Consider the following 55980-nt stretch of genomic DNA (forward strand, 5'->3'; position numbering starts at 1 on the left):
TGCCGCCCGATGCCTGGGACGGCCTGTTCGAACTCGCCATGACCGTGGCCGCCCCTCGCGACGGTGCACCGCAGGCGCGCGCCGCCGCCGGTGCGCGCGGCGCGGCGGCGCCTGGGCGCGCACAGCCGGGTGCTCAGCCAACTGGCCCAGCCGCGGCTGCAGCCGCCGCAGCGGCTGCAGCCCGACCGCGCACCGCAGGGCCGTCGCGCCGGCCAGGCTGAAGCGTTTCGCGCTTGCCTGAACCGGCCTTCGGCGCCTGCTTTCCGCCCGCCGCACGGCCGGTGCACCTGCCGAGCCGCCCGGCCATCTCCAGCAAACCTTGGTGGCTCGCCTTAAAATCGGGCTGAACCGCTTTGAATCGAACCGCGCTTGGGCAGCTCATCTGACTGCGCCTCACGCGCCGCATGACGAAAGACACCATGGATATCGACCAGTACATGACCGACCTCGGCCGCCGCGCACGCAACGCTTCGCGCGCGATGGCACGAGCCACGACCGCCGCAAAGAACGCGGCGCTCGAAGCGGTGGCGCAAGCCATCGAGCGCGACGCGCAGCAATTAAAGGATGCGAACGCACGCGACCTCGCGCGCGCGAAGGAAAAGGGCCACGACGCGGCCTTCATCGACCGCCTCACGCTGTCGGACAAGGCGCTCAAGACCATGGTTGAAGGCCTGCGCCAGGTGATGGCGCTGCCCGACCCGATCGGCGAGATCAGCAACCTCAAGTTCCGTCCGAGCGGCATTCAGGTGGGTCAGATGCGCGTGCCGCTGGGCGTGATCGGCATCATCTACGAGTCGCGGCCCAACGTGACGATCGACGCGGCCGCGTTGTGCCTGAAGTCGGGCAACGCGACAATTCTGCGCGGCGGCTCCGAGGCGCTCGAATGCAATACAGCGCTCGCGAAGCTGATTGGCGAAGGGCTGGCTGCGGCGGGATTGCCGCAGGATGCGGTGCAAGTGGTCGAGACCGCTGACCGCGCGGCCGTCGGCAAGCTCATCACGATGACGGAATACGTGGATGTGATCGTGCCGCGCGGCGGCAAGAGCCTGATTGAGCGCCTGATGGCCGAAGCACGCGTGCCGATGATCAAGCACCTCGACGGCATCTGCCATGTCTACGTGGACGACCGAGCCGATCTCGCGAAAGCGCTGACCGTGTGCGACAACGCCAAGACGCACCGCTACGGCACCTGCAACACGATGGAGACGCTGCTCGTGGCGCGCGGCATCGCGCACGACGTGCTGCCGCCGCTTGGCCGCCTGTATCGCGAGAAGGAAGTCGAACTGCGCGTCGATGCCGCGGCGCGCTCGATTCTCGCCGACGCGGGCGTGGGTCCGCTGGTGGATGCGACCGAAGAGGACTGGCGTACCGAGTACCTCGCGCCCGTGCTGGCGGTGAAGGTGGTCGATACGCTCGACGACGCGATCGAGCACATCAACGCCTACGGCTCGCACCACACGGATGCGATCGTCACCGAAGATCACGACCGCGCCATGCGTTTCCTGCGCGAAGTCGACTCGGCGAGCGTGATGGTCAACGCCTCGACGCGCTTTGCCGACGGATTCGAGTTCGGTCTGGGTGCGGAGATCGGCATTTCGAACGACAAGCTGCATGCGCGCGGCCCGGTCGGCCTGGAAGGGCTGACTTCGCTGAAGTACGTGGTCCTCGGCCACGGCGAAGGCCGTCAATAGTCACGCATCGCACGGGGCGGAGCACGGCGTGACGCGCCGCCTCGTTGCACAATCGCTCACGAAGAAGAAAAAATAATGTCGATGCTCTGGGTCAAGACGTTTCACATCGTGCTCATCGCCTCGTGGTTCGCGGGCCTGTTCTACCTGCCGCGCATCTTCGTGAACCTCGCGATGGAAACTGAGCCGGCGGCCGTCAAGCGCCTGCTGATCATGGCGCGCAAGCTCTACCGATTCATGACGATGATCGCCGTGCCCGCGCTCTTGTGCGGGCTGTGGCTGTGGCTCGTGGTGGGCATCGGGCGCGGCCAGGGCTGGATCCACGCGAAAGTGGGCGTGGTGGTGCTGCTCATCGTCTATCACGCGTACTGCGGTCGTTTGCTGAAGACCTTCGAACGCGGCGAGAACCGCCGCTCCGACAAGTGGTACCGCATGTTCAACGAGCTTCCCGTGCTCGGCATGCTGGCGGCGGTGGCGCTCGCCGTCATCAAGCCGTTCTGACGCTCGATATCCTCCGTCCTCTCCCAATCCGCGTCAGGCTGAAACACCAGGCTCTGCCGAGCGACGTAAGGCGCTGATGTTCAACTGTTCGCGTCCAGCCTTCTTCGCGCGATGATCTCCTTCGCATCGGCGAGTTTCTCCGCAAGCTCCGGACCGCGCTGCAGCGCGACACCGACCGCGAGAATGTCGCCGATCGCGAGATGTGAAGTCCGCGAAGTCATCGGTGAGAAGACGTCGGTGTCCTCATCCACGTTCGCGTGCAGGCCGACGCTCGCAAGACGCGCGAGCGGCGAAGTGCCATGCGTAATGGCGATTACCTTCGCGCCGCGATCGAGCGCCGTGCGCGCGGCGTCCACGATGTCGCGCGTGCGCCCCGTGTTCGAGATCGCCACGACCACATCGCCGGGTCCCAGTAACGCTGCCGACATCAGGAACGTATGCGGGTCTGAATACGCCACGCTCGGCATGCCGAGGCGAAAGAACTTGTGCTGCATGTCCTGTGCGGCGATGCCCGAGCCGCCCGCGCCGTAGAACTCGATACGCGCCGCATGTGCGAGCAGGCCGATCGCCGCGGCGAGCGAGTCCGTGGAGAGGTTGTTGCGCACCTGCACGAGCGCGCCGATGGTGCGCTCGAGCACCTTGGCTGCGACGCCAGGCACGGGCTCGTCCGGTCTCACGTCGCGGTACACGGCCGGATGCTCGGTCGGCAGATCCGCGGCAACGGCCTGCGCGAGCCGAATCTTGAACTCCCGGAATCCCGAGAATCCCAACGCATGGCAGAACCGCGCGATGGTCGGCTGGCTCACGCCCGCGCGCTCGGCAACCTCGGTCATCGACAGATCGAGCACCTCGCGCGGAGCCTGAATCACGTAATCGGCGAGCTTGCGCTCCGAAGGGCGCAATTGCTCGCGCATGGCTTTCACCTGGGACAGCAGCATCTAGAAACTCGCACTATGCTGAAAGATCCGTGGACTATAACGGATCAGACGTTATGTACAAAAACTACAGGATCGCCTTTTGCTTCTTTCCGGTTCCTGCGCGCATCAACGCGCAAGGCCTGTAGATAATGAGACTAGGCGTTCGTTTAACGTTGCGCTCCCAGGGTCTTACCGGGATTGTCGTCTTGTAGTTTTTCTACTAACATCGCGCCATCGCTGTCTGGTGCGCCCAAAGTGCGCCTGATCTGGCCCCGAGCGTCCCCGCCGTGACAAGAAGGAAGGAGATTCGATGGTTTCCCCGCATTCTCAATTGATGAAGGTCACGCAGCGCGTGATCGAGCGCAGCAAGCCCACGCGCGAGGCCTATCTGGCGCGCATCGCGGCGGCTCAGGACCGGTTCCCGGCGCGCGGCGCACTCTCATGCGCGAATCTGGCCCACGGTTTCGCCGGCCTTGAAGGCCGCGACAAGATCTCGATCAAGTCGATTCGCGAGCCCAATATCGGCATCGTCTCGGCATACAACGAGATGCTCTCGGCTCACGCGCCCTACAAGGATTTCCCCGACATCATCAAGAAGGCGGCCCGCGAAGGCGGCGGCGTCGCGCAGTTCGCGGGCGGCGTGCCGGCGATGTGCGATGGCGTGACGCAAGGCAACGCCGGCATGGAGCTGTCGCTCTTTTCGCGTGAAGTGATCGCGATGAGCACGGCCGTTGCGCTCACGCACAACATGTTCGATGCGGCGCTGTGCCTCGGCGTGTGCGACAAGATCGTGCCGGGCCTCTTGATCGGCGCGCTGCAATTCGGCCATCTGCCGACCATTTTCGTGCCCGCCGGCCCGATGACGAGCGGCATCACGAACGACGACAAGGCCAAGGTGCGCCAGCAGTTCGCCACCGGCCAATGCGATCGCGCGGCGCTGCTCGAATCCGAAGCCGCCGCGTATCACGGCCACGGCACCTGCACGTTCTACGGCACGGCCAACAGCAACCAGATGCTCATGGAAATCATGGGCCTGCATCTGCCGGGTTCGGCCTTCATCCATCCGCATACGCCGTTGCGCGACGAACTCACCGCCGCTGCGGCGCGCCGCGTGCTTGAGCTCACCGTCGAACGCGGCAATTACACGCCGATCGGCCACGTGGTCGACGAGAAGGCCGTGATCAACGGCATCGTCGCGCTGATGGCGACGGGCGGCTCGACCAACCATACGCTGCACCTCGTGGCGATGGCGCGGGCGGCGGGCATCATCATCGACTGGAACGACTTCGACGTGCTTTCGGACGCCGTGCCGCTGCTCGCGCGCGTCTATCCGAACGGCAAGGCCGACGTGAATCATTTCCACGCGGCAGGCGGCATCGCCTTCCTCGTGCGCGAACTGCTCGACGGCGGGCTGCTGCACGAAGACGTGAATACCGTTGCGGGCCGTGGGCTGCGTCATTACACCGAGGAGCCGAAGCTCATCGACGGCAAGCTCACCTGGGTGCCGGCGGTCGAGAAGAGCGCCGACGAGACCGTGCTGCGTCCGCTCCCGACGCCGTTCCAGCCGGACGGCGGCCTGCGTCTGATGCAGGGGCGTCTCGGCCGTGGCGTCATCAAGGTCTCCGCTGTCGCGCCGGAGCGCCGCAAGGTGCGTGCGCCTGCCATCGTGTTCGATTCGCAGGAAGCCGTGCAGGAAGCGTTCGACCGCGGCGAACTCGAGCGCGATTTCGTGGCCGTGGTGCGCTTCCAGGGCGCGCGCGCCAATGGCATGCCGGAGCTGCACCGCCTCACGCCGTTGCTCGGCGTGATGCAGGACAAGGGCTTTCACGTGGCGCTCGTGACTGACGGGCGCATGTCGGGCGCGTCGGGCAAGGTGCCCGCGGTCATCCACGTTTCGCCGGAAACGCTGCTGCACGGCCCGATCGGCAAGGTACGCGACGGCGATACGATCGTGATCGACGCGGTGGAAGGCGTGCTCGACGTCGAAGTGGATGCCGCTGAGTGGGACGCCCGCCCGGTCGCGCAGCCCGCGCACCAGGAACTCAATGAAGTGGGCTTTGGCCGCGAGCTGTTCGGCGTGTTCCGCGCCACCGCCGCGCCGGCGGAGCTGGGCGCCACGGTGTTCGGTCCGCTCGTGGGCGAGCAGGCCGCGCCCGCACCGGCCGCGGCTGCCGCCCATGCGCCGGCCCACGCCGCGAACTAAATTCATCATCAAGGAGCCTGAACATGGCAAATAGCACAGTCGCCGACATCGTTCGCCTCGGTCCCGTTATCCCGGTGCTCGCATTCGATACGCCGGAGCAGGGCGAGCACGTTTCCCGCGCGCTCCACGCGGGCGGCGTGAAGGTGCTCGAAATCACGCTGCGCACGAAGGCCGGCCTCGAAGCCATCGAGCGCGCCGCGAAGATCGCGCCGGACATCGTCGTGGGCGTGGGCACGATCACGAAGCCCGAGCACTGCGCGCTCGCGAAGAAGGCCGGCGCACAGTTTGGCGTTTCGCCGGGCCTCACGCGCGAGATCCATCAGGCTTCGCTCGACGCGGGCCTGCCGCTGCTGCCGGGCGTGATGACGCCGACCGACATCATCGTCGCGATGGAACTGGGCTACGAGATCGTCAAGTTCTTCCCGGCGGTTCCGGCCGGTGGCCTGAATATGCTGCAGGCCTTCCACGGCCCGTTCCCGACGCTCAAGTTCTGCCCGACGGGCGGTATCAGCGCCGAATCCGCGCCGACCTTCCTCGCGCTGCCCAACGTGGTGTGCGTGGGTGGCTCGTGGCTCACGCCGAAGGCGGCCATCGCCGCGCAGAACTGGGACGAAGTCACGCGCCTTGCGCACGCCGCAAGCGAGCTGTCGCGTCCGGTGCGCTAATCGCGCGCTTCTGCTCGATGCTGTGACGCGCCGCGTGTTGCGGCGCAACGAAGACCGGAATGCCGCGCCCCGCGTGTACGAGGGGCGTGCAACGAGCCGCGCAAATGCCGCCTGACAGGGGCGCGCTTTGCGCGGCTCGCGTGTCTTTTAAGTACGCTGCACCAAAAGTCGTTATAAGCTCTACAATCCCCGGCCCGGCGACGGCCGGCTTTTGTCCCGCGTGGGCCGCTGCCGCGCGCATCCGTCGCCGCACAGGGCAAAAGGACTTCGAACAACTACCTGGAGAGGAGCCTCATGGGAGTGGCCCACGGCAGCATGCTGCTGATTTACGCGCTCGTCGCGATTGCCGCGCTGATCCTGCTGATCACGCGCTTCAAGGTTTATCCGTTTCTCGTCCTGATCATCGTTTCGCTGCTGCTCGGCCTCGCCGTCGGCATGCCGATGGATCAGATCGTCAAGTCGTTCGAAACCGGTAACGGCAACACGCTCGGCCACATCGCCATCGTGGTGGGCCTCGGCACGATGCTCGGCAAGATGATGGCGGAGTCGGGCGGCGCCGAGCGCATTGCCACGACGCTCATTCGCTGGTTCGGCGAGAAGAACATTCACTGGGCGATGATGGTCGTCGCGATCATCGTCGGCTTGCCGGTGTTCTTCGAAGTCGGCTTCGTGCTGCTCATTCCGATCGCATTCAACGTCGCCAAGCGCACGGGCAAGTCGCTGCTGCTGATCGGCCTGCCGATGGTGGCAGGCCTTTCGGTCGTGCACGGGCTGATTCCGCCGCACCCGGCCGCGCTCCTCGCCGTGCAGGCGTATCACGCCGACATCGGCAGGACCATCGCTTACGGCCTGCTCGTGGGCGTGCCCACGGCCATCATCGCCGGGCCGCTCTTCGCGCTCTTCATTCACCGCTACATCAAACTGCCCGAGAGCAATCCGCTTTCCGAGCAGTTCGTGAGCAAGGCCGACCCCAAGCCCGATAGCGAGTTGCCGGGCTTCGGCATCACGCTCTTCACGATCCTGCTGCCCGTGATCCTCATGCTGATCGGCAGCTGGGCCGATCTCGTATTCGAGCCGAAAACGCTGCCGAACAACTTGTTGCACTTTATCGGCACCTCGGACGTCGCGCTGCTGATCGCCGTGCTGGTAAGCTTCTGGACCTTCGGCGCGCAACGCGGCTTCACGCGCGAGCAGATCCAGAAGTTCTGCGGCGACTGTCTTGCGCCGATCGCGGGCATCACGCTGATCGTGGGCGCGGGCGGCGGCTTCGGCCGTGTGCTGATGGACAGCGGTGTCTCGAAGCAGATCGTCGAACTGGCGCAGAATGAGCATCTCTCGCCGCTTTTGCTCGGCTGGATGGTCGCCGCTCTGATCCGTCTCGCAACCGGCTCGGCCACAGTGGCGATGACCACGGCATGCGGCATCGTCGCGCCCATTGCATCGGCTAGCGCCATGACTGTGAAGCCGGAACTGCTCGTGCTCGCCACGGGCTCGGGCTCGCTGATCTTCTCGCACGTCAACGACGGCGGATTCTGGCTGATCAAGGAATATTTCGGCATGACCGTGGGTCAAACGTTCAAGACCTGGTCGTTGCTGGAGACCATTATTTCGCTGCTGGGCCTCGGGCTTACCTTCGCCCTCGCAGCGGTGGTGTAACGCGCAACTATGTTGCATGGGACCGGAGCAGGCGCTAAAGCGCTAACTCCGTTCGACAGGAGCAGTAAATGATTTTGATAGCGATGGGCGTGTCGGGCGCAGGCAAGACACGCATCGGCGAATTGCTCGCCGAGCGCCTCAAGTGCACCTTCACCGACGGCGACGCCTTCCACAGCGAAGCCAACAAGAAGAAGATGCACGACGGCATTCCCCTCACCGACGACGACCGCTGGCCGTGGCTGCGCACGATTCGCGCGGCGATCGAGGAGAAGCAGCGCGCCCACGAAACGGCCGTGTTCACCTGCTCGTCGCTCAAGCGCTCGTATCGCGACATCCTGCGCGGCAACGACCACGACGTGTGCTTCGTCTACCTGAAGGGCTCGTTCGAAGTGCTGCACGAGCGTCTTGCTTCGCGTACCGGCCACTTCTTCGATCCGTCGCTGCTGCAAAGCCAGCTCGACACGCTCGAAGAGCCAGGCGCCGATGAGGCGATCGAGGTGAGCATCGAGCTTACGCCCGAGCAGATCGTCGACGAGGTGATGAAGCAGATGGACGCGCGCCGCAATCAGGCCTCCTGATTTCGCGGCCGCACGCGATCACTCGATCGTGCGGCGGTAAACAAAAAAGCGCTCGATTCAATCGAGCGCTTTTTTTATGGCGTGGCGGTATCGCGATTACGAAATGCGCTTCGCCAGTTCCACAGCCTTGCCGACGTACGACGCAGGCGTCATCTCCAGGAGACGCTTCTTCGCGTCTTCAGGAATCGCCAGACCGCTGACGAACGTCTGCAGCGCTTCGCGCGTAATGCCCTTGCCGCGTGTGAGTTCCTTCAACTGCTCGTACGGGTTCTCGATGCCGTAGCGGCGCATGACCGTCTGCACCGGCTCGGCCAGCACTTCCCACGTGGCGTCCAGGTCGTCATTCAGGCGCTGCGGGTTCACTTCGAGCTTGTCCAGACCGCGGATCAGCGCGTCGTACGCGAGCAGCGAGTAGCCGAATGCGACGCCGATGTTGCGCAGCACCGTCGAGTCGGTGAGGTCGCGCTGCCAGCGCGAAACGGGCAGCTTGTCGGCGAGGTGGCGCAGCGTGGCGTTCGCGAGGCCCAGGTTGCCTTCCGAGTTCTCGAAGTCGATCGGGTTGACCTTGTGCGGCATGGTCGACGAGCCGATTTCACCGGCCTTCGTCTTCTGCTTGAAGTAGCCGAGGGAGATATAGCCCCAGACGTCGCGGTCGAGGTCGAGCAGGATCGTGTTCGCGCGCGCGACGGCGTCGAACAGCTCCGCCATGTAGTCGTGCGGCTCGATCTGGATCGTGTACGGGTTGAACGTGAGCTTCAGGCGCTGCTCGACGACTTCCTTCGAGAAGGCTTCCCAGTCGAACTCCGGATACGCCGAGAGATGCGCGTTGAAGTTGCCGACCGCGCCATTCATCTTGCCGAGCAGTTCGACCTTCTCGATGCGCTGGATCGCACGCGCGAGACGCGCCGCGACGTTGGCGATTTCCTTGCCGAGCGTCGTGGGGCTGGCCGGCTGGCCGTGCGTGCGCGAGAGCATCGGCTGTTCGGCGTGCGTGTGCGCGAGCGTGACGAGACGTTGATGCACCGAGCGCAGCGCCGGCAGGATCACGTGCTCGCGTGCGCCCGCGAGCATCAGGCCGTGCGACGTGTTGTTGATGTCTTCCGAGGTGCAGGCGAAGTGGATGAACTCGCTTGCGCGCTCCAGTTCCGGCTGACCCTTCACCGACTCCTTGAGCCAGTACTCGACGGCCTTCACGTCGTGGTTCGTCACGCGCTCGATGTCCTTGATGCGCGCGGCGTCGTGCGCCGTGAAGTTCTCGGCGAGCTTGAGCAGGAATTGCTCCGAGGCTGCCGAGAAGCGCGGCACTTCCGCGAAACCGGCCTGCGAGAGCGCGATCAGCCAGTGGATTTCCACGGTCACGCGGTTGCGCATGAACGCGGCTTCCGAGAGCCAGTCGCGCAGCGCTTCGGTTTTCGAGGCGTAGCGGCCGTCGAGCGGGGAGAGCGCGTTGAGCGCGAAGAGGGTATCGGGACGAGTGTCGGACATGATGGGGACGTAACGTAGGGCGTTACGCTCAGTTGGCAGTCGGTTGCAGTCAGATTCGAGACGGCGGGAACCCAAGATTTTATCACCTTGCCGACAGGGGCCGAGACCGGCGCTGCCAGCAACGGCTGAACGGTGACCCGTGACGCGCTCTGAGGCGTTCCGTCGCGCCGGCCGCTTAACGGGATCGGGCGTTTTGAGACGGATATAGAGTGCGGGCACGTCAAAAGTTTGCGCTTAATCAAATATTTGCTGCCATGACTCCCGATGCTCCCATCCTTGCTACCGGCCAGGCCGATGTCCTCATCGAAGCCGGTCTTGCTTGCCACCGCGCAGGCCGGATCGACGACGCCCACGCTTACTATCAGTCCGCGCTCGCGGCGCACCCCGAAGAACCCGGCGCACTGCACTACCTGGGCGTGATTGCGCTCGGCCGCGGCCAGTTGAGGGAAGCCGCCGCGCTGATGGACCGTGCGCTCGCGCAGACGCCCGACAACGCCGAATATCTGGCCAACCGCGGCGTAGCCACAAGCCGCCTTGGCGACCATGCGGTCGCGGCCGCCTGGCAGCGCAAGGCGCTGGCGCTCGCCCCCGACTTCGCTAACGCGCACAACAATCTCGGCAATGCGCTGATGGAACTCGGCGATATCGCCGGCGCCGCGCAGCACTATCGGCGTGCGCGTTCGCTGGAGCCGCAATCCGCGCACTTCGCGTTCAATCTCGGACGCGCACTCGAAGCCAACAGCGAAAAATACGCCGCACTTGTGCAGTTCCGCACTGCTGCGGCGCTCGACCCGCGTGATCTGAAGACGCTGATCCATATGGGCCGGCTGATGCGCTCGATGGAGAAGCACGCCGAAGCGGCCGCCTGCTTCGAGGCCGTGATCGCACGCGAGCCTGAGAACGTGCTCGCGCTCTTCGAACTCGGCTACGCGTACGACGCGATGCACCGCTACGAAGCGGCGATCCCGCTATACCGGCGTGCCGCGGAACTCAAGCCCGATGGGGCGGCCATCATCAACAATCTCGCCTTCGCGCTGACCGCGCTGGCGCGCTACGACGAAGCGGAAATTGACTATCGACGCGCACTGGCGCTGAACCCCGACCTGCCCGAATCGCGCTTTCAGCTCGGCATGTTATTGCTGAGGCGCGAAGACTACGCCGGCGGCTGGCCGCTCTTCGAGAACCGCAAGCTCACCGCGACTGCCAGGGCCAACTACCGCAAGCTGCCGTGCCCCGAGTGGCGGGGCGAGCCGCTGGAAGGCAAGCGCTTCCTGATCTGCCGCGAGCAGGGCGTGGGCGATCAGATCCAGTTCCTGCGCTATGCGGGCCTGCTGGCCCAGATGGGCGCGCAGGTTCACGCGTGGGTCGCGCCGGAACTGGCGTCGCTCGCAGCGACGGTGCCGGGTGTCGCACGCGTGCTCGACGCCGCGCCGAGCGACGAAGCCATCGCCACGGATTACGACTACTGGTGCGACGTGATGAGCCTGCCGCTGAAGTTTCCGGGCCGGCCGATCTACGCCGGCATGCCGTATATGCGAGCCGATACCGCGCAGGCCGCCACCTGGCGCGCACGCGTGAACGCGCTGGCCGGCGCCGCGCAGCGCCGTATCGGGCTCGTCTGGGCCGGCAACCCGCGCCACCATTTCGACGCCTTCCGCTCCGTGCGGCTCGAGTCGCTGGTGCCGCTGTCCGCGCTCGCCGGCAACGCCTGGTTCTCGCTCCAGAAAGGCCCGTCGGCCGCGCAGCTTGCGTCGGTCGCGCTCCGCTGGCCGATCGACGCGCTCGGCGACGATCTGCACGACTTCGCGGCGACGGCGGCGCTCATCGAGGCGCTCGACCTCGTCATCACCGTCGATACGTCGGTCGCGCACCTCGCCGGGGCGCTCGGCAAGCCCGTATGGGTGCTGCTCGCCGCGCAGTCCGACTGGCGCTGGGGCAAGGATCGCGCCGATTCGGCCTGGTATCCGTCGGCGCGCGTGTTCCGCCAGTCCTCGCTCGGCGACTGGCGCGGCGTGGTCGCCGAACTGGAAAGCGCGCTTTGCGGGGCGTCCCGCTAAGGCATCCGGCCCGCGCGCCGCGCGAATTTCGCCGCGCAGGCGCCCAGGCGCGCGGCCACGGGCCTAGAATGCGGACTTCTCATCCGCACGCTGGTCCGCATGGAACTCAAATGGCTCGAAGACTTCGTCTCGCTCGCGGAGACGCATAGTTTCAGTCGCTCGGCCGAACTGCGCCACGTGACGCAGCCGGCTTTCTCGCGCCGCATCCAGGCCCTCGAAGCGTGGCTCGGCACCGAGCTGATCGATCGCTCGGTTTATCCGACGCGCCTCACGGCCGCGGGCCAGGTGTTCTACGAGCAGGCGCTCGCGATGCTTTCGCAGTTCCACGAGGCGCGCACCCTGTTGCGCGGCCATACGGCCACGCCCGCGGCGACGATCGAGTTCGCGGTGCCGCACACGCTTTCGCTCACGTACTTTCCGCGCTGGCTGCAGCGCATCGAGGCGAAACTCGGCCGCATCCACACGCGGCTGCGCGCGCTGAACGTGCACGATGCCGTGCTGTCACTCGTGGAGGGCGGCTGCGACCTCGTGATGGGCTATCACCATCCCAGCCACCCCGTCACGCTCGACCCCGCGCGCTACGACACGCTGACGCTCGGCATCGAGTCGATCAGCCCGTATTCGGCGCCGCAGCGCGCGGGGCGTGCGCGCTACACGCTGCCCGGCACGCCCGATGCGCCCACACCGTACCTCTCCTATACGCCCAACGCGTATCTCGGCCGCATGACCGAGGTGATCGTTGCCAACGCACCGGCGCGCCTCTATCTGGACCGCGTGTACGAAACGGACATGGCAGAAGGGCTCAAGGCGATGACGCTGGCCGGTCACGGCATCGCCTTTTTGCCGCACAGCGCGGTGGAAGACGCCGTGGCCCAGGGCGAGCTGATTCGCCTCGACCGCGGTACGCGCGGCGTGCCGGAGGGCCAGTTCACGCTAGACATGGAGATCCGCCTCTATCGCGACAAGCTCGCGACGCAGGGAGACGATGCGCGCCAGGCGCTCGTGCGCGAGCTGTGGGAGGCGGTCAGCGAGGAACTTGCGCAGGGCAAGCGCTGACGAAGCGGCAATCGGCGCTCACAACGGGGTACACAAACAGTCAGGCTATTTCAGTCTGTAAGGCCTGAGGCGCGGAGGCCGCGACACGTTTTTTCGACTTCGGGGACGTTATGCACGAAAAGCATAACGGGATGATCAAACGGCATTGGATTTCACGTGGGCGTTTTCTGACAATGGCACCACTTGTTCGATCGGAGCGTTCATGTCATCCCAACTGCAGTCGGTTCCTTCTTATCTCCACGCCGATGATCTCGGCCCCTGGGGCAACTATCTTCGTCAGGTCGACCGCGTGGCGCCGTACCTCGGCTCGCTTTCGCGCTGGCTCGAAACGCTCAAGCGTCCGAAGCGTATCCTGATCGTCGACTGCCCCATCGAACTCGATAACGGCACCGTTGCGCACTTCGAAGGCTATCGTGTCCAGCACAACGTTTCGCGTGGTCCCGGCAAGGGCGGCGTGCGTTATCACCAGGACGTTACGCTCTCCGAAGTAATGGCGCTGTCCGCGTGGATGTCGGTGAAGAACGCTGCAGTGAACGTGCCGTACGGCGGTGCGAAGGGCGGTATCCGCGTCGATCCGCGTACGCTGTCGCGTGGTGAGCTCGAGCGCGTGACGCGCCGCTACACCAGCGAAATCGGCATCATCATCGGACCGAACACCGACATTCCTGCGCCGGACGTCAACACGAACGAGCAGATCATGGCGTGGATGATGGACACCTACTCGATGAACCAGGGCCAGACGGCCACGGGCGTCGTGACGGGCAAGCCCATCTCGCTCGGCGGCTCGCTCGGCCGCCGCGAAGCCACGGGCCGCGGCGTGTTCGTGGTCGGTTGCGAGGCTGCCCGCCGCACGGGTCTCTCGATCGACGGCGCACGCATTGCCGTGCAGGGCTTCGGCAACGTGGGCGGCATCGCCGCGCGCCTGTTCCAGGAAGCCGGCTCGAAGATCGTCGCCGTGCAAGACCATACCGGCTCGCTCTACAACTCGAGCGGCATGAACGCGGAAGCGCTGCTCGAGCACGTTGCGAAGACGGGCGGCGTGGCAGGCTTCGCGGGCGCCGAAGTGATGGCGAACGAGGAATTCTGGACCGTCGAAACCGACATCCTGATTCCGGCCGCGCTGGAAAACCAGATCACCGAGAAGAACGCGGGCAAGATCCGCACGAAGATCATCGTGGAAGGCGCGAACGGCCCGACCACGACGGCAGCCGACGACATCCTGCACGACAAGGGCGTGCTCGTGATCCCCGACGTGGTGGCGAACGCGGGCGGCGTGACGGTTTCGTACTTCGAGTGGGTGCAGGACTTCTCGAGCTTCTTCTGGACCGAGCACGAAATTAACGAACGTCTCGAACGCGTGATGCGCGAAGCCTTCACGGCCGTGTGGCAAGTGTCGAGCGAGCAGAAGGTCTCGATGCGTACCGCGGCGTTCATCGTGGCATGTAAGCGCATCCTGATGGCGCGCGAGATGCGCGGTCTGTATCCCTGATCGCACCCGGTTTGCAGGCGCAGCGAAGTGACGAATCAGTGACTTTGCCGTGACAAGTTTTTGCGCTGCACATCAAGGCGCATAGAAGGCGGACGTCCTCCACAAGGGGGCGTCCGCCTTCGCACATTCAGGCGTTGCGCCAGGGTCACTCTTGATTCTTTCAAAAAAATTACTTTGATAAACTGGCGGCGGTTCTTGTACCGGAGAAAACAATGCAAATCAAAAAGACCGCCGCTCTGCTCGCACTCCTTGGTTTCGTCGCCACCAGCGCTTTCGCGCAGGACGCAGGCACACTCAAGAAGATCAAGGACACGGGCGTCATCTCGCTGGGGCACCGCGAGTCGTCCATTCCTTTTTCGTACTACGACGACAAGCAGAATGTGATCGGCTACTCGCAAGACTACGCGATGAAGATCGTCGAGGCAGTCAAGCAGAAGCTGAACATGCCTAACCTGAAGGTCAAGATGGTGCCCATCACGTCGCAGAACCGCATTCCGCTCGTGCAGAACGGCACGGTGGACATCGAATGCGGCTCGACCACGAACAATGCCGAACGTCAGCAGCAGGCCGCCTTCACGAACACGATCTTCGTGATCGGCACGCGCCTCATGACGAAGAAGGATTCGGGCATCAAGGACTTCGCCGACCTCAAGGGCAAGACCGTCGTGACGACGGCGGGCACGACGTCCGAGCGCCTCCTGCGCAAGATGAACCAGGAGAAGAGCATGGGCATGAACATCATCAGCGCGAAGGACCACGGCGAGTCGTTCATGACGCTCTCGACGGGCCGCGCAGTGGCGTTCATGATGGACGACGCGCTGCTCGCGGGCGAGCGCGCCAAGTCGAACAATCCGGGCGACTTCGTGATCGTCGGCCAGCCGCAGTCGCGTGAGGCGTACGGCTGCATGATGCGCAAGAACGATCCTGAGTTCAAGAAGGTCGCCGACGACGCCATCGCCAAGGTGCAGACCTCGAGCGAAGCAACTGCGATCTACCACAAGTGGTTCGAGTCGCCGATTCCGCCGAAGGGTCTCAACCTGAACTTCCCGATGAGCGACGACATGAAGGCGCTGTTCAAGAATCCGAACGACAAGGCGATCGATTAACACGGCCCCGGCCGTTCGACCCGCATTTAGCGTTTAGCACGGAACGGAAGAAGCGCCGCTTCTTCCGTTCTTTTTCTTGGAGTCTCTTGATGTCCTATCACTGGAACTGGGGCATTCTGCTCAGCCCGGTCTCGACGGGCGAACCCACCACGTACCTCGGCTGGATTCTTTCCGGCCTCTGGGTGACGGTCTCGGTGTCGCTGTGCGCGTGGGTGATCGCGCTCATCGTCGGGTCGTTCTTCGGCGTGCTGCGCACGGTGCCGAACAAGTTTCTCGCGGGCGTCGGCACAGTTTATGTGGCGATCTTCCGCAATATTCCGCTTATCGCTCAGTTCTTCATCTGGTACTTCGTGTTGCCGGAAATCGTGCCGCAAGCGCTCGGCAATGCGTTCAAGCAATCGCCGCCGGGCGTGCAGTTCTTCTCGGCGTCGGTCGTGTGTCTCGGACTCTTTACCGCGGCGCGCGTGTGCGAACAGGTGCGCTCGGGCATCAACGCGCTGCCGCGCGGCCAGCGCGCAGCCGGCCTCGCCATGGGCTTCACGCAGTGGCAGACGTACCGCTACGTGCTGCTGCCGGTGGCGTATCGCATCATCGTGCCGCCGCTCACCTCCGAGTTCCTCAACATCTTCAAGAACTCGGCGGTCGCTTCGACGATCGGCCTGCTCGATCTGTCGGCCCAGGCGCGTCAGCTCGTCGACTACACGGCGCAGACCTATGAGTCGTTCATCGCCGTCACGCTTGCTTACGTGATCATCAACCTCGTCGTCATGACGCTCATGCGCTGGGTCGAGGCGAAGTCGCGTCTGCCCGGCTACATCGGAGGCAAGTGATGCATCACTTCGACTGGAGCGGCATTCCGGGCGCGCTGCCTACGCTGTGGACGGGCGCGATCATTACGTTCAAGATCACGCTGTGCGCGATCGTGGTCGGCATTCTCTGGGGCACGCTGCTCGCGCTCATGCGGCTTTCCAGCGTGAAGCCGCTCGAATGGTTCGCCAAGGGCTACGTCACGATCTTCCGCTCGATCCCGCTCGTGATGGTCCTGCTGTGGTTCTTCCTGATCGTGCCGCAGGTGCTGCAAAACGTGCTGGGTCTCTCGCCCGACATCGACATTCGCCTCGCGTCCGCGATGATCGCGTTCTCGCTGTTCGAGGCCGCGTATTATTCGGAGATCATTCGTGCGGGCATTCAGGCGGTGCCGCGCGGGCAGGTGAACGCTGCGTTCGCGCTCGGCATGCGTTATGGCCAGGCCATGCAATACGTGGTGCTGCCGCAGGCGTTCCGCGCGATGGTGCCGCTGTTGCTTACACAGGCCATCGTGCTGTTTCAGGACACCTCGCTCGTGTACGTGATCAGCCTCGCCGACTTCTTCCGTACTTCCACCAATATTGGCGACCGTGACGGGACGATGGTCGAAATGGTACTGTTCGCGGGCGCGTGCTATTTCGTGATTTGCGTGATCGCGTCGAGCCTCGTGAAAGGTCTTCAGAAAAAGGTCGCAAGATGATTTCAATTAAGAACGTTTCGAAGTGGTACGGCCAGTTCCAGGTGCTGGCCGACTGCACGACGGAAGTGAAGAAGGGTGAGGTGGTGGTGGTGTGCGGGCCCTCGGGCTCGGGCAAGTCCACGCTCATCAAGACCGTCAACGGGCTCGAACCGTTCCAGCAGGGCGAGATCCTCGTGAACGGCGAGTCGGTGGGCGACAAGCGCACCAATCTCTCGAAGCTGCGCTCGAAGGTGGGCATGGTGTTTCAGCACTTCGAGCTGTTCCCGCATCTGTCGATTACCGAGAATCTCACGCTCGCGCAGATCAAGGTGCTCGGCCGCGGCAAGGACGAGGCCATGCAAAAGGGCCTGAAACTGCTCGACCGCGTGGGCCTGCGCGCGCATGCCGACAAATTCCCGGGTCAGCTCTCGGGCGGCCAGCAGCAGCGCGTGGCGATTGCACGTGCATTGTCGATGGACCCCATCGCCATGCTGTTCGACGAGCCGACCTCGGCGCTCGACCCCGAGATGATCAACGAGGTGCTCGACGTGATGGTGGAGCTGGCCCAGGAAGGCATGACCATGATGTGCGTGACGCACGAAATGGGCTTTGCGAAGAAGGTCGCGCACCGCGTGATCTTCATGGACAAGGGCGCCATTGTGGAAGACGACCAGAAGGAAGCCTTCTTTGCGAGCCCGAAGTCGGATCGCGCCAAGGACTTCCTCGCGAAGATCCTGCACTGACGCTTTGCACGCTTCGAAAAAAAAGCCGCGCTCGATGCGCGGCTTTTTTCGTTTTGGGCGTCGCCCGGCTTACTCGCCCCAGGTTTGCAGTGCGTCCACGGCTTCCGGGTCGATCTCGCGCGGCTGCCCGGCGCACGGTGCGCTGGCCGACGCATCGAGCGAAGGGTTGGCGAGCTTGTCGAGCACCTTTTGCGGCACCGGGACGCTCGCCTGGGCGATCACGTCGCCGTGCTGGAACATCAGCAGGTCGCCGGGGGCGAAGCGCGTCCAGACCTCGTTGTCGGTGAGCGGCGCGGTGGCGATCACGGCCACGCGGTCTTCAGGCGTCGTGTACTTGGCGAAGTCGATGGAGACATCGGCGTCGACGAGATGGGCCGTCGAAAACGGCCAGCGTCGCACGAGATAGTAGAGATGCGTCGAGCAGTGTGCGAACAGCGCCTGGCCGTTCGACATCAGAAAGTTGAAGACGCCGAACTGCGTGACCTCGCGCGTGAGCGACTCCAGTGCGGCGAACAGCTCGGCGAGCGGCGGCTGTGCACCGGGGAACGCCTTGCGCAAGCCTTGCAGCAGCAGGCAGAACGCGCGCTCGCTATCGGTCGTGCCAACCGGCTGGTAGACGCCCGACATCACCGGATTGAAGTCCTGAAGGTCGCCGTTGTGCGCGAAGATCCAGTGACGGCCCCACAGCTCGCGCTGGAACGGGTGACTGTTCTCGAGCGCGCAGTTGCCTTGTGTGGCCTTGCGGATGTGGGCGATGGTGTTGCGCGACTTGATGGGGTAGTGCTTGACCATCTCGGCGATCGGCGAACGTGCCGAGGCCTCGTTGTCGATGAAGAGGCGGCAGGCCTTGTCCTCGAAGAACGCGATACCCCAGCCGTCGGCGTGGTGATCGGTGGCGCCGCCGCGCGCCGCGAATCCTGTGAAGGAGAACGTGACGTCTGTCGGCGCGGCGCAATTCATTCCGAGAAGTTGGCACATGGTACTGATGGTGCGTAATGCGACTGGGACGGCTGAGGCGGCTGCTGCAGTGGCAGGCGGGACCCGCCGTCGACCCGTTACAATAATGATTTTCCAAGCATATCACCGGCCTGCGGGTCGCCAATACGAATTTTGTCGGATGCATTGCAGGCTCGCGTAGAAGGGCGCGTGCCGGCGTCGATGCAGCGCGAATTGTCGTGTGCACGCGACGGTGCGGGCAATGCGTGCGCGTTGAACTTGCATCGATCCGCATCGATCGACGCCGAGCTTTTCCCGTGATATGCCCGGAATTTCCGGCAGCCTGAGCGCGTTCCAAGCGAACTTGCCGCCGTTCATTCATACCGCTGTTGGTTCACTACCGCGCCTGACTCTTGCCATGAACGCCTCTTCCCCCTCGACTCTCACGCTCGCCCGCCCCGACGACTGGCACCTGCACGTGCGCGACGGCGCGATGCTCGCGGCCGTGCTGCCGCATACGGCGCGCCAGTTCGGCCGCGCGATCATCATGCCGAACCTCAAGCCGCCGGTCACGACGACCGAGCAGGCCGCCGCCTACCGCGAGCGCATTCTCGCGGCGCTGCCGGCGGGCTCGACCTTCGAGCCGCTGATGACGCTCTATCTCACCGACAACACGCCGCCCGAGGAAATCCGCCGCGCGAAGGCGAGCGGCTTCGTGCACGGTGTGAAGCTGTATCCGGCGGGCGCGACGACGAATTCGGACGCCGGCGTGACCGACATCCGCAAGTGTGCGAAAACGCTCGAAGCCATGCAGGAAGTGGGCATGCCGCTGCTCGTGCACGGTGAAGTGACGAGCGCCGACATCGACCTGTTCGACCGCGAGAAGGTCTTCATCGACCGCGTGATGATCCCGACGCGCCGCGATTTTCCGGGCCTCAAGGTGGTGTTCGAGCACATCACGACGAAGGACGCCGTCGACTACATCCGCGCCGATCACGCGGCGCCCGGCCTGCTCGGCGCGACGATCACCGCGCATCACCTGCTCTACAACCGCAACGCGATCTTCCAGGGCGGCATTCGTCCGCACTACTACTGCCTGCCGGTGCTCAAGCGCGAGACGCATCGCGTGGCGCTCGTGGAGGCGGCGACTTCGGGCGATCATCGCTTCTTCCTCGGCACCGACAGCGCGCCGCACCCGAAGGGCCTGAAAGAGCACGCATGCGGCTGCGCGGGCTGCTACACGGCGCTGCACGCGCTCGAGCTGTACGCCGAAGCGTTCGACAACGCGGGCGCGCTCGACAAGCTCGAGGGCTTCGCGAGCTTTTACGGCGCCGACTTCTACGGCCTGCCGCGCGCGACCGAAACGGTCACGCTGCGCCGCGAAAGCTGGACGCTGCCCGCCGAAGTCGAGGCAGGCGGCACGCCTGTCGTGCCGCTGCGCGGTGGCGAGACGATCGGCTGGAAACTCGCTTGAACGAGGCGGGGCAGGGCGTGGCTGCGGGCGCAACGATCGGCTCGATCGGGGCAGTCGATGCGCCCGCACCGATGCCCGCGCGTGCCCCGCGCCGGACCATGCCGCTGGGCAGTTTCACCGATATCGACTGGGGCCGTCCGTGGTTCGCGCAGCACGAAGCGCGCGGCAGGCGCTGGCAGCAGGCGGCGCTGGCGGGATACGCGGCTTACCTGGATGAACTGAACGCCGATGCGCTGGCCACCGCCCAAAGCACGGGTCGCGGCCAGCCGCTCCGCTTCATAGCCCAGGACGACTTGCCCGAAGGCTCGGCCTACGAGGCGCATATCGCGGCGACGGGCTGCGTGCCGACGCGCCACAACCTCCACGACTTCTTCAACGCGCTCGCCTGGTTCGCGTTCCCGCGCATCAAGGCGACGCTGAACGCACGCCAGGCCGCGGCGATCGACGTGCTGGGCGTGGGCCCCACGCGCGGCGACGTGCGCGACGCGCTCACGCTGTTCGACGAGAACGCGGTGCTCTATGCGTCATCGGATGCGACGCTGGTAGCGGCGTTGCGCGGCTTCGACTGGCGCACGCTGTTCGTGGCCCAGCGAGCAGCATGGGAAGCGGCTTTCGGGGAGACGATCGGCGTGGCGCGCTGCGAAGTCCGCGTATTCGGCCACGCGCTGCTCGAAAAGATGATTTCGCCTTATGCGGCGTGCACGGCGCACGCCTGGGTGGTCGAGGTGCCGCAAGCGTATTTCACGTGGCCGCGCGCGCAACGCGACGCGTATCTGGACGAGACAGTGAGCGTCACACTTGCCGCCGATGCCACGCATGAAGCGCTCAATGGGCGCAGCTTCGCGCCGCTGCCGGTGCTCGGCATTCCAGGCTGGTGGGCGCAAAACGAGGACCCGTCGTTCTACGACGACAGCACAGTCTTCCGCACCGGCCGACGAACCCGCTGAAAACCAGGCGGGCGGCATTCGATCAGGCCCCCGGCGCGGCGCGCCTGCACGTGCTAAGATCGCGCCTCGCAAAGCAGGCCAGGCAGTCGCGGCTCCGAGGTTTCGGCCAAAGAGGCGAGGAAAGTCCGGACTCCACAGGGCAGGGTGATGGCTAACGGCCATCCGTGGCGACACGCGGAACAGGGCAACAGAGAACAGACCGCCGATGGCCCGATTTCGGTCGGGATCAGGTAAGGGTGAAACGGTGCGGTAAGAGCGCACCGCGTCTGCGGTGACGTAGACGGCACGGTAACCTCCACCCGGAGCAATTCCAAGTAGGCAGGCGCGCATCTTCGGGATGCAGGATGGGGCCCCCATTCCGTCTGCGGGTAGGAAGCTTGAGCGCGTCAGCAATGGCGCGCCTAGAGGAATGGCTGCCACGCGCGGCGCGTCTTCGGACGCGGCGTGTGCACAGAATCCGGCTTATCGGCCTGCTTTGCAGCCTCATTCATGCAAAAAGCCGGCGCGGTTCTTCGAAGAACCGCGCCGGCTTTTTCTTTTGCCGCCGATTTTTGCCGCAGATATTAAGCCGCGACGATCTCGAACGTATGCGTGATCTCGGCGGTCTTGCCGATCATGATCGACGCCGAGCAGTACTTGTCGTGCGAGAGGTTGATCGCGCGCTCCACGGTGGCCGGGTTCAGGTTCTTGCCGGTCACAGTGAAGTGGAAGTGGATCTTCGTGAAGACCTTGGGATCTTCGCTCGCGCGCTCGGCCTTGAGCGTCACGCTGCAGCCGCTCACTTCCTGGCGGCTCTTCTTGAGGATCAGCACCACGTCGTAGGCCGTGCAGCCGCCCGTGCCGAGCAGCACCATTTCCATCGGCCGCGGCGCGAGGTTGTGGCCGCCGCCTTCCGGTGCGCCGTCCATGTTGACGAGATGGCCGCTGCCCGTTTCGGCTGCGAACGCCATGCCGTCCTGACCCATCCAGCTAACTTTGCATTCCATATGCGTATGCCTCTGCCCGGTTTCTTGATTCAGACGGCATTGTAGCCCGCGCCTTACTGGTATGTCCGGGGGGACACGGCGGCGCGCGCCTTATGCCACGTGCTTGAATGTTGCGTCGCGACATCCTATCGACAAGGCGGATTTCCCTGACGCAATTAGGGGTTTCGCTCTAGCTGTCCTGCATGCTTTTCGCGTGCTGGATTTTCAACTCACTGATTTTTAAGAAATTCTCGTCCGCTACATCGATTCGATGCGATTTCATATTGTGGTGTTAAATTTCGCAATGCAAATGTCCTTGCGCCGCACAAGGCCCATCCGTATAATTCATCTCATTGGTTGTCGTGCTTCACGACACCTCAGCATGTCTCCTCCACCCTCCTCCAAAGAGTGGATTAAGCCCGAACAAACGCGTTCGGGCTTTTTTTCGTCTGCCGTCCCCGGTTTGCCCCGCCTGTACCGCGCCGCAAGCAAATTTTTGACTCACGGCCAAATTTCCTCTTATAATCGTAGGTTCTCCGCATCCATGTCCGCGCGGAGTCGGGGAAACTCGAACCAGGGAGAGCCTGCGCCGACGTCAACGAGCGTCACTACACAAGCAGGACCAAAACAGGGCACAGCATTTTTTTTGGATCGATCATGAAGACTTTTTCCGCCAAGGCACATGAAGTGCAGCGCGAATGGTACGTGATTGACGCGACGGATAAGGTTCTCGGCCGTGTCGCCAGCGAAGTGGCACGCCGTCTTCGCGGCAAGCACAAGCCTGAGTTCACCCCGCACGTCGACACTGGTGATTTCATCATCATCATCAACGCCGGCAAGCTGAAGGTCACGGGCAACAAGACCACCGACAAGAAGTACTACCGTCACTCGGGCTACCCGGGCGGTATCTACGAAACGACGTTCGGCAAGATGCAAGAACGCTTCCCGGGCCGCGCGCTCGAGAAGGCCGTGAAGGGCATGCTGCCGAAGGGCCCGCTCGGCTACGCGATGATCAAGAAGCTGAAGGTCTACGCAGACGCAACGCACCCGCACTCGGCACAACAGCCGAAGGCGCTCGAGATCTAAGGGGAGCCCACATGATCGGTAACTGGAATTACGGTACGGGCCGCCGCAAGAGCGCCGTCGCTCGTGTCTTCATCAAGTCGGGCAAGGGCGAAATCGTCGTCAACGGCAAGCCCATCGCTGACTACTTCTCGCGCGAAACGTCGCTGATGATCGTGCGTCAACCGCTGGAACTCACGAACCACGGTACGACGTTCGACATCAAGGTGAACGTGACGGGCGGTGGCGAAACCGGCCAGGCTGGCGCAGTTCGCCACGGCATCACGCGCGCGCTGATGGACTACGACGCAACGCTCAAGCCGGCACTGTCGCAAGCTGGCTTCGTTACGCGTGACGCACGTGAAGTGGAACGTAAGAAGGTCGGTTTCCACAAGGCACGTCGCCGCAAGCAGTTCTCGAAGCGTTAATTTCACATTGGCGCTTTGCGCCTGCGCCCCTCGCGGGGTGCGGCGCTGCTGCAAAAGCCGTCCGCGCTTCGTGCGCCGGGCGGCTTTTTCGTTTGTTTTTTTCGTTTTCGTCGGCGCGCCGCACGTCTGGCGCGCAAGCTGCGACAATCTGGAGAAACCCCTTGATTTCGTGGGCTTAAGCACGATATCGGGAAGAGCCCTACAATAGCGGCTAGAAGCTTTTTTGGAGAGTTCGAATGAGCGCTGTCACCGAAACTACCGCGACCGAAATGCCCGGTCCCTTCGTTTTCACCGAAGCAGCGGCTGACAAGGTCAAGCAACTGATCGACGAGGAAGGCAACCCGGAGCTGAAGCTGCGCGTATTCGTGCAGGGCGGCGGCTGCTCGGGCTTCCAGTACGGATTCACGTTTGACGAAACGGTCAACGAAGACGACACCGTGATGAACCGCAACGGCGTCCAGCTTCTGATCGACTCGATGAGCTATCAGTACCTCGTCGGCGCCGAGATCGACTACAAGGACGATCTGAACGGCGCGCAATTCGTCATCAAGAACCCGAACGCGACCACCACCTGCGGTTGCGGCTCGTCGTTCTCGGTTTGATCGATTTGCATTTGCTGTAATAAAAAACGGGGCTTCGGCCCCGTTTTTTATTGGTGCGCGCTTGCTCAGCGTGGATAAATTGCGCCCAGCACGCGCTCGCCGGCAGCGCCGGTCACAGCCGCGAGATTGCCCGGCTCGCGTGCCACGCAGCGCATGGCGAGCCACGCGAAGGCAAGCGGCTCTACCTGATGCGGCGGGACGCCGAGCGCTTCGGTGGTTGTGACCGGCACGCCCGCTACACCACCCGTTTCGAGCGCCTTTTGCAGCGCCGCCATCAATGCCGCATTGCGTGCGCCGCCGCCGCAGACATACACGGCGCGGCAATCACTCGCGTGACGTTCGATTTCGCGCGCCACGCTCACGGCGGTCAGTGCGACGAGCGTAGCCTGCACGTCGGCGGGCGTGAGCGACTCGAAGCCCTTGAGCTTGTCGTCGAGCCACTGGGCGTTGAAAAGATCGCGGCCGGTGCTCTTGGGCGGTGGCTGCTCGAAAAACGGTTCGTCCAGCAGGGCATTCAGTAGCGGCTGATGCAGATTGCCGCTTGCGGCGAACTTGCCGTTCTCGTCGTAGGGCTTGCCCAGGTGCCGTTCGGCCCACAAGTCGAGCAGGGCGTTTGCTGGCCCGCAGTCGAAGCCACGCACGGCGCCCGTCGCCGAGAGCACGGTGATGTTGCTGATGCCGCCCAGGTTGCAGACCACGCGCGTTTCTTCCTGCGAGCCGAACAGCGTCGCGTGGAACGCGGGCACGAGCGGCGCACCTTGGCCGCCCGAGGCGACGTCGCGGCTTCGGAAGTCGGCGATCACGTCGATATGCGTGAGTTCCGCGAGCAGCGCCGGGTTCTGGATCTGCACTGTGTAGCCCTTCTCCGGCCGATGCCGCACAGTCTGGCCGTGCGCGCCGATTGCGCGCACCTCGGCGGGGGCAACGTTGCTCCCGCGCAGCAACTCGTGGCAGCACACCGCATAGCGGGCAGCCAGCGCGTTGCCGGCGAGCGCCTCGCGCTCGATCTCGTTTTCGCCTGGCTGCTGCAACGAAAAGAGCGCCTCGCGCAGCCCCTGGGCGAAGCCGACGAACGCCTCGGCCAGCACCACTGGCCGCTGGCCAGCCTCGAAGCGCACGGCAATGCCGTCCACGCCATCCATGCTCGTGCCCGACATCAGGCCGAAATACACGCCGTCGGCGGCGTGTGCGCTCTCGTTTCGTGCGTCGCGTGGCGCCACTTTGTGCTCCTTTATCAATGCAATTCAGTGCCCTGCGAGGGAATTATCGGCGCAATGCCGTGCGAGCGTAAGCCGAAAGGCTGACTGCGCACCGGCGCGGGTGAGTCTGGCACCTAATTCCGGTCCGAGGGCTCGGTACAGCATGGCTTCGCGCGCGCAAACCGCAAACCTCGGCCCGGCGAGTCGAATCACGTAAAATTGCGCACTAGACCCAGACTTAACGACAGAACCGATCGAAGCATGAGCAACGAGTCCAACTCCAACGGCGCCAGCACCGGCGCAAAAGACGCCTTTCCGGTCACCGACGAAGTCCGTCACGCACTCGCCGTCACGAAGCGCGGCGTGGACGAACTGCTGATCGAAGAAGAATTCGAGCAGAAGCTCGCCCGCAGCGCGGCCACCGGCAAGCCGCTGCGCATCAAGCTCGGCCTCGACCCGACCGCGCCCGACATCCACATCGGCCATACGGTCGTGCTCAACAAGATGCGCCAGCTGCAGGATCTCGGCCACAACGTGATCTTTCTGATCGGCGACTTCACTTCGCTCATCGGCGACCCGTCGGGCCGCAACGCCACGCGCCCGCCGCTCACGCGCGAGCAGATCGAATCGAACGCGAAAACGTACTTCGAGCAGGCCGCGCTCGTGCTCGACCGCGAAAAGACCGAAATTCGCTACAACAGCGAATGGTCGATGCCGCTCGGCGCCGACGGCATGATCAAGCTCGCGTCGCGCTACACGGTGGCCCGTATTCTGGAGCGCGAGGACTTCACCAAGCGCTTCCAGAGCGGCGTGCCCATTTCGATCCACGAATTCCTGTATCCGCTCATGCAGGGCTACGACTCGGTCGCGCTCAATGCGGACCTCGAACTCGGCGGCACGGACCAGAAGTTCAACCTGCTCGTTGGCCGCGAACTGCAAAAGCAGTATGGCCAGGAGCAGCAGTGCATTCTCACGATGCCGCTGCTCGAAGGCCTCGACGGCGTCGAGAAGATGTCGAAGTCGAAGAACAACTACATCGGCATCAGCGAGAAGCCCAACGACATGTTCGGCAAGCTGATGAGCATTTCCGACGTGCTGATGTGGCGTTACTTCACGCTGCTGTCTTTCCGTCCGATGGACGAAATCGAAGGATTCAAGCGCGAAATCGAAGCGGGCCGCAACCCGCGCGACTTCAAGGTGCTGCTCGCACAGGAAATCGTCGCGCGCTTTCACTCGCAGGCCGACGCCGAGCGCGCGCTCGAAGACTTCAACCATCGCGCCAAGGGCGGCGTGCCGGACGACATTCCGTCGATCACGCTCGCGGGCGCGCCCCTCGCCATTGGCCAGTTGCTCAAGCAGGCGGGGCTCGTGCCGTCCACGAGCGAAGCGCTGCGCAACATCGAGCAGGGCGGTGTGAAGATCGACGGCGCCACCGTCTCCGACAAGGGCCTCAAGGTCGAAGCGGGCGAGTTCGTCGTGCAGGTGGGCAAGCGCCGCTTTGCGCGCGTGACGCTCACGGCATGATTGCGCTGATCCAGCGCGTGCGCCGCGCCGAAGTGCGCGTGGCGGACGGCGGCGGCGAGCGCGTGACCGGCGCGATCGGCCAGGGGCTGCTCGCGCTGGTTTGCGCCGAGCGTGGCGACACCGAGGCCAGCGCCGACAAGCTGCTCGCGAAGCTGCTCGGCTATCGTGTGTTCAGCGACGCAGCGGGCAAGATGAACCTGAGCGTGCAGAACATCGACGGCGACGGCACCGCTGGCGGCCTGCTGCTCGTCTCGCAGTTCACGCTGGCGGCCGACACGAACAGCGGTCTGCGCCCGAGTTTTACGCCGGCCGCGCCGCCCGAAGAGGGCCGGCGTCTATTCGATTATTTCGTCGCCGCCGCGCGCGAGAAGCATACGAGCGTCGAGACGGGCGAGTTCGGCGCCGACATGCAGGTGTCGCTCGTCAACGACGGCCCCGTCACGTTCTGGCTGCAAGTGCGCAACTGAACCATGCGCTACTGACTATGAACACGCAAATTCTCTTTATCCGCCACGGCGAAACGGACTGGAACCGCATCAAGCGCATCCAGGGACACATCGACATTCCGCTCGCAAAAAGTGGCGTGGCGCAGGCCCAGCAACTCGGCGCGCGGCTCGCGCAAGACGTGCAGTCGGGCGCGCGGCTCGACGCAATCTGGTCGAGCGATTTGTTGCGTGCGCAACAGACTGCGCAGCCCATTGCCGAAGCCCTGGGTCTGCCGATTCAGCTCACTGAAGGCCTGCGCGAGCGCAACTATGGCGCGTTTCAGGGCCACGACAGCGACGAAATCTCCGAGCGCTTTCCGGACGAGTACGCGCACTGGCAAACGCGCGACCCTGGCTTCGCTCCGCCCGAAGGGGAGTCGCAGCGCGAGTTCTACCACCGTGTGCTGCACGCGCTCGAGCCGATCCTGGCTAAGCACCCGGGCGGCCGTATTGCGTGTGTCGCGCACGGCGGCGTGCTCGACTGCGTGTACCGCTTTGCGAACGGCCTCGCGCTCGACGCGCCGCGCGCGTGGCCACTGCTCAACACGAGCGTGAACTTCGTCGATTTCGAACGCGATGATTACGTGACGCAGGCGCGCGTCGTCGCATGGGGCGATGTGACGCACCTTGGCGGCATCAGCGCCGACGACGGCTTCAAGCGCACGCCCGAGGCGGGACGCTAACCTGTCGTCTCGGACAGCGCGGCGCCCAGCCGCGCTGTCCTGCTCTTCCTGCCTTTCCCCCTTCCTGCGCCGTTCCCGTGTCTCGCCGACGCTGCGTCCCCATCTATTTTCTTTCCACTCGCTTGCGGGTTCTTTCCAAAGCCCAACCACAAAGTTAAGCGGCCTGCTAACATTTGTCCGACCTTTGGGTGCGCCGGCGACCGGGCTTTAGGCCCGGCCCTGCGTTGAAGAGGGACGCGCGCGCATGACAAGCGTGAGGCCGCGTGCCCAGGGTTGCTATACGAACGGGTATTCCCAGAAAAACACGCAGGAGAAAGTTCAATGACGTTCAAGCTTCACAAGCTGCTGCCGGTGAGCGCAGCGGTCATGGCGCTCGCAGCGCTGTCGGCCAGCAATACGGCGTCGGCCGACCAGGTCGTCAAGATCGGCCACGTCGGGCCGCTCACGGGCGGTTCGGCCCACCTCGGCAAGGACAACGAGAACGGCGCGCGCCTCGCCATCGAGGAAATCAACGCCAAGGGCCTGACGATCGACGGCCAGAAGGTCACGCTCGCGCTCGACGCACAGGACGATGCCGCCGACCCGCGCCAGGCCACCCAGGTCGCGCAGAAGCTGGTAGACGACAAGGTCGTGGCCGTGATCGGCCATCTGAACTCGGGCGCATCGATCCCGGCATCGAAGATCTACAGCGACGCCGGGATCGTGCAGATCTCGCCGTCGTCGACCAATCCTTCGTACACGCAGCAGGGCTTCAAGACCACGTACCGCGTGGTCGCGACTGACGCCCAGCAAGGCCCCGCGCTCGCCGACTACGCGGCCAAGAGCCTGAACGTGAAGACCGTGGCCGTGGTCGACGACTCGACCGCCTATGGCCAGGGCCTCGCGAACGAGTTCGAGAAGACGGCGAAGTCGCTCGGCATGAAGGTGCTCTCGCACGACGCGACCAACGACAAGGCCGTCGATTTCCGCGCGATCCTCACGAAGATCAAGGGCGAGAACCCCGACGCCATCATGTACGGCGGCATGGACGCCACGGGCGGCCCGTTCGCGAAGCAGGCTCGCCAGCTCGGCTTGCGCGCGAAAGTGCTGTCGGGCGACGGCGTGTGCACGGAAAGCCTCGCGGAACTCGCGGGCGCGGCGACGGACAATATCGTCTGCTCGCAGGCCGGCATGGCGGTCGAGCGTATGAATGGCGGCGCAGCGTTCGCGGCGAAGTACGAGAAGCGCTTCGGTCATCCGATCGAATTCGATGCGCCGTTCACGTATGACGCGGTGTACATCATCGTCGACGCGATGAAGCGCGCGAACTCCACCGACCACGCGAAGATCCTCGCGCAGATCCCGAGCACGGACTACAAGGGCGTGATCGGCGAGACGACCTTCGATTCGAAGGGTGACCTCAAGCACGGCGTGATCTCGCTCTACAACTACAAGGGCGGCAAGAAGACGCTGCTCGACGTGGTGAAGATGTAAGCACGCGCAGCCGCTTCGGCGCATCACAAATGAAACGGCCAACCTGCCGAGCGGGTTGGCCGTTTTTTATTCCGTAGCGCTTATTTCGCGGGTTGTGCCGCAGCCCGCCGCCGCGCGCGTTTCGATACGCCGTTGACGAGCGCCCAGCGCAATACCGGCGCGACGGCGAGCATGCCGGGCTGCACCATCGCGCGGCGCGCGAAGGCGAACGAGTCGAAGCCGAGCATCTGCTGCGCGAACGGCGGCAACAGATCGATGCCCGCGTTCCTGATCAGCGCGCCGGCGGGGCGCATCCCCGGGCGCGGCGCAGGCGCTTCCATGAGCACGCGCACCACTTCGAACGTGCGGTCGCTCGCGACGAGTTCGGGCTGCATCGACTGCAGATACGCGGCGATTTCGGCGCGCGAGCGCGGCACATTCGCAGCGCCGAGCAGCTCGGCAATACGCGCGACTTCGGCGTAGTACTGATCCTGCATCTCACCGGGCAGCGCGGGATTCACGAAGCGCAAATACGCGCCGAGGAAGCTCGAAACCTCGGCCACGTGCACCCAGGTCAGCAACGCGGGATCGCTCGCGCGATAGGGACGGCCATCGGGTGCGGTGCCCATCACGGCGAGGTGGATCCGCTTGACGCGTTCGATCAGCGCCAGCGCGTCGGCGCGGCTGCCGTAAGTCGTGCCGGCGATGAAGGTCGCGGTGCGCCGCAGCCGCCCGAGGATGTCGATGCGAAAGGTCGAATGGTCCCACACACCGGCGAGCGCCAGAGGATGCAACGCCTGCAGCAGCAGCGCGCTGACGCCGCCCGCCATCATCGCGGCGAAATCGGCATGGACCTTCCAGCAAACGGCGTCGGGGCCGAAGAGGCCCGGGTCGCCCGGCGGATTCGAATAATCGAGTTTCGGGCCGCTGCCCGTGGTGAGATGCGTGATGTTTTCGGCGAGCGTCATACGCAGGCGGCGCACGAGCTGACCGGCAAGGCCGGTCGGTTCCGGAGCGTTCGGAGGGAGGCCGGCGTGATCGGACATCGTGCTCTCGCTCGCGCTGCGTTGAGGCCTGCGCGCCTTAGGACGCGTCCGGTTCCCAGTCGCCGCCCGTCGATGCGTCGTCCGGCACCGTGAGGCCGAAGTGGCGGTAGCTCAGTTGCGTGGCTACGCGCCCGCGCGGCGTGCGCTGCAGATAGCCTTGCTGGATCAGGTACGGTTCGAGCACGTCCTCGATAGTGTCGCGTTCCTCGCCGATTGCGGCGGCAAGGTTGTCCACGCCCACCGGACCGCCGTCGAACTTGTGCAGGATGGCTTCGAGCAACTTGCGGTCCATCAGGTCGAAGCCCACGGGATCGACGTCGAGCATGCGCAGCGCGGCGTCGGCGACCTTCGCGGTGATCGCGCCGTCTGCCTTCACTTCCGCGTAGTCGCGCACGCGGCGCAGCAGGCGGTTCGCGATACGCGGCGTGCCGCGCGAGCGGCGTGCGATTTCGAGCGCGCCGTCCGGGTGGATCTGTGCGCCGAGCAGCGAAGCCGAGCGCTGCACGATGCGCGAGAGCTCGCCTGCGTTGTAGAACTCGAGGCGCGAGACGATGCCGAAGCGGTCGCGCAGCGGGTTCGTGAGCATGCCCGCGCGCGTGGTCGCGCCCACGAGTGTGAACGGCTGGAGGTCGAGCTTCACGCTGCGCGCGGCAGGCCCTTCGCCGATCATGATGTCGATCTGGTAGTCCTCGAGCGCCGGATACAGGATTTCCTCGACGACCGGCGAGAGCCGGTGAATTTCGTCGATGAAGAGCACGTCGTTGGCTTCGAGATTGGTGAGCAGCGCCGCCAGATCGCCCGCGCGCTCCAGCACGGGCCCCGACGTCTGCCGCAGATTGACCCCCATTTCACGCGCGATGATGTGCGCGAGGGTGGTCTTGCCGAGGCCCGGCGGTCCGAACAACAGCACGTGGTCGAGCGGTTCGGAACGGCGCTTCGCAGCCTCGATGAAGATCTCGAGCTGCCCGCGCACCTTTTCCTGGCCGACATATTCGTCGAGCTGGCGCGGGCGCAATGCGCGTTCGAACGCTTCCTCATGGGTCGAGGCGGGCGTCGCGGCGATCACGCGGTCGGCGCCGGCGTGGTTGGCGGCGAGTTTGTCGGTTTCGATCATGCAGCGATTGTACCGCGCAGACTATGCGATGGCAGGGCTGTCCCAGGCATCACGATGGCGCCGCAACTAACAGCCCGCCTCGGGCGTACGCGCGGGCGATCAGGCCTTTGAAAGCACCTTGAGTGCGAGCTTGATGCCTTCCGAAACGCCGGTGCCTGCGGGCACGTTCTTGATCGCGGCGAGCCCTTCCTTCTCCGAATAGCCGAGCGCGAGCAGCGCATTGAGGATGTCGTTCGCGTGGTCGGAGGGCGATGCGGCGGCGGCCATTGCGCCGAGGTCCGCACCGAGCTTGCCCTTGAGTTCGAGCAGCAGGCGCTCGGCCGTTTTCTTGCCGATGCCGGGCACGCGCGTGAGGCGCGCCGCGTCCTGCTGCGTGACGGCTTGCGCCAGGTCATTCACGCTCATGCCCGAGAGCACGGCGAGCGCCATGCGTGCGCCGATGCCGCTGATCTTGAGCAGCTCGCGAAAGGTCGAGCGTTCCTCCTGCGTGCCGAAGCCGAAGAGCAGATGCGCGTCTTCGCGCACGATCATCTGCGTGAGCAACACGATTTTTTCGCCGGTGCCGGGCAGGTTGTAGAACGTGCTCATCGGCACGTCGACTTCGTAGCCGACACCGTTGCAGTCGACGAGCAGGTGCGGCGGGTTCTTTTCCAGCAATACGCCGGCAATGCGACCGATCATGGCGGGTTCTGTGATGAGGGAAAGCTCAAGAGTGTAGCGGAGGGCAGGGCTGTACGGAGCGCGCGGCCGGAACGTTGGCCGCGCAGCCGGCCGCATTGGCCACGCATTCAGCCGATCAACCGTCCGCGGCGTACCCGCATGCCCTTCTTCGCGAGCGCAGGCGCGAGGCCGCCGAGCGTGGCGAGCGCGTCGCCGCCGTGTGCGTGGCAGATCGCCATGCCGAGCGCGTCGGCGGCGTCGGTGCCGGGCGTGCCGGTGAGGGCGAGCAGGCGCACGACCATCTGCTGCATCTGCTCCTTGGTCGCGCGCCCATAGCCCACCACGGCCTGCTTGAGCTGCAGTGCGGTGTACTCGGCCACCGGCACGCCGCCCGAAACCAGCCCGCAGATGGCTGCGCCGCGCGCCTGGCCGAGCAGGAGGGTCGACTGCGGATTGACGTTGACGAAGACCTTTTCGATCGCCGCCTGGTCGGGCGCGTGCTGGCGGATCAGCGTGGAAACGCCCTCGAAGATGGTGCCGAGGCGCGTGGGCAGATCGGCATCGGCGGTGCGGATGACGCCGCTTGCGACGTACGTGAGCTGATGGCCGTGACGTTCGATCACGCCGAAGCCGGTGACGCGCAAGCCGGGGTCGATGCCGAGAATTCTCATGAAATGCGGGAAAGACAGATGTGCCTGCGATGGTACAACGAACGGCACAGATGCCGCGAGCCTTGAAGGCGCGAGCGAACGAGGCGCGCGGCGCAAAGAAAAAGCCCGCGAGACGCAAGTCTGGCGGGCTTTGCACAAGCGGCGCGTCACGTGCAGGTCACGCGCCGCACGCAACCAGTGCGACGAAGATCAGTGACGGAAGTGGCGGATGCCCGTCATCACCATCGCGATGTTGTGCTCGTCGGCGGCGGCGATCACTTCGTCGTCGCGCATCGAGCCGCCCGGCTGGATCACGCAGGTCGCGCCCGCGTTCACCACCACGTCGAGGCCGTCGCGGAACGGGAAGAACGCGTCCGACGCCACTGCCGTGCCCGCGAGCTTGAGGCCCGCGTTTTCGGCCTTGATGCTGGCGATGCGCGCCGAGTCCACGCGGCTCATCTGGCCCGCGCCCACGCCCATGGTCATGCCGTTCGCGCAGAACACGATGGCGTTCGACTTCACGAACTTCGCGACGCGCCATGCGAACAGCAGATCGTCCATTTCCTTCGGCGTCGGGTGGCGCTTCGTCACCACGCGCAGTTCGTGCGGCTGCACGTTCTTCGCGTCGAGCGATTGCACGAGCAGGCCGCCGCCCACGCGCTTCAGATCGAATGCGTTATGGCCATCGCCCAGCGCGATTTTGAGCAGACGCACGTTCTGCTTAGCGGCGAACACGGCCTTCGCGGCTTCCGAGAACGACGGCGCGATCAGCACTTCGACGAACTGCTTGGCCACAGCCTGCGCCGCGGCTTCGTCCACTTCGCGGTTGAACGCGATGATGCCGCCGAACGCCGAGGTCGGGTCGGTCTGGAACGCCTTCGAGTAGGCTTCGAGCGCGTTCGCGCCGATCGCCACGCCGCACGGATTCGCGTGCTTGATGATCACGCAGGCCGGGGCGTCGAACGTCTTCACGCATTCCCATGCCGCGTCAGAGTCGGCGATGTTGTTGTACGACAGTTCCTTGCCCTGAAGCTGCGTGTAGTTCGCGAGCGCGCCGGCGGGCGTCGTGAGGTCGCGGTAGAACGCGGCGCTCTGATGCGGGTTTTCGCCGTAGCGCAGGTCCTGGACCTTGTCGAACGCGAGGTTCAGCACGGCCGGGTAGGTGTTGCGCGACTTGTGCTCGAGCGCTTCGGTGAGGCTCGTGAGGTAGTTCGTGATCGCGCCGTCGTACTGCGCCGTGTGCGAGAACACCTTGGTCGCGAGGCGGAAGTTCGTGGCGTAGCTCACGGTGTTGCCGTTCGCGCGCATCTCTTCCAGCACCTTCGCGTAGTCGGCCGGATCGACCACCACGGTCACGTCGCGATGGTTCTTCGCCGCCGAGCGCAGCATGGTCGGGCCGCCGATATCGATGTTCTCGATCGCGTCTTCGAGCGAGCACTCTTCCTTCGAGATCGTCTGGACGAACGGGTAGAGGTTCACGACCAGCAGGTCGATCGTCGGGATGTCGTGCCTTTCGAGCGCGGCCATGTGCTCGGGCAGGTCGCGGCGCGCGAGGATGCCGCCGTGCACCTTCGGGTGCAGCGTTTTCACGCGCCCATCGAGCATTTCCGGGAAGCCGGTGTAGTCGGCCACTTCGGTGACGGAAAGGCCCGCGTCCGCGAGCAGTTTCGCGGTGCCGCCGGTCGAGAGGATCTTGACGCCGAGGTCCGACAGCGACTTCGCGAAGTCGACGATGCCGGCCTTATCGGAAACGGAGATGAGCGCTTGCCTGATCATGATGGGTAACGAGGTAGATTGCCGAGAGATCGAGGGGTCTGCGCCGAAGGTCCAGAAAAACGCAGCGGCGTTACAGCAGGCCGTGCTGCTGGAGCTTCTTGCGCAGCGTGTTGCGGTTGATGCCGAGATACTCGGCGGCGAGCGACTGATTGCCACCTGCCTGCTCGAGCACCACCTCGAGCATCGGTTTTTCGACGCACGCCATCACCATTTCGTAGACGTCGTGCGGGTTGCTGCCGTCGAGGTCCTGGAAGTAGATGCCAAGGCTCTCGCGGACGGATTGTTCGATGTTGTGCTTGCTCATGCTGCCAGTCGATCGGTTGATTCGTCGCTGCCGTCGCTGTCGTTGTTCTCGTCGTCGACGTAGACGAGGCGCTCGGAGCGCGCCTTCTGTTCGTCGAAGAACTGGTTGACGGCGACGAGCTGCTCGCGCGTGGTGTCCAGCGTATTCATGCGGTGCCGGAACGTATTGGCGCCGCAAAGGCCGCGAGTGTACCAGCCGATATGCTTGCGCGCAGTACGCACGCCCGTAAATTCACCGTAAAAAGCGTAGTGGTCCTCCAGATGCTCGTTCATGATCGACTGGATTTCGTCTACGCGCGGGGGCGGCAGCAGCTCGCCCGTCGCCAGGAAATGCTCGATTTCGCGGAACAGCCACGGGCGCCCCTGCGCCGCGCGGCCGATCATGATGGCGTCGGCGCCCGTGAGCGCGAGGACCTCGCGCGCCTTTTGCGGCGACGTAATGTCGCCGTTCGCGACCACCGGAATGCGTGCGGCGGCTTTTACTGCAGCAATCGTTTCGTACTCCGCTTCACCGTGATAGAGATCGGCGCGCGTGCGGCCGTGCACGGTGAGCATGGCAATGCCGCTTTCTTCGGCAATACGCGCAATGGTGAGCGCGTTGCGGTTGTCGCGGTCCCAGCCCGTGCGGATCTTGAGCGTGACGGGCACGGCGTCGGGGCCCACGCCTACGGCGTCGACCACGGCCTTGACGATGCGCGCGACGAGCGGTTCGTTCTGCAAAAGCGCCGAGCCGGCCGCGACGTTACAGACCTTCTTGGCCGGGCAGCCCATGTTGATGTCGATGATCTGCGCGCCGTTCGCGACGTTGTAGCGCGCGGCTTCGGCCATCATTTCCGGATCGGCGCCCGCGATCTGCACAGAGATGGGTTCCACTTCACCCGCGTGATTCGCGCGGCGCATGGTCTTTTCGCTCTTCCAGAGCTGCGCGTTGGACGCGACCATTTCGGACACCGCATAGCCCGCGCCGAGGCGCTTGCACAGCTGGCGGAACGGCCTGTCCGTGACACCCGCCATGGGGGCGACGAACAGGTTATTACGCAAGGTGTGACGGCCGATAGTGAACATGACGCGCGGGCAAGGCCGGTACCGCGACCCGGATGGCAATCCGGCCGGCGCGGCGATCGGCGTGAATTTGAAAAAGGGGAAACGCGTATTTTAGCGTAAGCGGGATGCGAGGTCGCGCAGCGCGGACCCTGGTCTTGTCCCGGCACAGCGTGGCAGCGTTCAAAGAAAAACGATGCGACCCTTAGTGGCCTTTGGCGTTCTGCCTCAAGTCCGCTGTCCGAACATCATCTGCCGCGCGAGTGCCGTTTTCACGGGCGGTGCGAATTCGAGCGCCGTGAGCGCGAGCCCGCGCAGCGTGGCGAGCGGGCCGAAATCGACGGTGAACAGGCGTGCGAGCGTGTCCGTCGCGCCGATCGTCATGCGCCGGTCGAATGCGCGGCGGCCCGCGAACTCGGCGAGCGCGCGCGGCGTGGCGCCGTGCTGCGCAAGCGAATCGGCGAGGGCGTGGGCGTCGCGCAGACCGAGATTGAGGCCCTGGCCCGCCACCGGATGCAGTGTTTGCGCCGCATTGCCGACCGCCGCGATGCGGCCGTGGCCGGAAACGAGGGCGTCGAGCGCGTTCAGGCCGAGTGGAAAGGCCGCGCGAGCGTGAATCTGCGTGAAGCGGCCCATGCGCGCGCCGAACGCCACGCCGAGTTCGGCGAGGAAATCGGTGTCTGAAAGCTGCGCGCGGCGCTCGGCCTGGGCAGGGGAGCAGCACCACACCAGAGCGTAATCGGCGCCGCGCACGCCGCCCATCGGCAGGAGTGCGATCGGGCCTTCGTTCGTGAAGCGCTCCCACGCGACGTGCGGCTGCGGGGCCGCGAGCGTCACCACGCCGACCAGCGCCGTTTGCCCGTAGTCGCGCGTGCGTTTGGTTTCGGCGGCCGGCAGTGCGGCCTTCGCGTCGGCTTCGTCGCTATCGTCTTGCGCGTCGCGTGGCGGCGGCGTGCGATACAGGCCGCCTTCGGCGTTCACGAGGATGCGCGTGCGCAGATGCCGCTCGACGCCCGCGCTCACGACCGGCAGCGTCACGCCGTCGTGCTCCACGACGGGGTCGTGCGCCTGCGTGTGATGCAGCCAGTGCACCTGCGTGCCGCGCACGGCGTGCGCGAGCGCCTGCACGATCGCGCCGTAGCGCGCCACGTAGCCGAGCGCGGGCAAGTCGTAGTCGTGGCGGTCGATCAGCGTGCGCCCGAAATGGCCGCGCTGCGAAACATGGATGCGTTCGATGGGCGTGGCGTCGTGCGGCCACGCGAGCGCTTCGAGCAGCGTGCGGCTACCCTGCGAAACGGCAATGGCGCGCGGGTCGCCGGCGCTGTCCTCGGGTTCGCGCGCGTCGATCAGCGCAATCGAGAGCCCTTGCGTGGCGCTGCGCCGCGCGAGCCAACCCGCGAGCGCGAGACCCACCGGCCCCGCGCCGACGATCGTCACGTCGTGGTCGAAGTGGGCGGGCGCGTTCGCGCCGGTGAGAGTGTCGTTCGCGCTGCCGGAAACTGCGTTCATGTCGTTTGCTTCGCTTCGTGTGGAGTCTTCGCGTCTGCGTCTGCCGTCGGCATCAAGCGCTGCGTTGCGCGGCCTGCATGAGCGCTTCGATTTCATCGGCGGAAACGGGCACGCCGCGCGTAATCAACTCGCAGCCCGTTTCGGTGACTATTGCGTCGTCCTCGATGCGGATGCCGATGTCCCAGTAGCGCTCGGGCACGTCCTCGGCAGCGCGGATGTAGAGGCCCGGCTCGATCGTGAGCGTCATGCCGGGGCGCAGCGTGCGCCACGGCGGCGGGGCGGCGGGTTTGTCGGCGCCGGCCGCAACGCCACGTTCGCCGCGCTCACGATAGTCGCCCGCGTCGTGCACATCCATACCGAGCCAGTGCCCAGTGCGATGCATATAGAAGCGCGCATAGGCGCGCTCGGCGATCACGTCGTCGACGCTCGCAAAGCGCTGCCGGTCGATGATGCCGGTATCGAGCAGCCCCTGCGCGAGCACGCGCACCGCGGCGTCGTGCGGCGCCTCGAAATTCACGCCGGCGCGCGTGGCGTCGATAGCGGCCTGCTGCGCGGCGAGCACGATGTCGTACAGCTCGCGCTGCGCGCTCGTGAAGCGGCCGCTCGCCGGGAACGTGCGGGTGATGTCGGAGGCGTAGCCGTTCAACTCGCACGCGGCGTCGATCAGCACGAGGTCGCCCTCGCGCGCCACCGCGTTGCCCGCGGGGTAGTGCAGCACGCACGCGTTCGCGCCTGCCGCGACGATCGAGCCGTAGGCGGGCGCCTGCGCGCCGTGCTTGCGGAACGTGTAGAGCAACTCCGCCTCGATCTCGTATTCGCGCATGCCGGGCCGGCATGTCTGCATCGCGCGAACGTGCGCGAGCGCCGAGATCTTCGCGGCGCGGCGCATCGTGTCGAGTTCGTGCGCATCCTTGAACACGCGCATGTCGTCGAGCAGCGGCAGCAGGTCGTACGCGGCGGCCGGCGCAGTGACGCCGCTGCGCCCCTGCGCGCGCACCGCGTCGATCCAGCGCTTCACCTGCGCGTCGAAGCGATCGGAGGCCGCGAGCGCATAGTGCAGCGCCGGGCGGTTGGCGATGAGCTGCGGGATGCGCGCATCGAGTTCGTCGGCAGGAAACGCGGCGTCGAAGCCGAACGCTTCGCGCGCGGCGTCCGGACCGAAGCGGAAGCCTTCCCACGTTTCGCGCTCGACGTTCTTCGCGCGGCAGAACAGGATCGCGGCGGGCTGATTCTCGCCCGCGTTCGCGTCGAGCACGAGCAGCGCCTCGGGCTCCGTGAAGCCGGTGAGGTAGTAGAAGTAGCTGTCGTGCCGATAGGGATAGTCGGCGTCGCGATTGCGCAGCGCTTCGGGCGCGGTCGGCACAAGCGCGACACCGCCGCCTTGCGCACGCAGCGCCGCAAGCACACGCTCGCGGCGCGCGCGATAGAGCGCCGCGCCGCCGTCGGGGCCGCGCTGCATGTCGGCTGCGTCGGCCACGCTGGCCGCAGGGTGGGCTTCGCTCGAGGCGGCCGGGGCGCTTTGCTTGAGGGTCGAGTCCATCGTGAGATTGTAGCGCTGGCTACAAACGGACGCGCTGGCTCGCGGTGACCCCACCCACGAGCCGCCGTGGCCGGGTGTTGTCTCTAGCTGACATTATTTGTAGGAAAAATCCTGCACTGCAACAGGCGGCGCGTCAGAAAATAGCGAATCCAACGTATACTTCGGCCGGATTCCAGAAAAGGCAGGTGGTATGAAACTTATCGGTTCGCTCGGCAGCCCGTATGTCCGCAAGGCGCGGATCACGCTCGCCGAAAAGAAAATCGACTACAGGCTGGTGCTCGAAAACGTGTGGGGCGAGGAAACGGCGATTCACGATTTCAACCCGCTCGGCAAGGTTCCGTGTCTCGTGATGGACGACGGCGAGGCCGTGTTCGACTCGCGCGTGATCTGCGAGTACGTCGACATGCTCTCGCCCGTGGCCAAGCTCATTCCGCCCGCAGGACGTGAGCGTATCGAAGTGCGTTGCTGGGAGGCGCTCGCCGACGGCATGCTCGACGCGACCGTCTTGATTCGCCTCGAAGGCACGCAGCGCACGCCGGAGCAGCGCAACGAGTTGTGGGTGAAGCGCCAGGAGCGCAAGATCCACGAAAGCCTGACCGCGATGGCCAAGGGGCTCGACGGCAACCCGTGGTGCGCGGGCAACCGCTACACGATCGCGGATATCGCCGTGGGCTGCGCGCTCGGCTATCTCGACTTCCGCATGCCGGAGCTGAACTGGCGCGAGGCGCATCCCAATCTCGCGCGCCACTTCGAGAAGCTCTCGCAGCGTCAGTCGTTTGTCGACACGGTACCGCAAGGCTGACATCCGGCTGATCTGCAGCTGATGTGACTAAAACAAAACGCCCGACGGCATCGCGTGCCGTCGGGCGTTTTTCGTGTGAGTCGCGGATCGACTTCCTCAGACGATCTTTTCCTCGGCCGGCGCGAACGAATCGCTGCGCGCGACCGGCCACCACTTCTCATACAGCTGATAGCGATAGCGGCCTTCGAGCAGATCGCCGGGCTTCAGGTACTTGAGCAGTTCCGACATCAGCTTCACTTCATACGACGACACGCGACGCACGATGTGATGCGCGCGCAGATCCGAAGGGCTAGCGAGACCGGCGGCCTGAATCAGCTCCTGCAGCGCATGCAGCGTGTTGTGGTGGAAGTTGAAGACGCGCTCGCCCTTGTCCGGCACGTTCAGCGCGCGCTGGCGCACCGGGTCTTGCGTGGCGACGCCGGTGGGGCAGCGGTCCGAGTGGCACTTCTGCGCCTGGATGCAGCCCACGGCGAACATGAAGCCGCGCGCCGAATTCACCCAGTCCGCGCCGATTGCGAGCGTGCGCGCGATATCGAACGCGGTGATGATCTTGCCGCTCGCACCGATCTTGATCTTGTCGCGCAGGCCGATACCGACGAGCGTGTTGTGCACGAGAAGCAGCCCTTCCTGCAGCGGCGTGCCGATGTGGTCGGTGAATTCGAGCGGCGCTGCGCCCGTGCCGCCTTCCGCGCCGTCCACGACGATGAAGTCGGGCAGGATGCCGGTTTCCAGCATCGCCTTGGCGATGCCGAAAAACTCCCACGGATGGCCGATGCACAGCTTGAAGCCCGTGGGTTTGCCGCCCGAGAGCTTGCGCAGGCGGTCGACGAATTCGAGCAGGCCGCGCGGGGTGGAGAACTCCGAGTGGCGCGCGGGCGAGACGCAATCCTTGCCGATGGGAATGCCGCGCGTTTCGGCGATCTCGGGCGTGACCTTGGCCGCGAGCAGCATGCCGCCGTGGCCAGGTTTCGCGCCTTGCGAGAGCTTCACCTCGATCATCTTCACCTGCGGCTCGTTCGCGAGGCGCTGGAATTTATCGGCGCTGAAGGTGCCGTCGTCGTTGCGGCAGCCGAAGTAGCCCGAGGCGATCTCCCAGATGATGTCGCCGCCATTCTCGCGGTGATACTTCGACATCGAGCCTTCGCCGGTGTCGTGCGCGAAGCCGCCTTTCTTCGCGCCCATGTTGAGCGCGCGGATGGCGTTCGCGGAAAGCGCGCCGAAGCTCATCGCCGAGATGTTGAAGATCGACATCGAGTACGGTTGCGCGCGGTCGCCGCCCACGAGCACGCGGAAGTCGCTGCCTGCGAGCTTCGTGGGCGCGAGCGAATGGCTGATCCACTCGTGGCCCACGGCCTTCACGTCGAGTTCAGTGCCGTACGGGCGGCTGTCCACCGCGTTCTTCGCGCGCTGGTAGACGAGGCTGCGCTGGGCGAGCGAGAACGGCTTTTCGTCGGTGTCGTCCTCGACGAAGTACTGGCGGATCTCGGGCCGCACGAACTCGAACAGGAAGCGCAGATGACCCCAGATCGGGTAGTTGCGCAGGATCGCGTGGCGCTCCTGGAACATGTCGTAGAGGCCGAGCGCGACGAGCAGCGCGGGCACGATCACGCAGTACCACGACAGGTGATGGAGCGCGGCTGCGGCGGCACAGGCTGCGAGCAGCAGCACCGCGCCCCACATGGCGAGATAACGTCGGGAAAACATTGGGGGAACTCCTCGAACTTGATTTAATACGCGCCCTGGCTCTCCTCTTGTGAAGGGGCGGCGCGCGTGAGCCGCGCGGTTGCTGGGCGCGGCTTGCGGGAATGATGCCGCAAGTTCGTGAAACTGGCAGGCAAGCGGGCAGTGTCGTTCGAGCGGCCTGTGGGAGGCGTCGAGAGTCGGATAAAAAAACGCGGCGCCGTGGGCGCCGCGTGGTGTTTTCTTACGTTTTGCCTGACGCAGCTTGCGTCACGCGACCGTCGCCGTAGCGGGCTTCTTGCGCGGGACGCGCTTCTTTTTCTTCGGCGCTTCGGGCGGCAGCACGGCGGGCACGTGCGGCGCGAGCGTCGTCACCGCTTCGATGATGCCGCCGCCCAGGCACACGTCGCCGTCGTAGAGCACCGCCGACTGGCCGGGCGTCACGGCCCACTGCGCGTCGGGAAAGCGCAGCGTGAACTGGCCCGCGCCGAATTCGTCTGCGGTATGGAACGAGCAGGGCGCATCGGCCTGGCGATAGCGCGTTTTCGCGCCGCATGCGTGGTCCTGCGCCGGCGGTTCGCCCGCCACCCAGCTCACGTTGCCTGCGCGCAGCTCGTGCGCGAGCAGCCACGGATGATCGTGGCCCTGCACGACGTAGAGCGTGTTCGAGGCCATGTCCTTGCCTGCCACGAACCACGGATCGCCGCTGCCGTCCTTGCTGCCGCCAAGGCCAATGCCCTTGCGCTGCCCGAATGTGTAGAACGCGAGGCCGATATGTTCACCGACAATCTTGCCGTCGGGCGTCATCATCGGGCCGGGTTTGGTCGGCAGATAGCGGTTGAGGAAGTCGCGGAACGGCCGCTCGCCGATGAAGCAGATTCCTGTGGAATCCTTCTTTTTCGCGTTCGGCAGGCCGATCTTTTCGGCGATCTCGCGCACCTTCGTCTTGGGGATTTCGCCGAGCGGGAACATCGTCTTCGAAAGCTGCGCCTGGTTCAGGCGATGCAGGAAGTACGACTGATCTTTCGTGTGATCGAGCGCCTTCAGCAGTTCGAAGCGTCCGTTGCTCTCGTTCTGGCGCACGCGCGCATAGTGGCCCGTGGCGATCGTTTCCGCGCCGAGCGACATGGCGTGGTCCAGAAAGGCCTTGAACTTGATCTCGGCGTTGCAGAGCACGTCCGGGTTCGGTGTGCGCCCTGCGGAATACTCGCGCAGGAACTCCGCGAACACGCGGTCCTTGTACTCGGCGGCGAAGTTCACGGCTTCGACGTCGATGCCGATCAGGTCCGCAACCGACACCACGTCGATCCAGTCCTGGCGCGTCGAGCAGTACTCGCCGTCGTCGTCGTCTTCCCAGTTCTTCATGAAGAGACCGACGACGTCGAATCCCTGCTCCTTGAGCAGCCATGCGGTAACCGACGAATCGACGCCGCCCGACATGCCTACCACGACCTTACGTTTGCTCATTTCGTTGCTGCCTTAATTCATCTTGGGTGCTGCCTTGGGCGCCGCGCTTTGTCCAACCTTCGGTGCCGTCGCGTGCGTCTGGATGAAATCCAGCGGCACGCGCTTGCCAGCGAGGTAATCGTCGACACAGCGCATCACGAGCGGCGTGCGATGGCGCTCGCTCGCCGCGCGCAACTCGTCCACGCTCATCCACACCGTGCGGACGATATCCGGATCGAGCGCGCGGTCTTCCGCCTCGGCTGCGACACTGCCGCAGTACGTGAAGCGCACGTACGTCGCACCGCTCTCGCCGGGTTTGCCGAAGTGCGTCATGTACACCCCGACCAGCGCTTCAGGCGTGAACGCATGTGCGGTTTCCTCGAGCGTTTCGCGGACCACGGCCTCGTGCAGCGTTTCGCCCGCCTCCAGATGGCCGGCGGGCTGGTTCAGGCGCAGCCCGGCGCTCGTGTGTTCCTCGACGAGCAGAAAACGCCCGTCGCGCTCGACGATCGCGGCCACGGTGACGTGGGGTGCCCAGGTTTCCTCATTCATGGGCCGGTATTTTACCGGGACGGCGCGAACGCTGCCCGGGGCCGGATCGGGCCCCACAGGGGCGCTTGCCTGGCTCGCCTGGCACTGCCGACCGTCCGGTCGGACGACGCAGCGTGTTGTGTGCATCGCACAAAAACGGGCAATTCCCGCTACAAAGCCGCCGCTGCTTTCGGTTAAAGTGGTGCCGTCGTTTGCCGTTGCAATGGATGCCGGCGCTTGAACGCCGTTTGTCGGCCTCCCTTCGCTCGATTCGAGCCAGAACAGCTAGAACAAGAAGGTCGAGGAGGAAACAACGATGCATATCGGAGTGCCTGCAGAGACGCGGGCGAACGAAAGCCGCGTGGCCGCGACGCCGGAGACAGTCAAGAAATACGTCGCCCAGGGCCACACGGTCACGATCCAGGCCGGCGCGGGCGTCGGCGCGAGCTATCCCGACGAGGCCTACACGGCCGTGGGCGCACAGGTCGCCGATGCGGCCACGGCCTTCGGCGCGGACCTCGTGCTCAAGGTCCAGTCGCCCACGGTCAGCGAATTGCCGTTCATGAAGCGCGGCGCGGTGCTGGTCGGCATGCTCGATCCCTTTAATGCGGAAAACGCCGCGAAACTCGCCGAGGCAGGCGTGACGGCGTTCGCGCTCGAAGCCGCGCCGCGCACCACGCGCGCACAGAGCCTCGACGTGCTTTCTTCGCAGGCCAATATCGCCGGGTACAAGGCGGTGCTCGTGGCGTCGAACCTCTATCCGCGCTTCATGCCGATGCTCATGACCGCCGCCGGTACGGTGAAAGCCGCGCGCGTGCTGATTCTCGGCGCGGGCGTGGCGGGCCTGCAGGCCATCGCCACGGCGCGGCGTCTGGGCGCGGTGATCGAGGCTTCGGACGTGCGTCCCGCCGTGAAGGAGCAGATCGAGTCGCTCGGGGGCAAATTCCTCGACGTGCCCTACGAAACCGATGAGGAGCGCGAAGCGGCCGTCGGCGTGGGCGGCTATGCCCGGCCGATGCCGCCATCGTGGCTGGCACGCCAGTCGGCGCTGGTGCACGAGCGCGCGAAGCAGGCGGACATCGTCATCTCGACCGCGCTGATTCCCGGCCGCGACGCACCGACGCTGCTGCCTTCGGAAACCGTGCAGGCGATGAAGCCGGGATCGGTCGTCATCGACCTCGCGGCAGGACGCGGTCCTGTGGCGGACGAGGCGAGCGGGCGACGCGGCGGCAACTGCCCGCTCACCGAGGCCGACACGGTGGTGACGCACCACGGCGTGCAGATCTGCGGCTACACGAACCTCGCCTCGATGGTCGCCGCCGACGCCTCCGCGCTCTATGCGCGCAATCTGTTCGACTTCCTGAAGCTCATTGTCACGAAGGAAGGCACGCTCAACATCGATCTCGCGGACGACATCGTCGCGGCCACGCTGCTGGCCCGCGACGGCCAGGTCACGCGTAAGGCATGACGAGGAGGAGAACAAGAATGGAAGTCATCAACCATACCGTCATCAACCTGATCATCTTCGTGCTGGCCGTGTATGTGGGCTATCACGTGGTCTGGAACGTCACGCCCGCGCTGCATACGCCGCTCATGGCCGTGACCAATGCGATTTCCGCGATCGTGATCGTCGGCGCGATGCTCGCCACGGGCCTGACCGTGGGCGGACCGGGCAAATTCTTCGGCACGTTCGCCGTGCTGCTCGCGGCCGTGAACGTGTTCGGCGGGTTCCTCGTCACGCGGCGAATGCTGGAGATGTTCCGCAAGAAGGAGCCAAAGAAGCTCTCCGCCCCCGGCAGCAAGGAGGGCGCGTAAATGAGCATGAACGTCGTTACGCTGCTTTATCTGGTGGCGTCGGTCTGCTTCATCCAGGCGCTCAAGGGGCTGTCGAATCCGAAGAGCGCGCGCGCCGGCAACGTGTTCGGCATGGTCGGCATGGCCATCGCCATTCTCACGACCCTTGCCCTGATCGTGAAGGAGTCCGCACAGTTCGGCTCGAATCTCGGGCTCGGTCTTGGCTTGCTCTTTGGTGCGCTCGTGGTGGGTGGCGGCCTGGGTGCCTATGTCGCCGCGCGCGTCGAGATGACGAAGATGCCCGAACTCGTCGCGGCCATGCACTCGCTGATCGGTCTCGCGGCGGTGTGCATCGCGTATGCGGTCGTCTCTGAACCGGCTGCATTCGGGCTGGTCGCTGAAGACGCGCCGTATCCGGGCTTCCTGCCGTACGGCAACCGTATCGAACTCTTTATCGGTACGTTCGTCGGGGCGATCACGTTCTCAGGTTCCGTAATCGCATTCGGCAAGCTTTCGGGCAAGTACAAGTTCCGCCTGTTCCAGGGCGCGCCAGTTGTTTATCCTGGCCAGCATCTGATCAACCTGATGCTCGCGCTCGGCATGATCGGCTTCGGCATCCTGTTCTTCCTCACGCAGTCGTGGCTGCCGTTCATCATCATGACGGCGATCGCGTTCGCGCTGGGCGTGCTGATCATCATCCCGATCGGCGGCGCGGACATGCCCGTGGTCGTCTCGATGCTGAACTCGTACTCGGGCTGGGCGGCGGCGGGCATCGGCTTCTCGCTGAACAACGCGATGCTGATCATCGCGGGCTCGCTGGTGGGCTCTTCCGGCGCGATCCTGTCGTACATCATGTGCCACGCGATGAACCGCTCGTTCTTCAACGTGCTGCTGGGTGGCTTTGGCGGCGAAGCGGGTGCGGCGGCAGCAGGCGGCTCGCAGGAACAGCGTCCGGTGAAGTCGGGTTCGGCTGACGATGCCGCGTTCATGCTCGGCAATGCAGAAAGCGTCGTGATCGTGCCGGGTTATGGTCTCGCCGTGGCGCGCGCGCAGCATGCGTTGAAGGAACTCACCGACAAGCTCGTGGAGAAGGGCGTGGATGTGCGCTACGCGATCCATCCGGTGGCGGGCCGCATGCCGGGCCACATGAACGTGCTGCTCGCGGAAGCCGAGGTGCCCTACGACCTCGTGTTCGAGATGGAGGACATCAATAACGAGTTCGGCCAGACCGATGTCGTGCTCGTGCTCGGCGCGAACGACGTGGTGAATCCGGCGGCGAAGAACGATCCGAAGTCGCCGATCGCGGGCATGCCGATCATCGAGGCGTACAAGGCGCGCACGATCATCGTGAACAAGCGCTCAATGGCGGCGGGCTACGCAGGCCTCGACAACGAACTCTTCTACATGGATAAAACCATGATGGTGTTCGGCGACGCGAAGAAGGTGATCGAGGAGATGGTGAAGGCGGTGGAGTAAGCGCGGCGCCCATCAGACCCACGCGAAAGGCGCGCAGCGATGCGCGCCTTTTTTAATTGCGGCTGTGCTGAGCGCTCACAGCGAAGGCGCATTCACGCGGCGCAAATAGTCGGCCAGGCGCCGCCCGCTCACATCGGGAAACTGCTCGAGCACTTCCACGTTTTCCATGCGCGCGATGTTGAAGTTGCGGAAGTCCTCGCGCATTTCGCACCACGCGCCCACGGTCCATTGCGCGCCCCAGTACACGAGCCCAAGCGGCCAGATGCGCCGCTCCGTATGCGCGCCGATGCGGTCGCAATACGCGAAGCGCACGACGAGCCGCGTGTCGACGGCGCGATGCAGCGCGTCGAGCTTGTCCGAGAACGCGTGATCCATGTGATACGCCGGCGCGAACACGGCGAGCCGTTCCAGCACGGCGCGCTTTTCCGCGGGCATCGCGGCGGCGACCTTCGCGAGCGCGCCGCGTGCGCCGCTCGCGAGCGCCGCGCCGCCCCACGACTCGGCCATGCGCGCGCCTACCGCGAGCGCGGTGAGTTCGTCGGCGGTGAAGGTGAGCGGCGGCAGACTCGCCGTGCGCGCGAGCCGGTAGCCAATGCCCGCCTCGCCCTCGATCGGCACGCCCGAGAGCTGCAGGTCGCGCACGTCGCGATAGACCGTGCGCGGCGAAACTTCGAGCCATTCTGCGAGTTGCTGCGCGGTGGTGAGACGCCGGCCGCGCAGCAGTTCGGCGATGCGAAAAAGGCGGTCGGCACGACGGGTCATGGCAGGGCAGTCGCGTAGGCGGGCGCGGTGACTGGGATAAGCACAGATGATAGCGCCGGGCGCGCGCGGCGCCCGGCCGTGGCTTAACCGAGCTTCGGCGCGTGCAGACCGACGCGGTTGCCTTCGGTATCGATGAAGAAGCCGATATAGCCGTAATTGTTCGGCAACTCCACCGCTGGCCCTTGCTGCTTGCCGCCGGCTTTTTCCACGCGGTCGAGCACGGCCGTGACCGATGGCTGCGCGTTCAGATACACGAGCACGCCCTTCGGGTCGGGCTTGGCGTCATGCGGATTGAACACGATGCAGCCGCCGGTTTCCGTATCGGTGTGAGCGAACAGCGCCATCGGCACGCCGCCGACCACGTCGCGCTGCAGCGCGGTGTCGAAGGCGGTTTCGTAAAAACGGGCGGCACGCTCCAGGTCGTGCGCGGGAATTTCAAACCACGAGATCACACGGGACAGATCGGTAGACACGGTGCAGCTCCTCGAAGACAACGGCGGACGTTGAATGGCGGCAGCCAGGCGGCGGCGGCCTCGCCGGATGGCGTAGAAGCAGTGTGCCAGGGGGCTGCTGACAGCGTGTTGTCAGTAGGTTTGTCGCGGCGTGCCGCGCGAGTTTCGGCGGCAATTTCGAAGCGATTTGCGCGATGCGATGACGGCATGCACGCTGTCGAAGAGGGTTCTGGAGTACGAAGGGCGTTCGTTGTCGGTGGCGCAGAACTGAGCCACGCGCGGCGCGGCGGCGGGTGGGAAAGTCACCCGCCGTGCGCGTTTGCCAATGTCAGCTGGCGTCGTCGTTGCCGGCGGCGGGGTTCGCGCCGCTGCTGGCCGGACGCTGGCGCACGCTGCCCGCGATCAGGTCGAAGCGGAACAGGCGGCATTCGAGCGCGCCGTTGTAGAGCGGCGTCTTGGCGGCTTCGCGCAGGCGCAACTGGCCCGGCAGCTTGCGGTCCGAGGTGAGGACGAACGCGCGCCAGCCCGTGAAGCGCTGCTTGAGCGCGTCGCCGAGCGCCTGGAAGAACTCGGCGTCGGGCGCCTCGTCCTTGGCGCGGCGGAAGCCTTCGTCATCGTCGCCGCGCAGCTCGCGCGCCGTCGGGCGCGCCTCGCCGCGCGCGTTGCGGCCGCGCACTTCGATACGCTCGCCGTACGGCGGATTCGCCACGAGAATGCCGGGTGCAGCCGAGGGCGGCGTCATGTTGCGCGCGTCGAGCTGCTTGAGCGTCACGCTGCCGAAGCCCGCGCGCTTGAAGTTCGCTCGCGCCTTTTCCAGCATGACGTCGGAGATGTCGCTGCCGTAGATCAGCAGATCGCTGGTCTTGCTTTGCGCGAGATTGCGCGCCGTGTTCGCCTCGCTCTTGAGGTGACGCCACGCGGCCATGTCGGCCTGCTTGAGCGACTCGAAGCCGAAGCGGCGATCGAGCCCCGGCGCGATGTCGAGCGCGACTTGCGCGGCTTCCGCGAGGAAGGTGCCGCTGCCGCACATCGGGTCATAGAGCGGCGTGCCGGGCGTCCAGCCCGTGAGGCGCAGGATGCCCGCGGCGAGGTTCTCGCGCAGCGGGGCGGCGCCCTTGTCCAGTCGCCAGCCGCGCTTGAAGAGCGGCTCGCCCGAGGTGTCGAGATAGAGCGTGCATTCGTTCGCCGTGAGGAAGGCGAAGACGCGCACATCGGGATAGGCGGTATCGACGCTCGGACGCGCACCGGCCTTGTCGCGCATGCGGTCGCAGATCGCGTCCTTCACGCGCAGCGTGGCGAATTCGAGGCTGCGCAGCGGCGACTTGATCGCGGTGATGTCGATGCGAATCGTCTCGTTCGCCGAGAACCACTTCTCCCACTGCTGCTCGCGCGCGAGCGCATAGATGTCCTGTTCGCTGCGATACGGGCGCTGGGCGATCTTCAGGAGCACGCGGCTCGCTATGCGCGAATGGAGGTTGGCGGCGATGCCGCCGGCCCAGTTGCCGCGGAAATGCACGCCGCCGGGCACCTCGGCGCCGACCTCGAGTGCGCCGGGCGGCAGGCGCCGTTGGGCGGTTTCGGCCAGTTCGGCGGCGAGTGCGGCTTCGAGGCCGCGCGGGCAGGGGGCAAAGAAATCGAAAGACATGAAGGAGGATGGGACGCTGCGGGGAAGGCGCTATTGTACGCGGGTTGCGGGAGCGGCCAGACGTCCATGCCGCCTGCGCCGCCGGAGACCCGCTTGATGCCCGCCAATTGCCCTGTCCCTGGCGCCTCCTCCGAGAGCGCCGCGCGCGGGCCTTTATTGGCTCCGGATCGACATCGGGGCGTGGAGATCAGCGACGCTGCAGCGCCGCCTCAGCGAAAAACCGCCGGCTCAGCTGCCGGCGGCCGCCATCTGCGGACACGCGATGCTCGGCGCCGGCTTCGCGCGCATGCCAGCCTTCCCACCATTCGCCGCCACGCTCACGCGCGGCGCGGCCGCGAGCGCGCGCACGCCGCTCGCGATCGACTGCGAGAGCGCCTCGACCGCCTGGCGGTGGCCGATGACGAGTGCGTCATAGCCGTCGCCTACCTTCTCGTTGAGCACGCTGCGGCAGGTCAGGACCGTTTGGGTGTCGAGCGCGCGCACGCTCCACACGGCGTCGATGAGCGCATGCGAGCCCGGCCACGATTCGAAGCGCTGCACGTTCACGCTCACGCGATAGACGGGCACGCCTTCGGGATGCGGCGAGCCGTAGACGTCGATGGTGCCGAGCTGCTGCGTGAGGTCGCCCGAGAGCGCCCGACGGATCTCGTCGCCGGGCATCGAGGACCAGCGCTCCTGCTCGAGTACGCGCACCTGGTTCGCGTCGGTTTGCACGACGAACTGTGCCTTCGCCACCTGCGGCGGCACATCGACGGGCGCTAGCTCGATCAGCCACGGGGCGTTGCCCGCGCTCGGCGCGGCGGCGGCGGTGCGTGCCGTGTCGTCGCTCGGGCTCAGCGTGTAGAACCGGCTGGCGGGCGAACTGCAGCCCGTCAACGCGGCGGCTATGACCAGCGCGCCGAGCGCGGCAAGGGCGGGGACGCGTCGGAACGTCATGGCTTGTCTCCAGATTTGCCGCGCAGCAGCGATTCGGGATGGCGCTCCAGATAGTCGGAGAGCGCGTTGAGCGATTGCAGCGTACGCGTGAGTTCCTGCATCGCCTGGTGCACGTCTGACTGCAGCGGCGAATCCTGCTGCAGCGTGGACTGCGCGGCGTTGAAGGTCTTCTGCGCCTGGTCGAGCGTGCCTTGCAGCTGCGGCAGGATCTGGTCGTTCACCTTGCCGAACAGCTGGTTCGCGTTCTTGAGCGAGTCGTTCAGGTTGTTGCCGATCTTGTCGAACGGAATCTGATCGAGCTTCTTCGCAATGTCCGCGACTTGCAGCTGCAGCTCTTCGAGCGAGTTCGGCACCGTGGGCAGTTCGAGCGGATCGTGGTTGAAATCGACCGTCGCGGTGCCCGCCTTCGGGAAGATATCGAGCGCGACGTAAAGCTGCCCGGTGATCAGGTTGCCGGTGCGCAGCTGGCCGCGCAGCCCGCGTGCGACGAGCCGCCTGATCAGCTCCTGGCTTTCCGGCGTATGCGGCGCGGGCGTCTCGCCGCGGATGCGGCGCGACAGGCGCAGCGGGTAGAGGTCGATCGTCACGGGCATCGTGAAGTTGTGCTGCTTCGGGTCGTACTCGATGCCGATATCGGTCACCTGGCCGAGCACGATGCCGCGGAAGTCGACCGGCGCGCCGACCGAAAGGCCGCGCAACGACTGGTTGAAGTACATGACCACGCGTTGCGGCGCGCCGTCCGGCTCGCGCATCGCCTCGGTCTCGTCGGAGGCGAGCGCGAACGTGGCGGTGTCGGGCGCCTGCGGGCCCATGGACTGGCCGGGCGGCGCCTGGAACGCGAGGCCGCCCACCACGATGGTGGCGAGCGACTGCGTATTGACCTTGATGCCGCTCGAATCGAGCTGCACGTTCACGCCGCTCGCGTGCCACCAGCGCGTATTGGTGCCCACGTACTGGTCGAAGGGTGCGCTCACGAAGACCTGCACCGTCACGCCGGTGCCGTCCTTGTCGAGCGAATAACCCGTCACCTGGCCGACCTGGATGCGCCGGAAGAAGATCGGCGTGCCGATGTCGAGTGAGCCGAGCGTCGAACTGTGCAGGGTATAGCGATGCCCCTTCTCGTCGATGGTCACGGCAGGCGGCGCCTCCAGCCCGACGAAGTCGCTCTGCGACTCCTGCGAGCGGCCGGCGTCCGCGCCGATATACGAGCCCGAGAGCAGCGTGGTGAGGCCCGAGACGCCGCTTGCGCCCACGCGCGGGCGCACGACCCAGAAGCGGCTGTCCTTCACGGCGAAGCGTTCAGCGTCCTTGGTGAGCTCGACCGTGACGATCACATGCGAAAGGTTGGGCGAGAGCTTGATCGCGCGCACCGAGCCGATGTCCACGTCCTTGTACTTGACCTTGGTCTTGCCGGGCTCGAGTCCTTCGGCGCTCACGAAGCTGATCGTGATGGTCGGGCCGCGCGTGGCGACCGACTTCACGACGAGCGCCACGCCGATCAGCGCCGCGACGATCGGCACGATCCAGACGAGCGAGGGCAGCCAGCGCCGCGGCTTGACGATCTCCGGCTCCGGCAGATTGGGCGGGGTCGGTCCTTTCGGACTATTCATGGGGTTGATCCTGTGTGTGTTGCGCAGGTTTGTGTTTGTCTTCGTCCACCGGATCCCAGATCAAGCGCGGATCGAACTGCATCGAGGCGATCATCGTCAGGATCACGACCGAGCCGAACGCGATCGCGCCAGGGCCCGCCGTGATGACCGCAAGCGACTGGAAGCGTACCAGCGCCACGGTCAGCGTGACAACGAACACGTCCAGCATCGACCAGCGCCCGATGAATTCGACGAGCCGGTAGAGCTTCGTGCGCTCCACGGGCCGCCATGTCGAGCCGCGCTGCGAGGTGAACGCGAGCAGCGCGAGCACCGAGAGCTTCAGCATGGGCACGAGAATACTGGCGATGAATACGATCACGGCGAGCGGCCAGTCGCCCGAGGTCCAGAAGTAGACCACGCCGCTCATGATGGTGTCGTCCTCGTCGCCGACGAGCGAGGTCGTATGCATCACAGGCAGCAGGTTCGCGGGGATGTAGAGCAGCGCCGCGGCAATCAGGAGCGCCCACGTGCGCATGATGCTGTCCGGGTTGCGCTCGTGCATGGGCGAGCCGCAGCGTGCGCAGCGCACGTGGCCATGCGCGCGCACATGCGGCTGCACGTGCCCGCAGGCGTGGCAGGAGATGTAGCCGGCGTCGCTGGCGGTCTGGTATTTCATCGGGGCCCCTTGGGGAGCGGGCGGCCGCGCGGCGCCGCCGGGTCTTGCGCGTTTGCACCGGGCTCGCGGATCTCGGGCTCGGAGAGCGGGTGCGCCGGTGCCGGTGCCGGTGCCGGTGCCGGCGACGGCGAGACGGGCGAGTGCGGTCCGCCCGGACCCGCGCCGCCCTCGCGCGCCGCGCGGGCGGCGTCGCGCAGGCCGTCGGCGATGTCCCAGAGCGTGCGCGCATCGAATGTGACGACCACGGTGAACATCAGCGTGAGCGCGCCGAAGGCGAAGAGCGCGGTTTCGGGGATCACGCGCGCGAGGCTCACCATTTTCACGATGGTGATGAGCACGCCCAGCATGAAGACCTCGAGCATGCCCCAGGGCCGTACGAACTGGATACAGCGCAGCACGTAGTCGAAGCCCGGTGGAATGAAGCCGCGCCGCACCGGCAGCAGGACGTAGAGCAGCGCGACCATCTCCGTGAGCGGAAAGAGGATGGTTGCGCAGAACACGATCACCGCGATGATCTCCATGTCCTCGTGCCACAGCACCACGAGGGCGCCGAACAGGCTCGACTCCGTAGTGATACCGTTCGCATCGAGTTCGATGATCGGGAATGACTGGGCGATGATGAAGGTGACCAGCGCCGCAACCGTGATGGCGCAGATGCGGTCGAGCTGGGACGCGGCGCTGCTGTAGAGCGTGGCGCCGCAGCGCGAGCAGCGCGCTGACTGGCGGCCGAGCAGGCGCGGTTTGCGGTAGAGCGCGTCGCAATCGTGACACGCGATTAGTTTGTCCTGGGCCATGCGGGCAGGTGACGCAAAACGACGTGAACGAAGGACGCGCTGCGGCCGCACACATGTCGGAAGGTGCCGACAGCGCCTCGCGCCATGTTACCAAACGCGCCCGCCGATGTGCCGGAACGAGCCGCGGAGCCCCGACGGGGCGGCCTCAGGGGCTGCCGCGGGGCAAGTCGCCGCTTGCGCGCGCGACGAACGGGCTGCGAGTGTGCCACGTTTGTGCCGTAAGCGTGTGCGAGCGCGGCTGGGCCCCGGCCCTTATCTCCAGATGTTTGCTGTCACACAATTTGGATTATCTTTCGGGCATGGCGCATGCATGGCTGTGGAAGATGGCCGCTGCCCATCCACGAAGCCAATGACTACGCAATCAAAGCGAGACGATCATGGAAGCCTTGTCGAGGTGGATTCGTTCTTATCGTTGGAGCCCGGCGGTCGGGGCCGCGGCGGTGTGGGCCGGCGCCGCGGCGGCGCTGCTCGCGGGTGGGGCCGCCCACGCGCAGCTCGACGCGGCGAAGAGCACGATCGTCGCCGTCTCGCGCCAGATGAACGTGCCGGTTCAGGGCAGCTTCACGAAGTTCGACGCGCAGATCGCCTTCGATCCGGCGAAGCCCGCGAGCGGCAGCGCGAAGATCACGGTCGACACGGCGAGCTATGATCTGGGAGACCCGACCTACAACGATTCCGTGCACGGGCCCGAATGGTTCGACGCGAAGACGTTCCCGCAGGCAACGTTCGTCTCGACCGCCATCGCGCCGACCGGCACGAACCAGTACAGCGTGAGCGGCAAACTGACGATCAAGGGGCACACGCAGAACGTGGCCGTCCCCGTCGTGCTCACGCAGCAGGGCGGGACGCAGACCTTCGACGGCACGCTGCCGATTCACCGGCTCGCCTTCGAAATCGGCACCGGCGAGTGGAAGGACACCTCGATCGTCGCCGACGAAGTGCTCATCAAATTTCATATCGTCGTCGCGCACAAGTAGATCGACGATTCCGAGGAGGCGCTTTTGAACAAGCTCGTACTGATGGCCGCAGGCAGCGCCGTGTCGCTCGCCGCCCTGGTGACGCAAGCCGCTCACGCCGCCGATACTTACCAGCTCGATCCGAACCACACGTTTCCGAGCTTCGAGGCCGACCACTTCGGCGGTCTTTCCACGTGGCGTGGCAAGTTCACGAAGACCACGGGCACGGTCACGCTCGACCGCGCGGCGAAAACGGGCACCGTGGACGTGACGATCGATCCGGCGTCGATCCAGACCGGCAATCCGCAGCTCGACCAGCATCTGGTGGGCGACGACTTTCTCGATGTCGCGAAGTACCCCACGGCCACCTACAAGGGCACACGCATCGTCTTCAATGGAGACACGCCCAAGGAGGTGATCGGCGACTTCACGCTGCACGGCGTGACGCGGCCGCTCAAGCTCGAGATCCTGTCGTTCAAGTGCATCCAACACCCCGTGCTCAAGCGCGAGGTGTGCGGCGTGGAGGCCGAGGCCGCATTCAACCGTGACGACTTCGGCATGGACTCGGGCAAGAAGTACGGCTTCAAGATGAAGACCACGCTGCATATCCAGGCCGAAGGGATCAAGCAGTAGGTCAGAGCGGCGGCACGGCGAAGGCCGTTGCGTTGCGTAGGCACGAAAAAAAAGCCGGTTCGTAAGAACCGGCTTTTTTGCTGGTGCGCCGCTTAAACCTGCGCGCCCGCGTTCGGATCGTTCGGATCGAACTTTTCCTTCTTGTCCTTGATGAGGTCTTCGCGCTTCACGCCAAGCCACATGGCGAGTGCCGCGGCAACGAACACCGACGAGTAGATGCCGAAGAGAATACCCACCGTCAGCGCCAGCGCGAAGTAGTGCAGCGTCGGGCCGCCGAAGAAGAACATCGAGAGCACCATCATCTGCGTACAGCCGTGGGTGATGATGGTTCGCGACATCGTGCTGGTGATCGCGTGGTTGATGACTTCGGTCACGCTCATCTTGCGCTCGCGCCGGAAGGTCTCGCGAATCCGGTCGAAGATAACGACCGACTCGTTCACCGAGTAGCCGAGCACGGCGAGCACCGCCGCGAGCACCGAGAGCGAGAACTCCCACTGGAAGAACGCGAAGAAGCCCAGAATGATCACGACGTCGTGCAAGTTCGCGATCACGCCGGCCACGGCGTACTTCCATTCGAAGCGGAACGACAGGTAGATGACGATACCCGCCACCACACAGGCGAGCGCGAGCAGGCCGTCTGTCGCGAGTTCCTTGCCGACCTGCGGACCGACGAACTCCACGCGCTGCAGCTGCACCTGCGGGTCAGCCGCCTTGAGCGTGGACATCACCTGGTCGCTCTGCTGCGCGGAGCTCAGGCCCTGCTTGATCGGCAGGCGGATCAA

53 protein-coding genes, 1 other RNA gene and 1 pseudogene (2 of these 55 running past the window's edge) are annotated in these 55980 nt (G+C 65.2%); 30 read left to right on the forward strand and 25 right to left on the reverse strand.

Features of this window, described 5'->3' with window-relative positions; translation table 11 throughout:
• From holA to E1N52_RS09910, 3 genes are all read left to right on the forward strand, one after another.
• Nucleotides 1–221, forward strand: partial view of a DNA polymerase III subunit delta gene (gene holA / locus E1N52_RS09900; RefSeq protein WP_133182363.1) — the 3' end only. The gene continues 994 nt to the left of window position 1, outside the view; the window shows 221 of its 1215 coding nt (coding positions 995–1215); the start codon falls outside the window, past its left edge; its stop codon occupies nt 219–221.
• 198 nt (nt 222–419) lie between these two features.
• On the forward strand, nt 420–1691 hold the full coding sequence (locus tag E1N52_RS09905; protein ID WP_133182612.1) for a glutamate-5-semialdehyde dehydrogenase: 1272 nt from the start codon (nt 420–422) through the stop codon (nt 1689–1691).
• Between the two features lie 75 nt (nt 1692–1766).
• Nucleotides 1767–2189 carry a CopD family protein gene (locus E1N52_RS09910; protein ID WP_133182365.1) on the forward strand — a complete coding sequence of 141 codons (423 nt, stop codon included), beginning with the start codon at nt 1767–1769 and terminating at the stop codon, nt 2187–2189.
• A gap of 80 nt (nt 2190–2269) precedes the next feature.
• On the opposite strand, the gene E1N52_RS09915 is transcribed toward E1N52_RS09910, so the two are convergent.
• Nucleotides 2270–3127: a MurR/RpiR family transcriptional regulator gene (locus E1N52_RS09915; protein WP_133182367.1), complete on the reverse strand. Its 858-nt coding sequence runs from the start codon at nt 3125–3127 to the stop codon at nt 2270–2272.
• 289 nt (nt 3128–3416) lie between these two features.
• Between E1N52_RS09915 and edd the strand changes: the two genes are divergently transcribed.
• From edd to E1N52_RS09935, 4 genes are all read left to right on the forward strand, one after another.
• Nucleotides 3417–5309, forward strand: coding sequence for a phosphogluconate dehydratase (edd, locus tag E1N52_RS09920; protein ID WP_133182368.1), 1893 nt, complete (start codon nt 3417–3419; stop codon nt 5307–5309).
• 23 nt (nt 5310–5332) lie between these two features.
• Entirely contained in the window at nt 5333–5974 is a 642-nt protein-coding gene (eda, locus tag E1N52_RS09925) for a bifunctional 4-hydroxy-2-oxoglutarate aldolase/2-dehydro-3-deoxy-phosphogluconate aldolase (protein ID WP_110385350.1), read from the forward strand.
• A 294-nt stretch (nt 5975–6268) separates the two neighbouring features.
• The gene (locus E1N52_RS09930) at nt 6269–7630 is read left to right on the forward strand and encodes a GntP family permease (RefSeq protein ID WP_133182370.1); all 1362 of its coding nucleotides are present in this window, start codon (nt 6269–6271) and stop codon (nt 7628–7630) included.
• A gap of 68 nt (nt 7631–7698) precedes the next feature.
• A complete protein-coding gene (locus E1N52_RS09935; protein ID WP_133182372.1) occupies nt 7699–8208 on the forward strand; it encodes a gluconokinase in 510 nt (169 codons plus the stop codon).
• A gap of 96 nt (nt 8209–8304) precedes the next feature.
• Here E1N52_RS09935 and purB read toward each other — a convergent pair whose 3' ends face one another.
• Nucleotides 8305–9693 carry an adenylosuccinate lyase gene (gene purB, locus E1N52_RS09940; RefSeq protein ID WP_133182374.1) on the reverse strand — a complete coding sequence of 463 codons (1389 nt, stop codon included), beginning with the start codon at nt 9691–9693 and terminating at the stop codon, nt 8305–8307.
• Between the two features lie 254 nt (nt 9694–9947).
• Between purB and E1N52_RS09945 the strand changes: the two genes are divergently transcribed.
• The 7 genes from E1N52_RS09945 to E1N52_RS09975 all read left to right on the forward strand — a co-directional run bounded on the left by E1N52_RS09945 (nt 9948) and on the right by E1N52_RS09975 (nt 17630).
• The gene (locus E1N52_RS09945) at nt 9948–11750 is read left to right on the forward strand and encodes a tetratricopeptide repeat protein (protein WP_133182376.1); all 1803 of its coding nucleotides are present in this window, start codon (nt 9948–9950) and stop codon (nt 11748–11750) included.
• A 99-nt stretch (nt 11751–11849) separates the two neighbouring features.
• Entirely contained in the window at nt 11850–12806 is a 957-nt protein-coding gene (locus E1N52_RS09950; RefSeq protein ID WP_028201941.1) for a LysR family transcriptional regulator, read from the forward strand.
• A gap of 202 nt (nt 12807–13008) precedes the next feature.
• On the forward strand, nt 13009–14295 hold the full coding sequence (locus E1N52_RS09955) for a Glu/Leu/Phe/Val family dehydrogenase (RefSeq protein WP_133182378.1): 1287 nt from the start codon (nt 13009–13011) through the stop codon (nt 14293–14295).
• Nucleotides 14296–14507: 212 nt separating this feature from the next.
• Nucleotides 14508–15401 carry a glutamate/aspartate ABC transporter substrate-binding protein gene (locus E1N52_RS09960; RefSeq protein WP_133182379.1) on the forward strand — a complete coding sequence of 298 codons (894 nt, stop codon included), beginning with the start codon at nt 14508–14510 and terminating at the stop codon, nt 15399–15401.
• An 89-nt stretch (nt 15402–15490) separates the two neighbouring features.
• Nucleotides 15491–16231, forward strand: a complete 741-nt coding sequence (locus tag E1N52_RS09965) for an amino acid ABC transporter permease (RefSeq protein ID WP_133182381.1) — start codon at nt 15491–15493, stop codon at nt 16229–16231.
• Complete coding sequence (gltK, locus tag E1N52_RS09970; protein ID WP_133182383.1) at nt 16231–16908, forward strand: glutamate/aspartate ABC transporter permease GltK; 678 nt, start codon at nt 16231–16233, stop codon at nt 16906–16908. Before E1N52_RS09965 ends, gltK begins: the two co-directional genes overlap by 1 nt.
• The gene (locus tag E1N52_RS09975) at nt 16905–17630 is read left to right on the forward strand and encodes an amino acid ABC transporter ATP-binding protein (RefSeq protein ID WP_133182385.1); all 726 of its coding nucleotides are present in this window, start codon (nt 16905–16907) and stop codon (nt 17628–17630) included. The genes gltK and E1N52_RS09975 overlap by 4 nt, the downstream gene beginning before the upstream one ends.
• Before the next feature lie 69 nt (nt 17631–17699).
• Here E1N52_RS09975 and E1N52_RS09980 read toward each other — a convergent pair whose 3' ends face one another.
• Nucleotides 17700–18608 (reverse strand): class II glutamine amidotransferase, encoded by a 909-nt coding sequence (locus tag E1N52_RS09980; protein ID WP_133182387.1) that lies wholly within the window; start codon nt 18606–18608, stop codon nt 17700–17702.
• Between the two features lie 376 nt (nt 18609–18984).
• On the opposite strand from E1N52_RS09980, the gene pyrC reads away from it, so the two are divergent.
• From pyrC to rnpB, 3 genes are all read left to right on the forward strand, one after another.
• Nucleotides 18985–20040, forward strand: coding sequence for a dihydroorotase (gene pyrC / locus E1N52_RS09985; RefSeq protein WP_133182389.1), 1056 nt, complete (start codon nt 18985–18987; stop codon nt 20038–20040).
• Entirely contained in the window at nt 20037–20987 is a 951-nt protein-coding gene (locus E1N52_RS09990; RefSeq protein WP_425468036.1) for a DUF3025 domain-containing protein, read from the forward strand. The genes pyrC and E1N52_RS09990 overlap by 4 nt, the downstream gene beginning before the upstream one ends.
• 70 nt (nt 20988–21057) lie before the next feature.
• An RNA gene (rnpB, locus tag E1N52_RS09995) (RNase P RNA component class A) lies at nt 21058–21468 on the forward strand.
• Nucleotides 21469–21550: 82 nt separating this feature from the next.
• Here rnpB and E1N52_RS10000 read toward each other — a convergent pair.
• Complete coding sequence (locus E1N52_RS10000; protein ID WP_027795839.1) at nt 21551–21973, reverse strand: OsmC family protein; 423 nt, start codon at nt 21971–21973, stop codon at nt 21551–21553.
• A 636-nt stretch (nt 21974–22609) separates the two neighbouring features.
• Here E1N52_RS10000 and rplM point away from each other — a divergent pair.
• The 3 genes from rplM to erpA all read left to right on the forward strand — a co-directional run bounded on the left by rplM (nt 22610) and on the right by erpA (nt 24044).
• Nucleotides 22610–23038 carry a 50S ribosomal protein L13 gene (rplM, locus tag E1N52_RS10005; protein ID WP_027795838.1) on the forward strand — a complete coding sequence of 143 codons (429 nt, stop codon included), beginning with the start codon at nt 22610–22612 and terminating at the stop codon, nt 23036–23038.
• Nucleotides 23039–23049: 11 nt separating this feature from the next.
• Complete coding sequence (gene rpsI, locus E1N52_RS10010; protein WP_028209425.1) at nt 23050–23442, forward strand: 30S ribosomal protein S9; 393 nt, start codon at nt 23050–23052, stop codon at nt 23440–23442.
• Between the two features lie 236 nt (nt 23443–23678).
• The gene (erpA, locus tag E1N52_RS10015; RefSeq protein ID WP_042262553.1) at nt 23679–24044 is read left to right on the forward strand and encodes an iron-sulfur cluster insertion protein ErpA; all 366 of its coding nucleotides are present in this window, start codon (nt 23679–23681) and stop codon (nt 24042–24044) included.
• A gap of 65 nt (nt 24045–24109) precedes the next feature.
• On the opposite strand, the gene E1N52_RS10020 is transcribed toward erpA, so the two are convergent.
• Nucleotides 24110–25264, reverse strand: a complete 1155-nt coding sequence (locus E1N52_RS10020) for an anhydro-N-acetylmuramic acid kinase (protein ID WP_281282625.1) — start codon at nt 25262–25264, stop codon at nt 24110–24112.
• Nucleotides 25265–25504: 240 nt separating this feature from the next.
• Here E1N52_RS10020 and tyrS point away from each other — a divergent pair, with 240 nt between their 5' ends.
• From tyrS to E1N52_RS10040, 4 genes are all read left to right on the forward strand, one after another.
• On the forward strand, nt 25505–26767 hold the full coding sequence (gene tyrS, locus E1N52_RS10025) for a tyrosine--tRNA ligase (protein WP_133182393.1): 1263 nt from the start codon (nt 25505–25507) through the stop codon (nt 26765–26767).
• Complete coding sequence (dtd, locus tag E1N52_RS10030; RefSeq protein WP_133182395.1) at nt 26764–27234, forward strand: D-aminoacyl-tRNA deacylase; 471 nt, start codon at nt 26764–26766, stop codon at nt 27232–27234. Before tyrS ends, dtd begins: the two co-directional genes overlap by 4 nt.
• Before the next feature lie 17 nt (nt 27235–27251).
• On the forward strand, nt 27252–27935 hold the full coding sequence (locus E1N52_RS10035; RefSeq protein WP_133182397.1) for a histidine phosphatase family protein: 684 nt from the start codon (nt 27252–27254) through the stop codon (nt 27933–27935).
• A gap of 321 nt (nt 27936–28256) precedes the next feature.
• Complete coding sequence (locus E1N52_RS10040) at nt 28257–29408, forward strand: branched-chain amino acid ABC transporter substrate-binding protein (RefSeq protein WP_133182399.1); 1152 nt, start codon at nt 28257–28259, stop codon at nt 29406–29408.
• A gap of 80 nt (nt 29409–29488) precedes the next feature.
• Here the strand turns inward: E1N52_RS10040 and E1N52_RS10045 are convergent, their stop codons facing one another.
• From E1N52_RS10045 to E1N52_RS10085, 9 genes are all read right to left on the reverse strand, one after another.
• Nucleotides 29489–30433 carry an oxygenase MpaB family protein gene (locus E1N52_RS10045; protein WP_133182400.1) on the reverse strand — a complete coding sequence of 315 codons (945 nt, stop codon included), beginning with the start codon at nt 30431–30433 and terminating at the stop codon, nt 29489–29491.
• 37 nt (nt 30434–30470) lie between these two features.
• A complete protein-coding gene (gene ruvB, locus E1N52_RS10050; RefSeq protein WP_042262539.1) occupies nt 30471–31547 on the reverse strand; it encodes a Holliday junction branch migration DNA helicase RuvB in 1077 nt (358 codons plus the stop codon).
• Nucleotides 31548–31646: 99 nt separating this feature from the next.
• A complete protein-coding gene (ruvA, locus tag E1N52_RS10055; RefSeq protein ID WP_133182402.1) occupies nt 31647–32228 on the reverse strand; it encodes a Holliday junction branch migration protein RuvA in 582 nt (193 codons plus the stop codon).
• Between the two features lie 107 nt (nt 32229–32335).
• Nucleotides 32336–32878, reverse strand: a complete 543-nt coding sequence (ruvC, locus tag E1N52_RS10060) for a crossover junction endodeoxyribonuclease RuvC (protein ID WP_028201962.1) — start codon at nt 32876–32878, stop codon at nt 32336–32338.
• Between the two features lie 189 nt (nt 32879–33067).
• On the reverse strand, nt 33068–34633 hold the full coding sequence (purH, locus tag E1N52_RS10065) for a bifunctional phosphoribosylaminoimidazolecarboxamide formyltransferase/IMP cyclohydrolase (protein WP_133182404.1): 1566 nt from the start codon (nt 34631–34633) through the stop codon (nt 33068–33070).
• Between the two features lie 70 nt (nt 34634–34703).
• Entirely contained in the window at nt 34704–34937 is a 234-nt protein-coding gene (locus E1N52_RS10070) for a Fis family transcriptional regulator (protein ID WP_028216158.1), read from the reverse strand.
• Entirely contained in the window at nt 34934–36001 is a 1068-nt protein-coding gene (dusB, locus tag E1N52_RS10075) for a tRNA dihydrouridine synthase DusB (RefSeq protein ID WP_133182406.1), read from the reverse strand. The genes E1N52_RS10070 and dusB overlap by 4 nt, the downstream gene beginning before the upstream one ends.
• Before the next feature lie 204 nt (nt 36002–36205).
• Nucleotides 36206–37486, reverse strand: a complete 1281-nt coding sequence (locus tag E1N52_RS10080; RefSeq protein WP_133182408.1) for a UbiH/UbiF/VisC/COQ6 family ubiquinone biosynthesis hydroxylase — start codon at nt 37484–37486, stop codon at nt 36206–36208.
• 52 nt (nt 37487–37538) lie between these two features.
• Nucleotides 37539–38945, reverse strand: coding sequence for an aminopeptidase P N-terminal domain-containing protein (locus E1N52_RS10085; RefSeq protein WP_133182616.1), 1407 nt, complete (start codon nt 38943–38945; stop codon nt 37539–37541).
• Between the two features lie 271 nt (nt 38946–39216).
• Between E1N52_RS10085 and E1N52_RS10090 the strand changes: the two genes are divergently transcribed.
• The gene (locus E1N52_RS10090; protein ID WP_133182410.1) at nt 39217–39828 is read left to right on the forward strand and encodes a glutathione S-transferase C-terminal domain-containing protein; all 612 of its coding nucleotides are present in this window, start codon (nt 39217–39219) and stop codon (nt 39826–39828) included.
• 96 nt (nt 39829–39924) lie between these two features.
• On the opposite strand, the gene E1N52_RS10095 is transcribed toward E1N52_RS10090, so the two are convergent.
• The 3 genes from E1N52_RS10095 to E1N52_RS10105 all read right to left on the reverse strand — a co-directional run bounded on the left by E1N52_RS10095 (nt 39925) and on the right by E1N52_RS10105 (nt 43506).
• On the reverse strand, nt 39925–41532 hold the full coding sequence (locus E1N52_RS10095) for an FMN-binding glutamate synthase family protein (protein ID WP_133182411.1): 1608 nt from the start codon (nt 41530–41532) through the stop codon (nt 39925–39927).
• A gap of 246 nt (nt 41533–41778) precedes the next feature.
• A complete protein-coding gene (gene mnmA / locus E1N52_RS10100; protein ID WP_246089012.1) occupies nt 41779–42975 on the reverse strand; it encodes a tRNA 2-thiouridine(34) synthase MnmA in 1197 nt (398 codons plus the stop codon).
• Nucleotides 42976–42987: 12 nt separating this feature from the next.
• Complete coding sequence (locus E1N52_RS10105; RefSeq protein ID WP_133182413.1) at nt 42988–43506, reverse strand: NUDIX hydrolase; 519 nt, start codon at nt 43504–43506, stop codon at nt 42988–42990.
• A gap of 295 nt (nt 43507–43801) precedes the next feature.
• Here E1N52_RS10105 and E1N52_RS10110 point away from each other — a divergent pair, with 295 nt between their 5' ends.
• The 3 genes from E1N52_RS10110 to E1N52_RS10120 are packed head-to-tail and all read left to right on the forward strand — an operon-like array spanning nt 43802 to nt 46755.
• Entirely contained in the window at nt 43802–44953 is a 1152-nt protein-coding gene (locus tag E1N52_RS10110; protein ID WP_133182415.1) for a Re/Si-specific NAD(P)(+) transhydrogenase subunit alpha, read from the forward strand.
• A 17-nt stretch (nt 44954–44970) separates the two neighbouring features.
• Nucleotides 44971–45300, forward strand: a complete 330-nt coding sequence (locus tag E1N52_RS10115; RefSeq protein ID WP_028201972.1) for an NAD(P) transhydrogenase subunit alpha part 2 — start codon at nt 44971–44973, stop codon at nt 45298–45300.
• Complete coding sequence (locus E1N52_RS10120) at nt 45301–46755, forward strand: NAD(P)(+) transhydrogenase (Re/Si-specific) subunit beta (protein WP_133182416.1); 1455 nt, start codon at nt 45301–45303, stop codon at nt 46753–46755.
• Between the two features lie 75 nt (nt 46756–46830).
• Here E1N52_RS10120 and E1N52_RS10125 read toward each other — a convergent pair.
• The 7 genes and pseudogenes from E1N52_RS10125 to E1N52_RS10155 form a co-directional block, all read right to left on the reverse strand.
• Nucleotides 46831–47523 (reverse strand): annotated as a pseudogene (locus E1N52_RS10125) (helix-turn-helix transcriptional regulator); the annotation flags it as partial.
• A 77-nt stretch (nt 47524–47600) separates the two neighbouring features.
• On the reverse strand, nt 47601–47990 hold the full coding sequence (locus E1N52_RS10130; RefSeq protein WP_246089013.1) for a VOC family protein: 390 nt from the start codon (nt 47988–47990) through the stop codon (nt 47601–47603).
• A 307-nt stretch (nt 47991–48297) separates the two neighbouring features.
• Nucleotides 48298–49614: a THUMP domain-containing class I SAM-dependent RNA methyltransferase gene (locus tag E1N52_RS10135; RefSeq protein ID WP_133182422.1), complete on the reverse strand. Its 1317-nt coding sequence runs from the start codon at nt 49612–49614 to the stop codon at nt 48298–48300.
• 228 nt (nt 49615–49842) lie between these two features.
• Nucleotides 49843–50550 (reverse strand): PqiC family protein, encoded by a 708-nt coding sequence (locus tag E1N52_RS10140; RefSeq protein WP_133182424.1) that lies wholly within the window; start codon nt 50548–50550, stop codon nt 49843–49845.
• Nucleotides 50547–52160 carry a PqiB family protein gene (locus tag E1N52_RS10145; protein WP_133182425.1) on the reverse strand — a complete coding sequence of 538 codons (1614 nt, stop codon included), beginning with the start codon at nt 52158–52160 and terminating at the stop codon, nt 50547–50549. The genes E1N52_RS10140 and E1N52_RS10145 overlap by 4 nt, the downstream gene beginning before the upstream one ends.
• The gene (locus E1N52_RS10150; RefSeq protein WP_133182427.1) at nt 52153–52815 is read right to left on the reverse strand and encodes a paraquat-inducible protein A; all 663 of its coding nucleotides are present in this window, start codon (nt 52813–52815) and stop codon (nt 52153–52155) included. Before E1N52_RS10150 ends, E1N52_RS10145 begins: the two co-directional genes overlap by 8 nt.
• Nucleotides 52812–53609 carry a paraquat-inducible protein A gene (locus E1N52_RS10155; protein WP_133182428.1) on the reverse strand — a complete coding sequence of 266 codons (798 nt, stop codon included), beginning with the start codon at nt 53607–53609 and terminating at the stop codon, nt 52812–52814. Before E1N52_RS10155 ends, E1N52_RS10150 begins: the two co-directional genes overlap by 4 nt.
• 377 nt (nt 53610–53986) lie before the next feature.
• Here E1N52_RS10155 and E1N52_RS10160 point away from each other — a divergent pair, with 377 nt between their 5' ends.
• Nucleotides 53987–54586: a YceI family protein gene (locus tag E1N52_RS10160; RefSeq protein WP_133182429.1), complete on the forward strand. Its 600-nt coding sequence runs from the start codon at nt 53987–53989 to the stop codon at nt 54584–54586.
• 42 nt (nt 54587–54628) lie between these two features.
• Complete coding sequence (locus tag E1N52_RS10165) at nt 54629–55198, forward strand: YceI family protein (RefSeq protein WP_133182618.1); 570 nt, start codon at nt 54629–54631, stop codon at nt 55196–55198.
• A 92-nt stretch (nt 55199–55290) separates the two neighbouring features.
• On the opposite strand, the gene secF is transcribed toward E1N52_RS10165, so the two are convergent.
• On the reverse strand, nt 55291–55980 hold the 3' portion of the coding sequence (gene secF / locus E1N52_RS10170) for a protein translocase subunit SecF (protein ID WP_133182430.1). The gene runs 261 nt beyond the window's last position; only the last 690 of its 951 coding nucleotides appear in the window; the start codon falls outside the window, past its right edge — the gene reads right to left on this strand; its stop codon occupies nt 55291–55293.

This window comes from Paraburkholderia guartelaensis (genome assembly GCF_004353905.1).
GTDB lineage: Bacteria > Pseudomonadota > Gammaproteobacteria > Burkholderiales > Burkholderiaceae > Paraburkholderia > Paraburkholderia guartelaensis.

Bases quoted from the DNA above. Each gene is read 5' to 3' on its own strand.
- E1N52_RS09950 (WP_028201941.1), top strand. From the start codon at position 11,850: ATGGAACTCAAATGGCTCGAAGACTTCGTCTCGCTCGCGGAGACGCAT.
- E1N52_RS09960 (WP_133182379.1), top strand. From the start codon at position 14,508: ATGCAAATCAAAAAGACCGCCGCTCTGCTCGCACTCCTTGGTTTCGTC.
- E1N52_RS09945 (WP_133182376.1), top strand. From the start codon at position 9,948: ATGACTCCCGATGCTCCCATCCTTGCTACCGGCCAGGCCGATGTCCTC.
- purB (WP_133182374.1), bottom strand. From the start codon at position 9,693: ATGTCCGACACTCGTCCCGATACCCTCTTCGCGCTCAACGCGCTCTCC.
- E1N52_RS10165 (WP_133182618.1), top strand. From the start codon at position 54,629: ATGGCCGCAGGCAGCGCCGTGTCGCTCGCCGCCCTGGTGACGCAAGCC.
- ruvC (WP_028201962.1), bottom strand. From the start codon at position 32,878: ATGAGAATTCTCGGCATCGACCCCGGCTTGCGCGTCACCGGCTTCGGC.
- E1N52_RS10145 (WP_133182425.1), bottom strand. From the start codon at position 52,160: ATGAATAGTCCGAAAGGACCGACCCCGCCCAATCTGCCGGAGCCGGAG.
- E1N52_RS10150 (WP_133182427.1), bottom strand. From the start codon at position 52,815: ATGAAATACCAGACCGCCAGCGACGCCGGCTACATCTCCTGCCACGCC.
- E1N52_RS09915 (WP_133182367.1), bottom strand. From the start codon at position 3,127: ATGCTGCTGTCCCAGGTGAAAGCCATGCGCGAGCAATTGCGCCCTTCG.
- E1N52_RS10080 (WP_133182408.1), bottom strand. From the start codon at position 37,486: ATGAACGCAGTTTCCGGCAGCGCGAACGACACTCTCACCGGCGCGAAC.
- E1N52_RS10000 (WP_027795839.1), bottom strand. From the start codon at position 21,973: ATGGAATGCAAAGTTAGCTGGATGGGTCAGGACGGCATGGCGTTCGCA.
- E1N52_RS10090 (WP_133182410.1), top strand. From the start codon at position 39,217: ATGAAACTTATCGGTTCGCTCGGCAGCCCGTATGTCCGCAAGGCGCGG.
- E1N52_RS10135 (WP_133182422.1), bottom strand. From the start codon at position 49,614: ATGTCTTTCGATTTCTTTGCCCCCTGCCCGCGCGGCCTCGAAGCCGCA.
- E1N52_RS09965 (WP_133182381.1), top strand. From the start codon at position 15,491: ATGTCCTATCACTGGAACTGGGGCATTCTGCTCAGCCCGGTCTCGACG.
- ruvA (WP_133182402.1), bottom strand. From the start codon at position 32,228: ATGATCGGTCGCATTGCCGGCGTATTGCTGGAAAAGAACCCGCCGCAC.
- rplM (WP_027795838.1), top strand. From the start codon at position 22,610: ATGAAGACTTTTTCCGCCAAGGCACATGAAGTGCAGCGCGAATGGTAC.
- E1N52_RS10110 (WP_133182415.1), top strand. From the start codon at position 43,802: ATGCATATCGGAGTGCCTGCAGAGACGCGGGCGAACGAAAGCCGCGTG.
- mnmA (WP_246089012.1), bottom strand. From the start codon at position 42,975: ATGAGCAAACGTAAGGTCGTGGTAGGCATGTCGGGCGGCGTCGATTCG.
- E1N52_RS10115 (WP_028201972.1), top strand. From the start codon at position 44,971: ATGGAAGTCATCAACCATACCGTCATCAACCTGATCATCTTCGTGCTG.
- ruvB (WP_042262539.1), bottom strand. From the start codon at position 31,547: ATGATCGAAACCGACAAACTCGCCGCCAACCACGCCGGCGCCGACCGC.
- E1N52_RS10105 (WP_133182413.1), bottom strand. From the start codon at position 43,506: ATGAATGAGGAAACCTGGGCACCCCACGTCACCGTGGCCGCGATCGTC.
- E1N52_RS10045 (WP_133182400.1), bottom strand. From the start codon at position 30,433: ATGTCCGATCACGCCGGCCTCCCTCCGAACGCTCCGGAACCGACCGGC.
- E1N52_RS09905 (WP_133182612.1), top strand. From the start codon at position 420: ATGGATATCGACCAGTACATGACCGACCTCGGCCGCCGCGCACGCAAC.
- dtd (WP_133182395.1), top strand. From the start codon at position 26,764: ATGATTGCGCTGATCCAGCGCGTGCGCCGCGCCGAAGTGCGCGTGGCG.
- purH (WP_133182404.1), bottom strand. From the start codon at position 34,633: ATGATCAGGCAAGCGCTCATCTCCGTTTCCGATAAGGCCGGCATCGTC.
- tyrS (WP_133182393.1), top strand. From the start codon at position 25,505: ATGAGCAACGAGTCCAACTCCAACGGCGCCAGCACCGGCGCAAAAGAC.
- edd (WP_133182368.1), top strand. From the start codon at position 3,417: ATGGTTTCCCCGCATTCTCAATTGATGAAGGTCACGCAGCGCGTGATC.
- E1N52_RS10085 (WP_133182616.1), bottom strand. From the start codon at position 38,945: ATGCAGCGCGGCCCCGACGGCGGCGCGGCGCTCTATCGCGCGCGCCGC.
- E1N52_RS10040 (WP_133182399.1), top strand. From the start codon at position 28,257: ATGACGTTCAAGCTTCACAAGCTGCTGCCGGTGAGCGCAGCGGTCATG.
- dusB (WP_133182406.1), bottom strand. From the start codon at position 36,001: ATGTTCACTATCGGCCGTCACACCTTGCGTAATAACCTGTTCGTCGCC.
- E1N52_RS09910 (WP_133182365.1), top strand. From the start codon at position 1,767: ATGTCGATGCTCTGGGTCAAGACGTTTCACATCGTGCTCATCGCCTCG.
- E1N52_RS09955 (WP_133182378.1), top strand. From the start codon at position 13,009: ATGTCATCCCAACTGCAGTCGGTTCCTTCTTATCTCCACGCCGATGAT.
- E1N52_RS09930 (WP_133182370.1), top strand. From the start codon at position 6,269: ATGGGAGTGGCCCACGGCAGCATGCTGCTGATTTACGCGCTCGTCGCG.
- E1N52_RS09975 (WP_133182385.1), top strand. From the start codon at position 16,905: ATGATTTCAATTAAGAACGTTTCGAAGTGGTACGGCCAGTTCCAGGTG.
- E1N52_RS09935 (WP_133182372.1), top strand. From the start codon at position 7,699: ATGATTTTGATAGCGATGGGCGTGTCGGGCGCAGGCAAGACACGCATC.
- pyrC (WP_133182389.1), top strand. From the start codon at position 18,985: ATGAACGCCTCTTCCCCCTCGACTCTCACGCTCGCCCGCCCCGACGAC.
- E1N52_RS10035 (WP_133182397.1), top strand. From the start codon at position 27,252: ATGAACACGCAAATTCTCTTTATCCGCCACGGCGAAACGGACTGGAAC.
- E1N52_RS09980 (WP_133182387.1), bottom strand. From the start codon at position 18,608: ATGTGCCAACTTCTCGGAATGAATTGCGCCGCGCCGACAGACGTCACG.
- E1N52_RS10160 (WP_133182429.1), top strand. From the start codon at position 53,987: ATGGAAGCCTTGTCGAGGTGGATTCGTTCTTATCGTTGGAGCCCGGCG.
- E1N52_RS10120 (WP_133182416.1), top strand. From the start codon at position 45,301: ATGAGCATGAACGTCGTTACGCTGCTTTATCTGGTGGCGTCGGTCTGC.
- rpsI (WP_028209425.1), top strand. From the start codon at position 23,050: ATGATCGGTAACTGGAATTACGGTACGGGCCGCCGCAAGAGCGCCGTC.
- E1N52_RS10095 (WP_133182411.1), bottom strand. From the start codon at position 41,532: ATGTTTTCCCGACGTTATCTCGCCATGTGGGGCGCGGTGCTGCTGCTC.
- eda (WP_110385350.1), top strand. From the start codon at position 5,333: ATGGCAAATAGCACAGTCGCCGACATCGTTCGCCTCGGTCCCGTTATC.
- E1N52_RS10155 (WP_133182428.1), bottom strand. From the start codon at position 53,609: ATGGCCCAGGACAAACTAATCGCGTGTCACGATTGCGACGCGCTCTAC.
- erpA (WP_042262553.1), top strand. From the start codon at position 23,679: ATGAGCGCTGTCACCGAAACTACCGCGACCGAAATGCCCGGTCCCTTC.
- gltK (WP_133182383.1), top strand. From the start codon at position 16,231: ATGCATCACTTCGACTGGAGCGGCATTCCGGGCGCGCTGCCTACGCTG.
- E1N52_RS10140 (WP_133182424.1), bottom strand. From the start codon at position 50,550: ATGACGTTCCGACGCGTCCCCGCCCTTGCCGCGCTCGGCGCGCTGGTC.
- E1N52_RS10070 (WP_028216158.1), bottom strand. From the start codon at position 34,937: ATGAGCAAGCACAACATCGAACAATCCGTCCGCGAGAGCCTTGGCATC.